This window comes from Bacteroides sp. AF39-16AC (assembly GCF_003602735.1).
In the GTDB taxonomy this organism is placed as follows: Bacteria; Bacteroidota; Bacteroidia; order Bacteroidales; family Bacteroidaceae; genus Bacteroides; species Bacteroides uniformis.
This window is the reverse complement of sequence record NZ_QTLN01000018.1, coordinates 1-57671: the sequence shown is the minus strand read 5'-3', so window position 1 is coordinate 57671 and position 57671 is coordinate 1. Positions and strand designations below refer to the sequence as shown.

The 57671-nt window shown below is 44.4% G+C and carries 54 protein-coding genes and 3 pseudogenes (1 of these 57 running past the window's edge); 15 read left to right on the top strand and 42 right to left on the bottom strand.

All coding sequences use genetic code 11. From position 1 onward, the window contains the following. The 4 genes in view from DW039_RS14595 to DW039_RS14580 are tightly spaced (at most 11 nt apart) and all read left to right on the top strand, a layout consistent with a single transcriptional unit that may run on beyond the window. Positions 1-570: the 3' portion of a glycosyltransferase family 2 protein gene (locus DW039_RS14595; protein WP_016273925.1), read on the top strand. Its footprint begins 465 nt before the window's first position; 570 of the gene's 1035 nt are visible here — the last part of the coding sequence; its start codon lies beyond the left edge, outside the window; it ends in the stop codon at positions 568-570. A 6-nt stretch (positions 571-576) separates the two neighbouring features. Next, positions 577-1620: a glycosyltransferase gene (locus DW039_RS14590; protein WP_016273924.1), complete on the top strand. Its 1044-nt coding sequence runs from the start codon at positions 577-579 to the stop codon at positions 1618-1620. 3 nt (positions 1621-1623) lie between these two features. Then, on the top strand, positions 1624-2496 hold the full coding sequence (locus tag DW039_RS14585) for an alpha-1,2-fucosyltransferase (RefSeq protein ID WP_061412361.1): 873 nt from the start codon (positions 1624-1626) through the stop codon (positions 2494-2496). Between the two features lie 11 nt (positions 2497-2507). After that, a complete protein-coding gene (locus tag DW039_RS14580; RefSeq protein ID WP_016273921.1) occupies positions 2508-3554 on the top strand; it encodes a glycosyltransferase in 1047 nt (348 codons plus the stop codon). 6 nt (positions 3555-3560) lie between these two features. On the opposite strand, the gene DW039_RS14575 is transcribed toward DW039_RS14580, so the two are convergent. Then, complete coding sequence (locus tag DW039_RS14575; protein ID WP_061412363.1) at positions 3561-5090, bottom strand: lipopolysaccharide biosynthesis protein; 1530 nt, start codon at positions 5088-5090, stop codon at positions 3561-3563. 95 nt (positions 5091-5185) lie between these two features. Between DW039_RS14575 and DW039_RS14570 the strand changes: the two genes are divergently transcribed. From DW039_RS14570 to DW039_RS14560, 3 genes are read left to right on the top strand one after another with little or no spacing between them, the layout of a single operon-like run. Then, positions 5186-6334 (top strand): glycosyltransferase family 4 protein, encoded by a 1149-nt coding sequence (locus DW039_RS14570; RefSeq protein WP_061412365.1) that lies wholly within the window; start codon positions 5186-5188, stop codon positions 6332-6334. An 18-nt stretch (positions 6335-6352) separates the two neighbouring features. After that, entirely contained in the window at positions 6353-7402 is a 1050-nt protein-coding gene (locus DW039_RS14565) for a glycosyltransferase family 2 protein (protein ID WP_016273917.1), read from the top strand. A gap of 10 nt (positions 7403-7412) precedes the next feature. After that, complete coding sequence (locus tag DW039_RS14560; protein WP_035458057.1) at positions 7413-8291, top strand: glycosyltransferase family 2 protein; 879 nt, start codon at positions 7413-7415, stop codon at positions 8289-8291. Between the two features lie 96 nt (positions 8292-8387). Here the strand turns inward: DW039_RS14560 and DW039_RS14555 are convergent. The 30 genes and pseudogenes from DW039_RS14555 to trpB form a co-directional block, all read right to left on the bottom strand. After that, a pseudogene (locus DW039_RS14555) lies at positions 8388-9499 on the bottom strand (AAA family ATPase); the annotation flags it as partial. A gap of 201 nt (positions 9500-9700) precedes the next feature. Further along, on the bottom strand, positions 9701-10066 hold the full coding sequence (locus DW039_RS14550; protein WP_117969080.1) for a hypothetical protein: 366 nt from the start codon (positions 10064-10066) through the stop codon (positions 9701-9703). Beyond that, positions 10056-11300: an AAA family ATPase gene (locus DW039_RS14545; protein ID WP_016273912.1), complete on the bottom strand. Its 1245-nt coding sequence runs from the start codon at positions 11298-11300 to the stop codon at positions 10056-10058. The genes DW039_RS14550 and DW039_RS14545 overlap by 11 nt, the downstream gene beginning before the upstream one ends. 80 nt (positions 11301-11380) lie before the next feature. Further along, a complete protein-coding gene (locus tag DW039_RS14540) occupies positions 11381-11824 on the bottom strand; it encodes an N-acetylmuramoyl-L-alanine amidase (protein ID WP_005827473.1) in 444 nt (147 codons plus the stop codon). Between the two features lie 33 nt (positions 11825-11857). After that, complete coding sequence (locus tag DW039_RS20960) at positions 11858-11971, bottom strand: smalltalk protein (protein ID WP_016273911.1); 114 nt, start codon at positions 11969-11971, stop codon at positions 11858-11860. 40 nt (positions 11972-12011) lie between these two features. Then, positions 12012-12527: an HU family DNA-binding protein gene (locus DW039_RS14535; RefSeq protein ID WP_016273910.1), complete on the bottom strand. Its 516-nt coding sequence runs from the start codon at positions 12525-12527 to the stop codon at positions 12012-12014. A gap of 375 nt (positions 12528-12902) precedes the next feature. Continuing rightward, positions 12903-13118 (bottom strand): annotated as a pseudogene (locus DW039_RS14530) (helix-turn-helix domain-containing protein); the annotation flags it as partial. Between the two features lie 29 nt (positions 13119-13147). Beyond that, positions 13148-13192, bottom strand: a pseudogene (locus DW039_RS21505) (hypothetical protein); the annotation flags it as partial. Positions 13193-13285: 93 nt separating this feature from the next. Then, positions 13286-13534: a DUF4248 domain-containing protein gene (locus tag DW039_RS14520; RefSeq protein WP_016273909.1), complete on the bottom strand. Its 249-nt coding sequence runs from the start codon at positions 13532-13534 to the stop codon at positions 13286-13288. Positions 13535-13661: 127 nt separating this feature from the next. Next, on the bottom strand, positions 13662-15476 hold the full coding sequence (locus DW039_RS14515; protein ID WP_016273908.1) for a bifunctional DNA primase/helicase: 1815 nt from the start codon (positions 15474-15476) through the stop codon (positions 13662-13664). A gap of 257 nt (positions 15477-15733) precedes the next feature. Next, entirely contained in the window at positions 15734-16675 is a 942-nt protein-coding gene (locus DW039_RS14510) for a DUF4373 domain-containing protein (protein ID WP_016273907.1), read from the bottom strand. A gap of 345 nt (positions 16676-17020) precedes the next feature. Continuing rightward, positions 17021-17158, bottom strand: coding sequence for a hypothetical protein (locus DW039_RS21310; RefSeq protein ID WP_225982679.1), 138 nt, complete (start codon positions 17156-17158; stop codon positions 17021-17023). A gap of 178 nt (positions 17159-17336) precedes the next feature. Next, positions 17337-17423 carry a hypothetical protein gene (locus DW039_RS21305; protein WP_229094616.1) on the bottom strand — a complete coding sequence of 29 codons (87 nt, stop codon included), beginning with the start codon at positions 17421-17423 and terminating at the stop codon, positions 17337-17339. A 297-nt stretch (positions 17424-17720) separates the two neighbouring features. Beyond that, complete coding sequence (locus DW039_RS14490) at positions 17721-18929, bottom strand: glycosyltransferase (protein ID WP_016273905.1); 1209 nt, start codon at positions 18927-18929, stop codon at positions 17721-17723. An 18-nt stretch (positions 18930-18947) separates the two neighbouring features. Next, positions 18948-20072 carry a glycosyltransferase family 1 protein gene (locus tag DW039_RS14485; RefSeq protein WP_016273904.1) on the bottom strand — a complete coding sequence of 375 codons (1125 nt, stop codon included), beginning with the start codon at positions 20070-20072 and terminating at the stop codon, positions 18948-18950. Next, a complete protein-coding gene (locus DW039_RS14480; RefSeq protein ID WP_016273903.1) occupies positions 20069-21265 on the bottom strand; it encodes a glycosyltransferase family 2 protein in 1197 nt (398 codons plus the stop codon). The genes DW039_RS14485 and DW039_RS14480 overlap by 4 nt, the downstream gene beginning before the upstream one ends. 29 nt (positions 21266-21294) lie before the next feature. Continuing rightward, positions 21295-22770 carry an O-antigen ligase gene (locus tag DW039_RS14475; RefSeq protein WP_016273902.1) on the bottom strand — a complete coding sequence of 492 codons (1476 nt, stop codon included), beginning with the start codon at positions 22768-22770 and terminating at the stop codon, positions 21295-21297. Positions 22771-22798: 28 nt separating this feature from the next. Then, a complete protein-coding gene (locus DW039_RS14470) occupies positions 22799-24967 on the bottom strand; it encodes a hypothetical protein (RefSeq protein ID WP_117952020.1) in 2169 nt (722 codons plus the stop codon). A gap of 6 nt (positions 24968-24973) precedes the next feature. Further along, complete coding sequence (locus DW039_RS14465; RefSeq protein WP_016273899.1) at positions 24974-25807, bottom strand: TolC family protein; 834 nt, start codon at positions 25805-25807, stop codon at positions 24974-24976. Positions 25808-25831: 24 nt separating this feature from the next. Beyond that, positions 25832-26998: a sugar transferase gene (locus DW039_RS14460; protein ID WP_035458053.1), complete on the bottom strand. Its 1167-nt coding sequence runs from the start codon at positions 26996-26998 to the stop codon at positions 25832-25834. 18 nt (positions 26999-27016) lie between these two features. Further along, a complete protein-coding gene (locus DW039_RS14455; RefSeq protein WP_016273897.1) occupies positions 27017-27376 on the bottom strand; it encodes a PleD family two-component system response regulator in 360 nt (119 codons plus the stop codon). Positions 27377-27407: 31 nt separating this feature from the next. Further along, positions 27408-29693 carry an LruC domain-containing protein gene (locus DW039_RS14450; RefSeq protein ID WP_120382071.1) on the bottom strand — a complete coding sequence of 762 codons (2286 nt, stop codon included), beginning with the start codon at positions 29691-29693 and terminating at the stop codon, positions 27408-27410. A 180-nt stretch (positions 29694-29873) separates the two neighbouring features. Beyond that, complete coding sequence (gene ansA / locus DW039_RS14445; RefSeq protein WP_005827512.1) at positions 29874-30914, bottom strand: asparaginase; 1041 nt, start codon at positions 30912-30914, stop codon at positions 29874-29876. A 141-nt stretch (positions 30915-31055) separates the two neighbouring features. Further along, positions 31056-31835 carry a tryptophan synthase subunit alpha gene (gene trpA, locus DW039_RS14440; RefSeq protein ID WP_117652637.1) on the bottom strand — a complete coding sequence of 260 codons (780 nt, stop codon included), beginning with the start codon at positions 31833-31835 and terminating at the stop codon, positions 31056-31058. Positions 31836-32019: 184 nt separating this feature from the next. Then, positions 32020-32643, bottom strand: a complete 624-nt coding sequence (locus DW039_RS14435) for a phosphoribosylanthranilate isomerase (protein ID WP_120382070.1) — start codon at positions 32641-32643, stop codon at positions 32020-32022. A 117-nt stretch (positions 32644-32760) separates the two neighbouring features. Beyond that, on the bottom strand, positions 32761-33588 hold the full coding sequence (trpC, locus tag DW039_RS14430) for an indole-3-glycerol phosphate synthase TrpC (protein WP_120382069.1): 828 nt from the start codon (positions 33586-33588) through the stop codon (positions 32761-32763). A 4-nt stretch (positions 33589-33592) separates the two neighbouring features. Further along, entirely contained in the window at positions 33593-34588 is a 996-nt protein-coding gene (trpD, locus tag DW039_RS14425) for an anthranilate phosphoribosyltransferase (RefSeq protein WP_005837316.1), read from the bottom strand. Positions 34589-34652: 64 nt separating this feature from the next. Next, a complete protein-coding gene (locus tag DW039_RS14420; RefSeq protein WP_120382068.1) occupies positions 34653-35300 on the bottom strand; it encodes an aminodeoxychorismate/anthranilate synthase component II in 648 nt (215 codons plus the stop codon). A gap of 146 nt (positions 35301-35446) precedes the next feature. Beyond that, positions 35447-36847 carry an anthranilate synthase component I family protein gene (locus tag DW039_RS14415; protein WP_057254156.1) on the bottom strand — a complete coding sequence of 467 codons (1401 nt, stop codon included), beginning with the start codon at positions 36845-36847 and terminating at the stop codon, positions 35447-35449. A 52-nt stretch (positions 36848-36899) separates the two neighbouring features. Further along, positions 36900-38078 (bottom strand): tryptophan synthase subunit beta, encoded by a 1179-nt coding sequence (trpB, locus tag DW039_RS14410; RefSeq protein ID WP_120382077.1) that lies wholly within the window; start codon positions 38076-38078, stop codon positions 36900-36902. 628 nt (positions 38079-38706) lie between these two features. Between trpB and DW039_RS14400 the strand changes: the two genes are divergently transcribed. Continuing rightward, a complete protein-coding gene (locus tag DW039_RS14400; protein WP_005827537.1) occupies positions 38707-39282 on the top strand; it encodes an HdeD family acid-resistance protein in 576 nt (191 codons plus the stop codon). An 85-nt stretch (positions 39283-39367) separates the two neighbouring features. Here DW039_RS14400 and DW039_RS14395 read toward each other — a convergent pair whose 3' ends face one another. The 11 genes from DW039_RS14395 to DW039_RS14345 form a co-directional block, all read right to left on the bottom strand. Then, entirely contained in the window at positions 39368-40666 is a 1299-nt protein-coding gene (locus tag DW039_RS14395) for a S28 family serine protease (RefSeq protein WP_120382067.1), read from the bottom strand. 181 nt (positions 40667-40847) lie between these two features. Beyond that, positions 40848-43037: a glutamine synthetase III gene (locus tag DW039_RS14390; protein WP_005827544.1), complete on the bottom strand. Its 2190-nt coding sequence runs from the start codon at positions 43035-43037 to the stop codon at positions 40848-40850. Positions 43038-43082: 45 nt separating this feature from the next. Then, complete coding sequence (locus DW039_RS14385; protein WP_005837308.1) at positions 43083-44351, bottom strand: ammonium transporter; 1269 nt, start codon at positions 44349-44351, stop codon at positions 43083-43085. A 58-nt stretch (positions 44352-44409) separates the two neighbouring features. Beyond that, on the bottom strand, positions 44410-44766 hold the full coding sequence (locus DW039_RS14380; protein ID WP_005827548.1) for a P-II family nitrogen regulator: 357 nt from the start codon (positions 44764-44766) through the stop codon (positions 44410-44412). A 78-nt stretch (positions 44767-44844) separates the two neighbouring features. Then, positions 44845-45570 (bottom strand): hypothetical protein, encoded by a 726-nt coding sequence (locus DW039_RS14375; protein WP_005837306.1) that lies wholly within the window; start codon positions 45568-45570, stop codon positions 44845-44847. An 84-nt stretch (positions 45571-45654) separates the two neighbouring features. After that, positions 45655-46887 (bottom strand): LL-diaminopimelate aminotransferase, encoded by a 1233-nt coding sequence (locus DW039_RS14370; RefSeq protein ID WP_055288638.1) that lies wholly within the window; start codon positions 46885-46887, stop codon positions 45655-45657. Positions 46888-46914: 27 nt separating this feature from the next. Beyond that, positions 46915-47763, bottom strand: coding sequence for a diaminopimelate epimerase (gene dapF, locus DW039_RS14365; protein WP_005827555.1), 849 nt, complete (start codon positions 47761-47763; stop codon positions 46915-46917). Positions 47764-48103: 340 nt separating this feature from the next. After that, positions 48104-48868: a glycerophosphodiester phosphodiesterase family protein gene (locus DW039_RS14360; RefSeq protein ID WP_120382066.1), complete on the bottom strand. Its 765-nt coding sequence runs from the start codon at positions 48866-48868 to the stop codon at positions 48104-48106. A 59-nt stretch (positions 48869-48927) separates the two neighbouring features. Further along, positions 48928-49629, bottom strand: coding sequence for a Lin1244/Lin1753 domain-containing protein (locus DW039_RS14355; RefSeq protein WP_117749740.1), 702 nt, complete (start codon positions 49627-49629; stop codon positions 48928-48930). Between the two features lie 24 nt (positions 49630-49653). Then, entirely contained in the window at positions 49654-50019 is a 366-nt protein-coding gene (locus tag DW039_RS14350; RefSeq protein WP_044468832.1) for an SH3 beta-barrel fold-containing protein, read from the bottom strand. A gap of 180 nt (positions 50020-50199) precedes the next feature. Next, complete coding sequence (locus DW039_RS14345; protein WP_008664386.1) at positions 50200-50559, bottom strand: hypothetical protein; 360 nt, start codon at positions 50557-50559, stop codon at positions 50200-50202. Positions 50560-51174: 615 nt separating this feature from the next. Between DW039_RS14345 and DW039_RS14340 the strand changes: the two genes are divergently transcribed. The 7 genes from DW039_RS14340 (at position 51175) to DW039_RS14310 (ending at position 57499) form a co-directional block, all read left to right on the top strand. Further along, positions 51175-51711 carry a UpxY family transcription antiterminator gene (locus tag DW039_RS14340; protein ID WP_057254150.1) on the top strand — a complete coding sequence of 179 codons (537 nt, stop codon included), beginning with the start codon at positions 51175-51177 and terminating at the stop codon, positions 51709-51711. A 37-nt stretch (positions 51712-51748) separates the two neighbouring features. Continuing rightward, entirely contained in the window at positions 51749-52234 is a 486-nt protein-coding gene (locus DW039_RS14335; protein WP_120382065.1) for a UpxZ family transcription anti-terminator antagonist, read from the top strand. A gap of 279 nt (positions 52235-52513) precedes the next feature. Beyond that, positions 52514-52807, top strand: a complete 294-nt coding sequence (locus DW039_RS14330; protein ID WP_120382064.1) for a nucleotidyltransferase family protein — start codon at positions 52514-52516, stop codon at positions 52805-52807. Beyond that, entirely contained in the window at positions 52800-53165 is a 366-nt protein-coding gene (locus tag DW039_RS14325) for a DUF86 domain-containing protein (protein ID WP_120382063.1), read from the top strand. The genes DW039_RS14330 and DW039_RS14325 overlap by 8 nt, the downstream gene beginning before the upstream one ends. 239 nt (positions 53166-53404) lie before the next feature. Then, the gene (locus tag DW039_RS14320; protein ID WP_243635037.1) at positions 53405-54205 is read left to right on the top strand and encodes a transposase; all 801 of its coding nucleotides are present in this window, start codon (positions 53405-53407) and stop codon (positions 54203-54205) included. Between the two features lie 253 nt (positions 54206-54458). Then, positions 54459-55967: a lipopolysaccharide biosynthesis protein gene (locus DW039_RS14315; RefSeq protein WP_120382062.1), complete on the top strand. Its 1509-nt coding sequence runs from the start codon at positions 54459-54461 to the stop codon at positions 55965-55967. A 2-nt stretch (positions 55968-55969) separates the two neighbouring features. Then, a complete protein-coding gene (locus tag DW039_RS14310) occupies positions 55970-57499 on the top strand; it encodes a hypothetical protein (RefSeq protein ID WP_120382061.1) in 1530 nt (509 codons plus the stop codon). Positions 57500-57671 lie beyond the last annotated feature (172 nt).

Below are 57671 nucleotides of genomic sequence, written 5' to 3'. Positions count from 1 at the left end.
TATGTCATGGCATGGAACAAACTGGTGAGTCGTCCTTTCGTTTTGCAGCATCAACTCTATTTTCAGGAGGGCATCGTACACGAAGATGATTTATGGTCATTCAAGCTGGCATGTATGGCTCAAAGTATGTATGTTGTTGATGAGACCACTTACTATTATTCTATGCAGCCGGATTCCATCATGCGGGCGCCGTCTATGCGTAATTTGGAATGTCGTGTGCTGGTGCTTGGATATATCTATGATTTTATCCGGTCTTCCCGGTGCTTGCAGGATAACCGGCAGATATACATATTCTTTGAAAACTTGAAGGCTAAATATTTTGACCGTATTCTGTATTTCACGAAAGATAAATCTTTTTATTATCAAAGTTATTTGGTCTTTCGGAGCAAAAAGTATGCATCTTTGTTTAAAATGGTGGGGTTACGGCCCGTATGGAAGCTGATGTTGCAGAACATCCATTATGCGCTTCCTACATATGCCGGCTATTTGTATTTTAAGGCTTTTGTGAAGTCAGCCTATTATTTGCTGGTGATTTCTATAAAAATGAAGGCTGTGTTGCGTGTAAAATGAGCGAATATGAGTAATGTCCCGGAAATATCCATTATAGTACCCGTCTATAAAGTAGAAGAATATTTGTCACAGTGTATTGACAGTATTCTCGTACAGACATTTACAAACTTTGAATTGTTGCTGGTAGACGACGGAAGTCCTGACCGTTGTGGGGAAATGTGCGAAGAGTATGCTCAAAAGGATGAGAGAATAAGAGTCTTCCATCAAGAAAATGCGGGGGTCAGTACTGCACGAAATAAAGGATTGGCTGAGGCATATGGAAAATATATTGTTTTTGTAGATTCGGATGATTATATCTTACCTGCATATCTGGAAGATCTATATAATGAATTGTCTGAACATAAAGGAAGTGGGGTTGTAATAGAATCAGTCATAAAACTATATCCTAATGGAGTTATGCAACCATCTGTTTTCCCGAATTTAGATTTTTCTTCAGAGGACAGATTTCGCGTGTTGACAGACTTAGTAGATAAGAATATAGGTTATCCTCATAGTAAGATATATAGTAGAGATATTATAAAAAAGTATAGTCTTTCATTTTTGTCATCAATATCTTTGCTGGAAGATTTTTTCTTTTTATTGGATTATATTCAATATGCTGATTTTATTTTGATACGTAATATTTCCAATTATATATATAGAGTAGAATATTCTGATACGGCGTTATCTGTTTGTAATAAGTCGTTGAAAGAGGAATGTGAGATATTCCAGAATTATTATTATAGAGTGATTTTGTATCAGCAAGAATATAATCTAAAAGCAGATGATTTACAATTGGTTTGGAAGGAACTGAAAATATTTTTTCATCGTATTTTGCTGTCTTTATATGTTAGTTTACCAAAAGAATCTTATAAGTTACGAAAAACTTTTTTGAAATCATTGGTACTGACATATTCCGATTGGATAAAATATTGTTTTCGTCCTGACTACTTGTCAGATCGGATTGCTCGATTTTTGTTGTTGAATCGTTGTTATCTGTTTTTTGATTTATGGATGAGAGGCTTGTTGAAAATACAATTTGTATATATGTTTGGTTCAAAAAGGAAATAAATTATGAAAATAGTATTGCCATGTTGGGGATTAGGAAATGTTATGTTTCAGTACGCATTTTTATGTGAACTGCGTTTTAGAGGAAGAGAAGCTTGTTGTTTCTTATTACATAAAAAATTACGTTTTGAACATAATGGATATGAGCTTGATAAATTGTTTAAAGTACATCCTTATAAAGGACTTAATATTTTCCAAAGGATATATATACGTTTAGTAGAGTTCTTGGGGGCTATGGAATTACCTTATTTTAAATTAATCAGCCTTTTCTTTAAAGAGGTAAGTGTTAAAGAAAATTTTATATATTATGATGAGGTATTTCAACATCCACATGAAAATTGCTATTTTAAAGGAACTTGGCAGAGTCCTTTGTATTTTGTTCATGCCAAGCAAGAGATATTGGATACATTTCGATTTGACAAAAGAATGATTTCTTCTTATACAAGAGATGTTTTAAACCAAATAGAAAAGACTCCTAACAGTGTAAGTTTGCATGTACGTCGCGGTGATTATTTGAAACCAGATTTTGAAGGATTGAGTAAATGTTGTCCTAACGATTATTTTGAAAGGGCAATTCAATATATGAAAGAGCATATGGATACCCCGGTTTTCTATGTCTTTTCTGATGATATGGATTATGTGAAGGAAAATATAAAGTTGGAAGACGCTTTCTATATTGATGGTAATAGGGGGAATGATTCTTGGCAAGATATGTTTCTAATGAGTTCATGCAATCATAATATTATAGCTAATTCTACATTTAGTTGGTGGAGTGCTTTTCTTAATTCCCATGACAATAAAATTGTTATTGCACCAAAACGCTGGTGGTATTATTTTGAGACGGATGATGTTGTACCGGAAGAATGGATAAGAATGTAAATAAGAAAAATATGGAACAAAAACCATTAATATCAGTAATAGTACCTATATATAAAGTAGAAAAGTACTTATCATATTGTATAGAAAGTATATTAAAACAAAGCTTTACAGATTTTGAACTGTTGTTAATAGACGATGGTAGTCCTGATGATTGTGGAGTAATCAGTGATAATTGGGCTAAAAAAGATCGACGGATTCGTGTTTTTCATCAGAAGAATGCAGGTTTAAGCGCTGCGCGTAATAAGGGATTAGATAATGCAATAGGTCGCTATGCGGTATTTATTGATTCGGATGACTATGTCGATATTGATTACTTGATAAACCTTTATCGCTTACTTCCTGATTCTCAGATTGGTTTAGGATTTACAGTTCAGGGATATAAAAGGTGTCAAGAAAATGGGAAGGCAATAAAGTCTTTTAATTTCTTTTCTCATGTTTATACTCAGGCGGACATTCCTTCTTTATTTATTGGGAGTGAGATTTACAATATGTTTAGTGCTTGTGCAAAATTATTTGATTGTTGTTTTTTGAATAAATATCATTTGCGTTTTAATACTGCTCTTCGTTTCTCTGAAGATGTGTTATTTGTATTGGAATGTATGTCATGTTGTGATTATATTTCGGTCGGGAATAAAGCTGATTATAATTATATAAGTTATGAAGGCACTATGTCGAAAATAGTGACTCCGTTTGTATCTGAATATACAACTTTTTTTTCATGTAAAACTGTTATAAATCAATATATAGCAAATGTGAAACTGACATCAGTGCAACAACAAGGTATATTTAAGTGCATTCATTTACTGTTTTGCCGTACATTGAAATCTGATTATCATTATTTGGATACTATTTCTGGAACCACTCGAAGAAAACATTTGCGCTGCTTGATTAAAAGTAATATGGACTACCTTGTAAAATATTATGTTCCTGATTATTTAATAGATAAAATTGGACGTTTTTTACTGATGACCCATAATGTTTTTCTGTATGATATGTTCTTTATTACACTGTTTAAATTGAAAGTAAGGAAAATGTTTTGTCCACCTGGTGCATTTTAGTAGAAGTTATTTATGTAATATCCGTCTAATAAATGTACGTATACTTCGTGTAAATAAGAAGAACAGTATAACAGCGAACAAAAGGTAAGTTATGCATGAAATAGTTGCATATAGAATCCAATTGTTGAAAGAAACTTCAGGTGAAAAATCTTGTGCTGGCCATAAATATATACAAACTATTGCTGGTAATATAATTAATATCATATATTTTATATATCTCACCCAGTAATGGATAACTGAAATTTTAAATCCTTTACTATAAAGGAAGTAAGGTTTCCAAATACCTACAATTAAGATAAGGCTTGTGATATTTCCCATCAATATTCCTGGGAGTCCCCATAAATACCCCCCAATAATTGCTACAGTCAAATTAATTACGACCTCTGCAATAGGTGCCCATATGTCATGAAATAAACCGTATCCTTGTAAAAATTGGTCAGTTGCTCCTCTTGTATATCCAACGAATGAGTTGAAAATAATCAAGAATAGAATATGATTAGGCATAATATATTCAGCTCCTAACCATAGTGAAATAAAAGCTTCTGTCAGTTGATATAGGCAGAAAGAAATTGTGCCGGCAATAAGAAAACGAAAACTTAAGAGCTCCCAGAAAACGATTTGAATGTGTTTGGTATTTCCTTCAGCAATAAGGTTGCCTACTCCGGCGCTGGTACTACTGAGCAGATTATTGATGAGTTGGGCTATCTTATCAATAATGAGTGTATAGTTATTATAATAGGCTACAGTTTTCAGTGATACAAATGCATATATGAGGAAAGGGGTTGTTTGAAATTGTACAAAACATGCTATCTTATGTATGAATAACTGTTTGGTGTATTTGATGATTTCAGGATATTTTTTGAGTAGTGATTTTCCTTGTTTGACTTCGCTATGGAGCCATGGGTATGTTTTTTTTATTCTCCAGTTTAGAATAAAAGTATAAGTTATGCCTAATATTAACTCCATGCTAATCCAAAGATAGTAATTTCCTGTATAGTAAGTTAGAGTCATTTGTATTAGGGTTTTTAGCAATACAGCACTTTGATAGTATGCAGTCACTACATAATTTCTTTGGTCGGCGCCTAATAAAGTTTGTTTGTAATTAGCAAAATATCCGATAAGTGAAGTTGTTAAATATGAAAAATAGGCAAAATAGATAACTGATAGTTGAAACTCTGTATTTGAAAATATTAATGGCAAAAAACATGCAAGTAGGCATCCAGCTCCTAATATACTTAGTCCAATCCAACGGTAGATGTATCCGAAGACAGAAATTATTTCATTGATTTTATTTTCATCATGTTGATATAAGGGTTTGTATAATACATATCCTATAGCCATGCCGATGCCCAGTTCTGCGAGATTCAGAAATCCTAAAAGATTAAGTAGAGTACCGGTTAATCCCATAAAATCAGCACCAAGTGTATCTAAAAAAATTTTTCTGGAGAAGAAGGATAGTGCAAGATTTAGAAAATAGAATATCATATTAACCCGAGCATTAAGCAATGATTTCTTTACGCGTGATTCATGTGGCATATCTTTTCTTGTATTATTGAGCAAAAATAACAATAAAATGGTTTGTATGTAGAAAGATGAACAACTTTTTTTATCTTTGCTCTGAATAAGATTCAATGGATAGGATATTAAAAATAGTATATTGTAATCCTGCACTTCATGTTTCAGGGGGTGGGGAGCGTGTTCTCACAGTCAAAGCAAATTATTTTGCTGAAAAATTGGGCTATGAGATACATATTGTCACAACTGATGGAGGGAAATATCCTCCTTTTTTCACTTTACATCCTTCTGTCAAAGTACATCAGTTGAATATTAACTATGATGATTATTTTTCTCCTTGTAGACGTGTTTGGGAGTTCTTCCATAAACGTTACCTACATAAGAAACGTTTGAATAGATGTCTGAATAAGATTAAACCGGATATTACGGTGATTATGACTCGTAGGGAAGTCGGATTCATTGCAAGTATGACTGATGGAAGTGTGAAGATTGCAGAAAATCATGTTGATAAGAGCCGTTATATGGATTCGATGAATCCACATTTGTCGAAATTCCTGCCGATGTGGTTAAAACGTAGATACCGGGAAAATATTATCGCTTCATTAAGTAAGCTTGATAAGTTTATTCTGTTGACTCATGAAGATGAAAAAGCTTGGACGGAACTGCATAATTTGGCGGTTATTCCTAATCCACTAACTATCATTCCTGATGGGGTATCACGATGCGAGAATAAACGGGTGATTGCGGTGGGAAGGTATGAGCATCAAAAAGGGTTCGATTTGCTGTTGAAAGCTTGGAAGGAGGTGGCTAATACGCATAAGGACTGGACAATGCATATATATGGAGAGGGGATATTGAGAGAAAATTTGCAGAAACAGCTGATTTCTTTAGGATTAGAAGACTCATGCTTTTTAGAACATCATACTTTGCAGATAGGCGAATGTTTTAAAACAAGTTCATTGTTTGTTTTAAGTTCTCGTTTCGAAGGGTGGGGGCTTGTCATTGTAGAAGCTATGGCATATGGATTGCCAGTTGTGTCATTTGCTTGTCCGTGTGGACCAAAAGAAATTATAGTTGATGGAGTGGATGGTTTTTTAGTAGAGCCTCAAAATATCAAGGAACTAGCCTGTAAAATATCTTATGTAATTGAAAATGAGGAAATTCGTAAAACTATGGGATACCAAGCCTCTGTAAATGTTCATAGATACGATATTGAAAGGATTGTTCCGAGATGGGTACAATTATTTGAAGAACTCACAATATAAAAAGAGTAGATATTTTGTATGGATAAAGTAACATTGGGGATTCCCATATATAATGCTGCAAATCTTGTGGAACGGACATTGCTGTCTGCTCTTAATCAGACGTATCCGAATATTGAATTTATTTTTGTAGATGATAAAGGTAATAGTATGGATATTGTTCGTCGGATAATAGCAGAGCATCCCAGAAGAAATGCTGTACGTATTATAGATCAAAAACATAATCAAGGGACTGGTGCTGCGCGTAATGCCATTGTTACGTATGCTACGGGGAAATATCTTTTTACAATGGACTGTGATGATGTGATTATACCTGATTGCATTGAGATACTTTATCGGAAAATGGTGGAACACCCAGTTGATTTTGTAGCAGCATCATTTGTCCGTAAAGATGTACAAGGGAATATATATCCGGGTGGATGTCAATATGACGATGTTTTAGTTGAAGAAGGAGATTATGCTGTTGCTCAATATCGTTATGGGCAAGGAAAAAATATATTTGTCGCAACTTGGAATAAGCTCTATCGGACTGATTTTTTACGTAAAAATAAAATATGTTGTGTACCCCATTACTTGATTGATGACCCTTGGTTTACATATCAGGTTATTATAAGAGCACGTTCTTGTCGTCTAATATCTGATTGTACTCTATTTTTTACATACAATCCTTTATCTGTAACAAGTGTCAAAGAACAAGATGGATATACGACATTTCTTGGAGAACAGTATTTGGGAACTCAGAGGTTAAAAGCTGATTATATATATTCATTGGCAGAACAGCCTTTTTATCCAGGAGCTCTGGTGGATTTATTGAAAATGAGTCTTTATCATCTTTATAGAGTGTGTGCATCATCTAAAATAGCAGAAAGTGAAAAGGAATATTTTCTACAAAGCTTCTTGGAAATTCGTTTTTTATCGCCCAGACATTGGAATTTTATGAGCAAAAACACATATAAACTATTGCCATTACTAACTTTTTATGCTTTGCCGATGATGGTGAAAAAAGGATTGGTAAAAAGTATAGTAAGAGTTGATTTGCGAAGTATATTGCATCGTTGGTTTCACTTTTAGACAGAAGATTATGGTATCAATTATAACAATCAATTATAATGGATGGAAAGATACTTGCGAGCTGATAGCATCTTTAAATCAATTTGAGGAGTATCCTTACGAAATAATTGTTGTGGATAATGCATCAAAAGGTGATGATGTGAAATTGATAAAAGCAACATGTCCAGATGCAATAGTTGTTAGCAGTGATAAGAATTTAGGCTTTGCCGGAGGCAATAATTTAGGATATCAGTACGCAAAAGGTGACTATATTTTCTTCTTAAATAATGATATGGTGATAAAAACACCAATATTGGAGAATATGGTTAATCGCTTGAAAAATAAATCATTTGCAGGGGTGTCACCTTGTATTGTATTCTTATATAAGCCAGATATAATCCAATATTATGGATATTGTGAAATGACGCCCATAACATTAAAGCATACAACGGAGAGCTTTGATCCTTCCCGTCGTGGGGATTTTATGTTTCCGCATGAAACTGAGGTATTACATGGAGGAGCCATGATGGTACGTCGTGAAGTGATAGAGGAGGTTGGGACGATGACCGAGGTCTATTTTCTCTTTTATGAGGAGTTTGATTGGAGTCGCCGTATGCGTGAAGTCGGTTATAAGTTATTTTACGAACCTACTTCAGTTGTATACCATAAAGAAAGTATGAGTATTCCTAAAGAAACCCCATTTCGTGAATACTATTTGACCCGTTCACGGCTAATTTATGCTTGGCGTAATTGTCAGGGCATTGATAAATATTTGGCTTGTGGGTATCAATTATTTTTAGTAGTACCTAAAAGAGCTTTTTTATATTTAATAAAGAAAAGATTAGATTTGGCAAAAGCTGGTTGTACAGGAATTCTTTCTGGTTTATTTTTGTGCTTGAAAAAAAAATAGAGTTCATTTTTATTCAATCTTCCCTCGACTATACTCTTTTTCTCCAACGAGAGGTTCATCCCCATGCGGTACTACCTATTGCAAACGGTAGGGCATATAGTAGGGAATCAAGTATTTGATGAATCCTTCGGCCACTTCTTTGTTGGGGAATCCCAGCCGATAGATGTTGAATTCTTCATCATATTCCTTTATCGTGAGGTAGCCACTTTGGTAAATAACGGCAATGGGATTATCCTTGAACGACTCCACGTATGTCAGTGTCTCTGCAGTCACCCCTTCGCTCGTCAGGTCGGGCAGGCAGAAGTTGTCTTCCTTCAGCAGTTTCACAAGGTAGGTGGGGTCTCAAACCAGTAGCTGCCGAACTCCAGGGAGCGGAACGTATTCAGCAGGCTGAAGGGATTATACAGGTTGGTTCCGTTCTGGCGGAAACGGTAGCCGTCGTACCGTTCTTTCAATCGCCGGCAGGCTTCGTCGTAGGTGATGTCGTAATTTTCGGCTATCCGGTGTAGCGGTTCCTCAAAATAGGTATGTATCTCCTTGTCCGTCATGCCGCAGAGGGTCTGGAACTGTCGGTCCATAGAGAGGTCTATCAGGTTGTTCAGGTCGTTGAACACGCTGACTTTTCCGAATTTTGTCACTCCCGTCAGAAATCCGAAGCGGATATATCGGTCCTGCGTCTTCATTACGGAGTAGAAGGCTTTGAGCGTGTTGCGGTATTCGTTTTGCAGTTCTTCGTCACCAATGGCCTGGAGCATGGGTTTGTCGTATTCTTCTACGAGGATGACCACGCGCTGGCCGGTCTGCTCGTAGGCGCGGCGGATGATTCCCTTGAAGCGCAGTTCGGGGTTGACTTCGCTGGAGACGGTTCCGTAGATGTTTTCCCATTGGCAGAGGGTATCGTTCAATACATTGATAAGGCTGTTCTTTTCATCGTATTTGCTTGTGTTCAAATCCAAATGCAGTACCGGATATTTCGTCCATTCTTTTTCAAGCCGTTCCATTTCCAGTCCCTTGAACAGTTCCTGCTGCCCGTTGAAGTAGGCTTGCAGTGTGCTGATGAGCAGACTCTTTCCGAATCTCCGTGGGCGGCTCAAGAAGTAGTAGTTACTTGTATTGACCAATTGGTGAATCAATGCAGTTTTGTCTACATAGGTGTACTCACCAAGACGGATTTTCTCAAAACTCTGTATCCCAATAGGGTACTTCATACGGCTGAATTTTGTTTGATGGGCATTTTGCTTAATTAAAACAAATGTATGAATAAAAAATGAGGTGGTAAAGCTTTTGTCCTTATAGGGCGATTTTTCTCATAATCTTCAATTCCAGTCCTGTTCTGTTTTTGAAATCCTGTATATGGCAGTTATAATTTGCACTGAAAAATGGCCGTTGCCTATTACATATATAGGCCTTTACGGAACAAAAATCTTGAATGAAGAGGTTCTACTTATATGTTCTACGGTTGCAGCCAGTTGTTCACAGCCTGTCTTTACCCAACCTCTATATTGTCTGTCCTTCAATTCTACAAAAATCAGCTCATCGTCATAATGGAGCAACCCGTCACACACCTGTTGGGTTTCTTCCTCTTTCCCGGTTTTCAAGACCAAGCAATGGTCTATTCCATAGAAACCTATTGGTTTTGAATTAGGATTATCGACAATTCCTATCCATTTGGATTTATCTGCCTCGTCAATATAAGCGGGATTCCTCGCCGGTGGAGTATCATCACATAGCCCGAATAGCTCTTTATTGGAAACACTTCTTCCGTTATTTTCCATATTTATCTTCAAGTTGCAATAGTTCCGTAAACAAATAGCCGCTTTCTGCCAGAAGTTCATTCAGATAGTTCTCATCAGAAGGAAGTCCACAGTAATCTGCCAATTTGGATACAGTTCCCCGATTATTTATCTCGTATATTACCAGGTCATCCGGAGATAAAAGAGATTTTATCGGGACGATTCTGTCCAATTCCTTCAAATCGCTTTCTGTTCCGGCAACTCCCATCGTTGTGTCAACTTGTTTAGCCTTGACAGCCAATGACAAATCATTTATGATGTACGGGCTGTGGGTGGTTATAACCAGCTTGTTTTCTGCCGAATAATTATTGAACTCCAATAAGCTATACAACATATTCCGCTGTGAAACCGGAAACAGATTTTGTTCCGGCTCTTCAACGATATTGATAAAAGCCGTTTTATTGAACTGTGAAGATACTGCCGACAGAGCAATCCTTCTCTGCTCGTCGGTCAGAGTCGTATCAGCCCAAATGGATTTGACGGCATCATTAAAGCGTTGGGATTCATTATGGCTCATTTTTTGCGGATTCTCAACCTGTCTTCTTACAGCATTGGCCAGATAGTAGGAAACCAGATAGAGAGGAACCAGTGACTGGAATCCACTCGATGCTTCCGACAGTTCCACCTGATAATCGCTTCCGGTCACATTTATCACGTCATGCTGCTTGTCATATTTTATTTCTGCATCATTAATCGGCAGAGACAGGCCATCCTTGATTTCATCCTTAGCATTATTGAACTCTGTAATATATTCCAGCAGCGAATCCGGCAAAGACTTGAACGACTTGGCTTCTTTTATGATACTGATAAAATTTCTCTCGGCAGGCACGTACATTATCTGTGGCAGGAAATACTTCCGGGACTGCTTTTCGGATATCTGAAAGTCACCTTTCTGATATTTCATTGAATAAGCCTCACCTTCATATTCTATTTCGGCAGCATCGCTGTGGGCATTGTTAAAAAAGTAATTTGCTATACGGTGGTATCCGCAATAGGTCTTTCTGAACTTTACTGCAGAAAAGTCACTTATTGCATAATCGCCTCTGACCAATGCTTTCTCTATCCAAGTGAAAGTGGAAATCAATTTGGCGACACAACTTTTACCGCTTCCTTGATTCCCGATGAATACAGAAACTTTCTTTATGTCTATCCAACCGTCATCATCCGGACAGCCTTGCTTGATGGGGCCGAAATTCTTTATTCTTATTTTTGTCATATATTAGGTATGAAACACATTTGATAGTAAAGATACTATATTTTATTAAAAGAGAGGGTGTATACCCTCTCTTTTCTTGGTTACCACTTCTCTTTTTTTACTTCAAAACACGGGCATTGTTTCGTCCATTCCATCGGTTCCACCTCTCCGTTGTTGTTCAGGTCGGGGCTGAGGTCGCGATGTCCCGCCACTTTTGCTTCCGGATAGTCCATCAGCAGCGCGCGTACCAGTACGCGGAGTGAGTGGCGTTGCCATTCGGTGCGCGTGTCTTTGGGATTCCCGTAGTGGTCCAATCCGCCTTCGTAGGCGATTCCTATACTGTGGGCATTGTAGCCGCGTGCGTGGGCGCCGGCCCTCTCGACCGGGCGTGTAGTCAAGATTTGTCCGTCACGGCGGATGTAGAAATGATAGCCGGTGCCGTCAAATCCACGTCGGCGGTGCGCGGCTTCCAGGGCCTGACCGGTAAAGGGACGGTCCTCGCACGTGGCGCTGCAATGTATCACAATCAAGTCGATTTTTCTCATTTTTTTCTACTGTATGCCTTTGGGGGCTGTTCGCTAAAGGGAACCACCACTGTTCATGGCGTGTGCGCTGAATGCGCCCAAAAGTGCCGAAGCTACAGCAATGATTACTTTCAGAATTTTGTCCCAGGCTGATGATTTTGTACTCATGATGTTTAATCCTTAATCCCTAATTCTTACTCCCTCTTTTTTATCCCAACGGATTCTCCCCCTGGTCTCCGTCCGAACCTCCACTACCGGGGGTGTTGTCGCCGGAACCGCCTCCGGAGCTGTTCTTGTCTTCGGATACAAGCTCAAAGACGAGGTTGTTGGCTCCGCCTTTGGTGGTGGCGTTGGCGTCGTTCACCAGTCGGAGGGTGTTGGCCACCTTGAAGCGGATGTTGACGCGCTCAATGTTCTTTACGGTACAGTCTTTGGCCACTTCGGTGGCACGGCACTTGAAGGTGGTGTGGAAGATGCCGAAACCGTCCAGACGGACACTGTTGCCGTCCGTAAGCGTCTGGCGCATCTGCCGTACGATGGCCTTGCCTACGTGTTCCACGTCTTCGGCCGACATGGCGCCCAGCGCTTCAATGTCTTGTGCTATACGGGCAAGGTCGAAGATTTTGGCATCTTGGGGCTTGCGTTTCAGGGTGTGGACCATAGGGGAGTTACTGTCCCCGATTTTCTTGTGGCGCTGTGTGCGCACTACCAATGCTGTTGACATGTTGATTAATTTTAAATTTAGAATTGTTCATTTCCGAAGTGGACAGCGGTGTCTCCGCGGCGATGGCCTCTGCTCCGTTTCGTTGATACAAAGATAGGACATGGGGCAGGGAAGGATGGAGGTTGGGGGAGGAAGGAGGAGGAGGGGGGAGGATAAGGGAGGTTATTGGGGATTAAGGATTAGGGGTTAGGGATGTGCGGTCATCGCTTACGTTATGTTATGATTTTAGGCACGGATTTCGCGGATTACGCGGAAAAGATAAAGAAAAATCCGTGTTATTCCGCGTAATTCCGCGCCCTGAAAGAGAGCATGACAAGGTTTTTTCGGGCAGTCCGGAGAGTCCGGCTTGATTTTACATAGGCCGTAATTCCACTGTCCCATGGCTGCTGCAATTCGATACAGGGTGGAAACCGTAGGAACTGTAAGTCCTCTTTCTATTCTTGAAATATAACCTTTGTCGGCTCCTATACGTTTGGCAAGTTCCGCTTGTGTAAGCCTTGCATTTTTACGGGCATCCAATAGGATTTGGGCATTGTACTCTTCCCATGCTTTTTCGCGGTTTTTTTCACGTTCGGGAGTCCCTTCTTTAATTTTAAAGCCTTTTTAATTTCACTGTCAGGTGTTTTCTGTGTCTTCTTTTTGAATGCGTTAAAAAGTACAACAATATTAAGGATTAAGGATTAGGGATGAGCTTGTGTTCATTAATCATTAATCACTAACCCTTAATCCCTAATCCTTCCCCTTTCCTTCCTTTCCTTTTAAGAAGGCTCCCCGAAAACATCAATCATCAGCTGTACTTGTGCGGGCGTGTACCGTCGGCAATAGGGGTTCATGCCCGTGGCAAGCAAGCGTTGTTCCAGACCGGGGGCGGTGCGTATCCATTCGTTCAGCTGGTTGACGGCAGTCTGCTGGGCAATGCCCGGAAGGTAGTACATGGCCAGTTCGCCTTTCCCGTAGCTGCGGACGGGGAAACGGGGCTCTGCAAAAGAATCATTCTGTTTCATCATTATTCTTAAAGTTCAGGTTATATGTTTTTTAAGTTTCGCATGTCTTTGACCTGCTTTCAGTGAACAAGTTGACAAGGCTATAAGGGGGAGACTGCATCTTCTTCCTGCCTTGTAAAGATACGGATTTTTACTCGAATAACCTACCTTGTTCCTCACTATTTTTCAACCAATTTTCGTTGTCGAACTGCGTGTTCACCGGTCCCGGTCTGTCCCCTTCGGGGGTGGGGATATAGGCTTCCTCGCAGGGCCAGTAGCGGCCGTTCAGGTGGTTGTAGACGAACTTGGCATCGGTGTGTGCGCTGCCCAGATGCTTGAAGCGGACTTTCTCGATGTAGACGGTGACCATCTGCTTGGTGTCGTTGCGGTCTACCACGAGACAGAAGTCGGACATGTTGGCGAAGTTGGCAGAGCCGTTGATGTCGTTCATCTCGACACGGCGCAGGGTGCCGTCCTTTTCGTTGCGGTTCACCTTGCGGGGATGGGCCACGAGGATGACGAGGCACTGGTTGAGGATGGCGAAACGTCCCAGCTTGTTCAGGGTGTCGGTGATGTAGGCCATTTCCGTCTGCCCCGGTTCCAGATGTTGCTCCAGGCGGTTCATGGGGTCGATGATGAGGATGCGCACCCCTTTGCGGCGCACCACCTGGCGGGCTTTCTCCAGGATGTGGTCGATGCCGTAGCTCCCGTCGTCGGGCAAGATGTGCGACACGTTGCGGTCCAGCCAGCCCACCGCCTGCTCGTAGACGGCTTCCGTCATGCCCGGTCCGGGGGTGAAGCGGTGGCCGGTCAGCTTCTCCGCCAGCTTGTGCAGGTGGTAGGCGATGGGCATGTTTTCGGGGCTGAAGAAGGCGATTTTCCACTCGTGCCGCAGGCAGAGGCGCAGCACCAGTTCGTCGGTGAATTCGGACTTGCCGTCGCCGGGGCGTCCGGTGATGACCAGCAGGCGGCGAGGTTCGAGGGTGCAGTGCTCGTCGAAGTTGTCCCAACCGGTGTCGGCACCGCGTTGCAGGCCGTTCTCGTAGAGGGAGCGCAGGTCGTCGCGGCAGTCTTCGGCGGTGAAGATGCCTTCGAGGGGGACTTCTTCGGCCTGCTCGATGCAGATGCGGAGGCTTTCGACACCGAATTTCACCAGGTGTTCGTTGGCATCCTTGCAGCCCTCGCCGAAGTGCACGATGCGGCAGCGTTCCACTCCGAGGCGACGCGTGAGTTCCTGCCGGAGCGACTGCCCGGCAGGGTCCTCGTCTACGGCGATGTAGATGGCCTGCTTGTCTTCGAAGTGCGACTCGACGAAGCGGTCCAGCCACGTGAGGTTGCTCTGGGCGCCGGCGGGCACGGAGACGACGTCCTTGCGTCCGGCAGCGATGACGGCTGCCGCGTCGAACTCGCCTTCGGTGATGATACACTCCGGGGTGTCCAGGATGCTGTCTACGTTGTAGGGGATGAGCTCGGCTCCCTTCACCATCATGAAGTGCTTCCGGGCGCTGCGGTACTTGGTGTTGACGAGTGTCCCGTTCTCGAAGTAGTTGAAGCAGATGCAGTTCTCTTCTTGGCCGGTTTCGGGCAGGCGCACCGTTTCTTCGGTGATGCGCAGGGCGCGCAGCAGTTCCTGAGGCAGGCAGCGTACGGTGGTCCAGTAGCGTTCCAGATTCTCGGAAAGTTGCATCCGGGCAGGGTCGAAGGCGGGGCGGCGGAAGTGCTGGGGCGGTGCGGCGGGTTTTCGGCGCATGTCGCGGCGTTGCTGCTTCAGGCGCTCTTCGGCGTCGTCGGGCACGTAGAACTTGTAGCCGCAGTGGTGGCAGTAGCACAAGCCTTTGTCCAGATCTACGGAGAGTGATTTGTTGCCTTTGTGTCCGCGGGTGTCGTTGCATTGCGGACAGATGGTCTTGATTCGGCCGCTGATGCGGCCACGGGTGTCGATACCGTGTTGATGGAAATTTCTCATAATGATTTTAGTTTGTTTGACAGAAGAACAAAAGAACCTGTTTGTTTTCTTGTTTTGTCTTTTTGTTCTTTTGTCTGAAAAATGATTATACATGAATGGTTTCACCCCTTCCAATGCCACACTTCGCGGGGGGAAATGCCACACTTCACGGGGGGAAATGCCACACTTGGGACATGCTGAGGTGTGGCATTCGGGGTGCTGAGGTGTGGCATTCGGAACGTTGAAGTGTGGCATTCCGGATGCCGGAGTGTGGCGTTTCAGCCGGGTTTCTGCTTCGGCTTTTTCGATGAAGGCGGTGGGGTTTGCGAAGTCCACGAACGGGCCGTTTCGTTCCAGAAGGCGGTATTGTCCGGTCGGGGTGGCGCTCCGTCGGGGATGGGGCAGCCCAGGTAGGTGCGCCGTCCGTCCACAAGCTGCTCGTAGCGGTAGGGGTCGGGAGGTGCGGCGGCGGACTGCTGCTTTTCGAGGCCCTGCAACAGCATATGCAGCTCCTGCGAGGTGCGCTGGCCGGCTTGGGTGTAGAACGTGAAGTAGCTTCGCACTTCTTCCTGGCTGTTCATCCTCTCCTCTTTTCCGAGGAGTACGATGTGTTTCTTGAATTCTTCCAGTGCCGTATCAAAATGCTTGTTCAGCAGGACACTGTAGCCGCTTCTCATGCAGACCATTTCACGGAACAGTTGATTTTTCGACAAGCCATCCACTTGCTTCCTCCAGCTCTGGTAGGGAGTGATGCCGCCGTTGCCGCCGTTCTTTGGGACGACATCGTCGTCTTTTCTTTTCGTCTGTTCTTCTCTATTCTGTTCTTCTCTTACGCGCGCGGATTCGGTTTTCTTGCTATCTTTTCTGTTTTTCAGTTGGTTATGTGCGTTTTTTGCTTCCTCGTTTTTCTCCGGAGTTTTCAAATCATTTTGCAAATGATTTCCTTTTTCCGTATGGTTGAAGTCGATGGCGGATTCGAATTCTTCTTCGTGGATGGTGAAAAGTTGGTATTCCCAGATGATTTTCTCCATGTATTTTCTGGAGAATCCTTTTCTTGAAATAATATTCAGCTGATTGAAACTGAGTTTCCTGTCGGGCTGTGCACAGAGCATCTCGATGATGCGTAGATACATGCCATAGCCCCTGCATCCTTCATTATCGATGAGTGCGGCCAGTCTTTTGTCATTAGGCAAATCGTTGGGGTGTTTGAACCAAATCATTTTCTTCGTGTATTAGTTTTCTATTTCCTGATAGTTATCTTATATTCTGAAAGGATAGAAGGGCTTCATAGTGACGTGTAAGGAGAGACTGCTCGGCGGTCGTATCTTTTAAAATATGCGGCAAAGTTACGTATAACAGAACAAGCCTGCAAATGGACTTTTGTAGGGTTTAGCGGCGTCTCACCGACCCCAGAAGCTGTCCTGCGTGTGTTACAGCCTCTTTTCGGGTGCTTAGGCATACAATGGAGAAATATGTGTTTTTTTTACAGAAGGTAGCCGGTGGAGCTCTCTCTTTAGGCATCCTTCTACTTGTTACGTCCGTAAACATTTGACTCACAGTAGTTATTACTCTCCGGACTTTGTTTTGTGCATGCGTGTCATCTGCCGTATGTGGGCCAGACTGCGCAGTTCGCTTTGGGAGAAAGACGATTTTCCTTTCAGCAAATAGTCAATGGCCTCTGCAATGATTTCCAACTGATCCAATAATGGATTTCTACTGTGTGCAGTATCCTTTTCGATGTTTACTGCGTCCTTGTCTCCGCTACGGAGGGTAAAGGTTACTTTTTTTACTCATAATACTTTTTTAAGAAAAACGCGACAAAGATACGAATTTCGCCCGATAGATTTCGTATATTTGCAATATGGCAAATGTAGAAAAAACTTATCTGTTGAATTTGTGTTGTTTTTCCCAATTTGACAAAGCTTCAACTAAATCCTCGGAAACATGTTTTAAACTTTGTGTATGCATCACGTCATAGCAGTCTAAAACAAGGCGTTTGAATAAGTCTACCCGTACATCTCCATGGGTGAGATATTCATCTTTCGAGAGCTGGCCCCAAGAGCCATAACAGCGAAATGAATTTTGTTGCTTTCGGAAATTTCATCTTTCATAATCTATTTCCATTTAAAATCCAGACTTTACTATTCTATTTTTGCATCTTTCTTATTGAACGTATGGCAAATATACAAAAGTTTGAAACATGAATAAATGTAATTCCATTAAACTTTCAATTTACTATTTGGTGCAAAGTGGTATATAGTTACCTTATTTTTTTGTCACATATCTGGTAATGGCATTGTAAATTGTCTGTACACTATGTCCCCAACTGTGTGTATGCGCAAAGGCAATGCGGGCATTCTCCAGTTTTGGGTTGCCTGCTTCGTTTGCTGCTGCTTTCAGTGCTATTATCCATTCTTCTGTTGAAACAGCTAAATGAGTGTGTCCGGCAAAGATGCTACGCATGGTATGTGTGCTGGTAGCTACTATAGGTTTTCCCATGGCAAGGTATTCATCTATTTTCAGTGGGTAATTACCATCTGTTATAGAATTGAGTATCTGTGGATTGATGCAGATGTCAAAGTGCTGTATATATTTCGGCAGTTCTTCCACTTCCTTACGTCCTGTGAAGAATACATTCTTTAAATTGTGTAGCAGGTGCTTTTGGAAATGCTTGTCTTCAGGTCCGACGAAAACAAAACTGTAGCCGGGCAACTGCCTTGCGATATTGTATAGCAGTTCACTGTCCAGGCGGCTTTCGATGATAGCTCCCGTATAGCCGACTATTGGCGAGGGGATGTTTTGCATATCCGTCGGTTTGTCCCAATGCCGGGTAGCATCGTATAGTTCAAGATTGACACCGGTATTCAATACATATGTGTGCCGGTTCAGAGGTCGGAGCTGTTCTGCAAAGTAACTGGAATTTGCCAGTACGATATCTGACTGACGTACAAGCATTTCTTCGCAACGTGGTCCGTGCTTGCGCCAATAGGGAAAGCCGATAACATAGTCGCGCCGATAATAAATGCTGATTGCCGGGCAGATATATTCTTTGAGATGCAGGCTTCGGAAAAGGTCGGTATCAATCAAATGCGTATAGTCTTTGAAACCAAGAACATCGGCTTGTTGTACTATCCAGTTGCCAATCTTTTTGCAATTCCGGCGATTGAGACAGTTGAATAGCCATGTAGGAAGTTGTCCTACGGAGTGTATGATGAAGGGGCAGTCCAATACCCATAGATTTTCATTGATTTGCCGCAATGGAGCCGATTTGCTTTGGATGACTTCCAGCTGTCGATGGCCTGTAGGAGATAGAGGCCCTTTTCCTGCTGCAATGCGTAACCTTGTGGCAATATCCATGGGAGGATTGACATAGAGTACACGGTGCTTCTTTGCTATCTCGGATGCGGTGTTCTTGATGGTGCTTCCTATCTCGATGTCCCAGGATTGGAGGCTGGTGATGATGAAGTCTGCCATAGTTTTAGAGGTGTGGGTTTATGGTGTATGGATTTCATTGTAAATCTTCACATATTCTTCAGCTGTGCTTTTCCAAGAGAATTGTTTTACACGTTCTAGTCCGTAAGCAGATTGTTGCCGATAGAAATCATTGTTCTTTTCTAATTGCAGGATGGCGTCTGCAATTTCTGACGGCATTTGCGGATTGACAAGGATGGCGTCAGCTCCGGCCACTTCCGGCATTGCAGAGGTATTGCTGGTTATTACGGGAGTACCGCAAGCCATTGCTTCCAGCATTGGAATGCCGAAACTTTCCCTTAAAGAAGGATAAAGGAAAGCAAAAGCTGCACTATAGAGGGTTACCAAATCACGGTTGTCAATATATCCCGGATAGAATAAATGTACTTTTATATCTGTTATACCTTCTTGCTGGAGGAGTGCGTCAATATGTTCCTCTTTTAAGTCCGCAATGAGTAACGGGCGTTTTATTACAGATGCTTTCAGGTAAAGTGAATAGGCCTTCAGCGTGCGTGCCGCGTTTTTTTTGGGGTCTGTGTTCCCTAAAAAGAACAGAAAACCTTCCTGTGGGATATACTTTTGAATGATATTCTCGTCAATTGTTTCATTCTTACGGAAATGTGTATTATATCCATTATAGACAGCGGTTATCTGTCTATTAGGCAGGTGCAGTGCTTCGCGGATGCGTGTACATTCAAAATGTGAAACAGTGATGATTTTCTTGCATTTCTTTAAGATACGCGGAACAACCAATCGTCGGTAATGCCATCCCATTTCTTGATATAGCGAGGGATTTCGGTGTTGGCGTGGTTCCAAGTAAATAATATCATGCAATGTAAGTACCAGCGGTATGGGGCACCACAATGGAGCCGTATTTGAGGTACAATGCAATATATCTACTTTTAAGTGGCGTACAGCTCGTGGTAATGCAATCTGTTCCCATAGGGGATAGGTGGGGCAACGCAGTTCGATGATGTGGAGATTGTCTGATTCTTTGAGGCAGCAATCTTCACCGGGAGCAACAAGTACATAGTACTCATTGCCATCTTTCCGTTTCTGAAGTTCCCTTAAGACTTCAAGAACGACAAAATCCATTCCGTGTTTGTCGCGGCGGAAGATACGTTGGGCCTCGATTGCTATTTTCATTTATTCTTTTTTGTACTTTTGAAAATACGTCCGAAATGGCTGAAAATGGAAGCGAAAATCAGTATAGGCAATGCCCATACAGCGTGTTTGAAACGCTTGTTTATTTCACCTTCCGGTAAAGCCATTAAGAACGTAATTATGATGAGTAAAAGTAGTATGTACCATTTGAAGGATAAGGTCCAATCAAGTATGGTGAAGATTACTGCCGCAATGGTGATGCAGGCAATGAGTAAAAAACGTGATGGTAACAACCACTGGAATAGTTTGTTGCAATAATCCCACTTTCCTTGAAGAAACGCCAATGGCAGACGTCTCAGTGCCAAGAAAGTACTATTATATTGTGCAGAGAGCCAGCGTTGACGTTCTCGGCTATATCCTTGGGCGCTGTCCTGCTTTTTACTATAGCAGATGATTTCCTGCATATATTCAGTGTATATATTCTCTTCCAGCAGCTTTATTTCTACAGCTTTGGCAAGGTCAGAGCCCTCCAGTGTCGGGCTGATGCGGTGAAACATTTCGAAATCAAAAGCCATTCCGGAACCAAGTAATGCAGACGAAAAACCTAGTTTAGTATGTCCTTTACGGAAAATATTGTTGTTGATTTCTTCGCCGGCGGCTGCTAAAACAGCTGTACTAGTTGTTAAGTTTTCCGTCATGCGGTGTGCTTGTATGGAATCACAGCCGGAGTAGTAGGCATTATTCAACAAATGCAATGCATTGGGGACAACGCGATTATCAGAGTTGAAAACGACTATCATATCATACTCATGAGGAGAATATCGTTCCATAACCTGCTGAATGGCATATACTTTTGTACAATGCTCTTTATCTGGGACTACAATGCTGACTGGCATTTGCAACAGAGTTGTTAAATCTTCCTCCGTAAGTTGGGTAGCAGCTACTGCTATATCATATTTCTCTCGTGGGTATATTTGTGTATCAAGGAAATAATTGATGGATTCTATAACTTCCTTTCCGTTACGGAGTACGCTGAAGAGCACCAAGAATTTATGTTGTTTCTTGGCTTCAGGGTAAGGATTCTTGTATTTCATCAATGACGCAATTGCGTAAATGAAGAGGTAGGCTACTGGGATTAAAAAGAGCAGATATAAAATAGCATCTGTCATTTGTAACGCATTGTTGTTCTCGTCTGCCCACCAGTCAGGATTGAATATGGAAAAGAATTCGTTCATTTTTTATTTTATTTTATTTCTTAATAAAATTAATGTTTGGTATTCAATATTTCACTTTTAGATTCTCTTAACAATCTGTCTATATAAGGACCGTTCATAATAAAGGCCAATGAAGCAGCAACCATAAAGAATGAAGGAGTCATACCCATTCCACGTCCTACATACCCATTGAGCCATATTCCGAATACACCACATATAAAAGCTGTTAGTATATTTCGAAGCCCTGGATTACGGACGCGAAACATTATAATATAACAAGAATATATTATAATGGCTATACACATGCTGATATAAATAAGAAGTCCTATAGTACCGGTTTGTATCCAAATATCCACATAAAACGCATCAGGTGGAATCGTATCTTCCACAACTCCGTCACTGTTTACATTAACCCGGGCTACCCCTTTTCCCAGTCCAGCTCCCCAAGGATGTGTTCGCATATATTCGGCAATAAGCTTTTGATTCTCTATACGGACATTGAATGAAGTGTCCTCTTGAGGTCTAAAAGCAGTTCTCATACGCCGTATTAGCGCATTACCATCACCAATTTCAGTAAATGCGAAGAATGCATATAGCATGATAACAGCCAAAGCTGAAATTACCATTATTTTTATGTTCTTGCAGATTAGGCAGTAAAGTGCCAGTCCTCCTAGAGGAACAATCATTGCACCTCGGGTACCGGACATAATCATTCCTACTATTCCCATAAGTGCAATACAAGAAAAGAATATACGTAGCCATTTTTCGGAAGTATGAAATGCAATGATTCCATAAACAATCGAAATCATTCCCATGTTAGAGCCGAAATTACCAGCGTCGCTATAAATGGAAAAATAGCGGATTCCGGAGGATAAAATATGGGTATACCAACTACCTCCCATCAGCCATTCTGTTTCAGCAGCATCAAACCATCGGTACTTTTGATATAATAATTTCAGAAAAGCTGTTATAGTAAATATCCCGATAATAATCAGACTGCGTTTTAGAGTTTTAGGATTGTCTAGTAAAATGCAGGAGACAAAATAAAGTATAGGAGTTGATAATAGCCAGCCTCGAATGCCTGCGATATAACTAGTGCTATCACTTGCCGGATTAATGAATTGGATTAAAATATACAGAAACCATGCTATATAAGTAACAGTGAAAAAATTAATAGCATTAGAAAGACGAATGTCATTTTTGTTTTTTACATAATAAAATAAAATGGAGATAGTCATGTATATGAGCAATCCGTCAGATATGACGCTTAGTCCATCTTGTCGGCTATAACGCATGATGGCTGTCAGGTAGAAAGTATAGGCACCATATAACAAATAGCTCATTCTAGGCCTTTGTATACTATAAGTAAGAATGATAACTCCCAATGGCAGACCTACTATAATGGCAAATAGTAAAATCTTTTGAAAAATAAGTGCATATACCATGAACATTAGTCCAAAAGCTAATAACAAGAAAGTTATTACTTTGGGAGATATGTTCCGTATCTGTTGAGTCGTATGTGCCATTATGAACTTTATTACTTTTTATAAATAGCTATTTCACAGCAGCCTTTTTGGACGTAAGGCCTAATTGTGCTAATTGACTGAATAGTGAATGTACGGGAGTTTGAGGAGGCAGTTCTCCGGTAAATGACTCTACGACCTCCCGTTCAGCATTATTCAGGTATAGGAATATGGGGACATTTCCCATTCCTTCCATGATATGCGCTAGAGTAACGCTGTCACTGTTACGCCACAAACGACATGCATTGGCAATCAATAAATTAACATCTGCTTTTTGAAGTACGGGAAGAGGAATACTGGCAGTATTTACAGCGGGGTATTCTACTAATATAATATTAGGTGTTTCTTCTGCTTCATTGAGGGCCCAGAAATCTGAAAGTTGCTGTGCATTGACATATTGCTGGGTGTCCGGTTCAAAATCAATATGATGTGTTACGATACGTACCCGTAAACCTTCAGTTTCCCAATATTCAGCAAAATATTTGGATAGGAAACTTTTGCCTTCTCTTGCTTCCATACTGAGTAAATTGATAACAGTGGGGGCGTCTTTTTGTAAATAATTATTTAATTGACGACAACTGTAAGCAGCTGCTAAACGATTACACGCTTTCAAAAAGCCACGGAATTTTAAGTTACTAGTGCCATTGAATGCTGCAATTACAGGCAACTTGGTCAAGCGTCTACTACGAGTTGCATCGCGTAGTGTACGGTCTAGCAATTCAATCAATAGGAAATATGTGATTATGAATACTATACTTCCAACAAAAGCAATTAAGATATAAAGAATACGTTTACGTCCATTGTCTGTGAGGGGGTAGGACGGGTCTGCTATGTTTTGCAGATTGCTGGTATTCATTTCAATGTCTTTGAGACGTAGATTGGCATTTGCCAAACCTCCCAACTGAGTACGATAGTTATCTTCTGCGATGCCAATTGCACGCTGTTTTCTGGTGATTTGTGTACCTACTGGTGACATTTGACTGTATTGATCAAAAATATCTTGTTGGCGTTCTTTTAAAACATCCAATTCTGCTTTAGCCTTGGCTTCACTTACTAATGCGGTCAACCATTCAGAAACCATGTCTTTGAGTCCAACACCCTCTTTTGAAAAATTAAGTTCATTCAGATTATCGCTGATATGGGTAATCTTGTCTTCTGCTTTACGTAAATCTTCCTTATTCTTTTTAAGTTCTTTATTAGTGTCTCTAGCTTTATCTGATATGAAAATTTCTTGTTCCATAATATTTTGGTTTAAGCTACTGACTTTTTCTAACTCTTTGAGTAAATTGGTGTTATTACGAATGATAGTTGCACGGATGTCCATCTTTTCATCCAACATTTTTCTTAAGGCTGAAGCTGCAGCATAATTGCGGCGAGCCTCTTCCAAACGGTCGTCAACAGCATAGCGGGTATGTGATAAAGCTTCACTTTCTTGTCCGTAATTAATGACCCGTTCTTGGACACAATATTGCATCAAATCATCTTCTTGCTTGTTTAATTCTATTTTTGCTAAACGGACTTGTTCTTCAAAATAAGCGATAACATCATTTGTCGCTTTAAAACGGAGAATTTCATATGCTTTTTTCAGTTCATCTATAAGAATGATTATGGTTTGCTGAGTGATACCCGGGTCAGCAGATGTATAAATAAGCTGAAGAACATCACTGGCACCTTTACGTTTTACAATTACGGTTTCTAAAGCTGAAGCACTATAAAATGGTATAGGGCGATTGAACATGGAGTATACGAAATTATCACCGTATTCCTTTCGATAATTAGCAAGTGCGTCTGCCGTCTTATTGACATCTTTCCTATCAACTAAAACCAATACTTCTTTGGGAGTCATGCTCAGTAATTGGCGATAGTGCTTAGCCTGGATATAATGATTGTCTTTCCACTCTTCACCATATGTCAGTGCATTCGCTAATAAACGGATAGAAACCTTTTCCAATGTACCACGGGATTGCGCAAGGTTGATGAGGTTATCGAAGGTACTTGTAACAGCTGAGTAATTTACGCTGCTCCCAGTAATGGAAGTCGCTGTTGTAACTCCGGCAAATAAACTACCTTCTACTGTGTAACTGTAAGGCAGAAACTGGGTGAAATAGATTACTAGGCCAGTTACAAATAAAGTTCCCCATAAAAGCCAATAGCGAATACGGTATAGAAATTGTGATATAAATAAAGAGGTATCTTTCATCACGATTTATTTTTCTTTGATAATTTTTATATTAGTGAGCATTTCCAATAAAATAACTGAATTATGCAGGGTAACACGTGCTTGCTCATAGCTTGTAACGGCTCCGGTTCTTCGTGCACGTTCTATGGACAATGTACTAATTTCAATTTTTCCTTGTATGAAATCATTTTCTAATATTTTAGTTTGGGCATTATATAAGGCAGCAGTTTCTGCTTTTGCCTTAATTGTTGACATTTGTTCTGTAACCGCATTATATGCTTCTAATACCCTTAATCTCCTTTCTTCCATTACTTCTTCTTGAGTATATTGCAGCTGTTCAATATCGTATTTATATTTTTTGAGTTTAAGCTGGCGGTTTATTAAATCTCCAAAACTAATACCTACACTTGCGCCTACACTAAAACTATGTTGTGCATTCGACATTGTAGTTTGATACATTGGGGTATACTCGTCACTAGCGTTGCTTAGCACATTGTATTTTCCGTATGAATAATTACCGTTTAGTTTAAAATAATTCCACCAATCACGTTTTTGTAAACGATATTCATTTTTCACTTGTTCAACTTCTGATTGTGCCCGTTTCACAGTCGCATTTTCTGTTACTGCGTCCAGAAAAACAGAAAGTGGGGGTAGCTCAAAGGTTTGAAGTTCTAATGGCATATCGGCAGATAGTTTTCCTATTGTATTTTCTTCCCATAACTTGTCTTCCATTTTTAATTTTTCAAGTGCTTTGATTCGCTCTTCACGTGTCATTTCTTGTGCTGATGCAGACAATGGGACGATGAGCAATCCTAAAAGGATAGCATTACAAACTATGAAAGTGATATGTTTTATTGCCATTTTCTAATATCCTTAATTATTATTTTATACATTCTCTTTCTGCACAAACGCCGTCAGCGTCTTGCACAATATCTTCATGTCCAGCCAGAATGAAAATTCTTTGGTATATTTAATGTCCAGTTGCTTGCGCTCCTCGGCAGACATTTTTCCGGCGCCGCCTCGTTTCTCCACTTGCCACAGCCCTGTCAGTCCGGCGGGGGCCATGAAGCGCTCGATATATGCGTCGCTGGTCAGCAGTTCTGCTTCGTAGAGGGGCAGGGGGCGGTTGCCTACAATACTCATATCGCCCTTGAGGACGTTGAACAGTTGCGGCAGCTCGTCAATACTGTATTTCCGGATGAAACGGCCTACGCGGGTGACGCGGGGATCGTTTTCTATTTTTATAAATGTATTTTGCTTCTCTTGAGCTTTCTTTTTTAGAAAATCTTCTTCGGTGATGACAAAATCATCCGAAATGAGCAATGAAGCCTCTTCTTCAGAAGTGCCTGTCAGGTCGTCGAAACGAATGTCCGGTTGTTCGTCCGTCAACGTTTCTTCTATCCTATACTGATTGAGGGCATTCAACTCTTTCAGGCGCTTGTCTGCATTGGTGTACATGGAACGGAACTTCAGAAAATTGAATATCTGATAGTTGCTTCCCACGCGCTGGGATTTGTAAATCACTTTACCTTTACTCTCCATGCGGATAGCTATTGCTGTGGCAATGAGTAGCGGAGAAAGCACAATGAGTACTGCACACGCAAACAGTATATCGAAGATACGTTTCCACATAGGCAGGTGGAAGGTATTGAATATCTTGCGGTGCGACTGGCTGAACTCTTGTAGCTTATGTTCTTTGCGCAGTTGGAGAAATTTTGTCATCTGCCGGATGCTCTCTTCATCAGCTTGGGGGGGGAGGGTATTGTTGACCCCTGCCTGCAAATAAACCTTGCGGCTTTCTGTCTGCAGCCCCGGAGTGATGAGGATGATATAGACGCGCGGGAAACGTTTGTGCAGGAAGCTAATGTCTTGGCTGTCTTTTAGAGGTTCGTTCTGCTCGTAAAGAATGGAAGTGTTATATCGCTCGCGTATGCTGTCGATGACCTTTGCTGCCTTGTTGCTGGAGGAAACAGCCATGAACATGCCTCCTGTCACTTTGCTCAAGTGATTGATGGTGGACCGGTCATTACCTATGTAAATATAATATAACATATCCATTTGTTGTGTGTGTTAGAGGTATTTCTTGATACGGGCTTTCAGTTCCATAGGGTTGAAGGGTTTCAGAATGAAGTCTTCAGCTCCGGCTTCAAGCAGGTTGATGCGTTCGGTGGTACTCTCTTCGCTGGAAAGCATAACGACCGGGATGTGTCTGAAAAGTGCGTTTCCCTTCAGGTAGTGCAGGAATTCACTGCCGTTCATTCTGGGCATGCGGATGTCTGAAATGATGAGAGCAGGTTCATTCCCTTCATTCAACCATTCTATCGCCCGGAGGGGATCTTCAAAATATACCAGTTCGTTTTCTTTACCTAAATACACCGAGAGTACCTTGCCTATGGCAGGTTTGTCATCTACAAATAATATTTTCTTCATTGTTTATGCTAATTGTTTGCTGTTTTTCATATTATCTATATACATTTGCTTTCACCGGATTTGTGTACCAATCCTGATGGCTGCTGCGATTCTTTGCCCAATAAATGAAATCCGGATAGGCGCTGGCCGTAGGGTTGTCTGTACGTGAAATGTTGATAGTCTCTATCGGATAACGGAATCCGTAAGGTACGCAGATAGCCCATGTGTTGTTACCTGCCAAATCAAGATTTTCCTGTTGTACGGTTCCGGCAGCGGTGGCTCCATATCCCCAGAACTCGTAGAGGTGGACTTCCATGCGCTGCTGCATACTTTTATATTGGTAACAGATGAAGAAATCGAGGTTGTCTTTGGAAAACAGGGGTTCGGTCTTCGTCTGGTCTGCCAGTTCAATGATTATTTCATAGGTATACATATTGGCTGTGATACTGGTTCCTCCGGTATTAATCATAGTTCCGGGGCTTCTACCGAATACGTTGTGTACTTCACCCGCAATAGGGATAACGACACTGGGATCCCCATCTTCCATGTGTGTGCCACTGTTGTAGTTAAACAGACTGTACGGGTCGTCGAACGATGTCTGGAATCGTCTGTCGGCTCCTCCGGTGGTAATTTCTTTAATGTCGGATTTGCTGATACCTACTATACGAAGGCCTACACCAAGAGCTTTGGACGCTCCGGCAGCAGCAAGGGTCACATCGAGCTGGATGCGCTTGATGTGGTTTGTCTTTCCCTCAGTATGAAGAATTGTTTCTACGTCTAAAACCACGTCGTTGAAGTCATAGTCGCCTACCAACGGAAAATTATCCTCGAACACGTATGTATAAGGGATAGGGTCGGTAGGTGTCTCTGAGCCGGAGTCGCTGGGAGTGTTGCCTTCACCGGTACAGTCTCCGGCAGGAATGGTGATGGGGGATTCTCCCCATTTGGATATGGTTCCTTCGGTGTTCTTGATGGCATCAAGGAATTTGGCTTCCCACCAGATGTCCTCGGTGATATCATCGTCAATTTCTTTCACTTCATAATGAATGTTTCCCTGGCTGGAGAAATTCCCTATATCTTCAATTTTATTGATTTTTACCAGTGCATATTCATTGTTTGGACCCATAAATTGTGCTTGTGACAATTCTGCTTCATCAAGTACGGTTATCATGGAGTTGTCACCCATCGTGATTTGGGTATTGTAATTGTTGCTATGGTCCCCGAAATCCTCTATCTCTGCAGAAGAGGTGTCTCCCATGTTCAGTGTGCCTACAAATTCTTCCGCATATAGATAGCATCCGTTGTCTATAGTGATGTTGCTGTCGGTTTTCCCGATATAGGCTTTGCCCTGGTTGATGAATTTGCATCCGCTGTCGAAATTCATTTCATCGACACGTACGGTACCGCAATTATAGAATGCTCCTCCCTGGCTGACATGGAAATCATCTATTTCCATAGTGCCGGCATTGTAGTTGTAGCTGCCTCCGGATGCATTGGTCAATTCGATGTCGTTCCCTTTGATGGTTCCACCCGCGTAGACGATAAACCGGCTGGATTGTACTAAAGTGAAGGTGTGCTCGTCCGGTATCACGATTTCCCCTCCGTCAATCACATAGAATTCGAAGCCTCGTTCAACGGTCATGTTGTTTCCATTGGGTTCCCAGCTGCCTTCAATGATGATGATGGCCGGATTGTCACTTCCCATGCCGTCCTTGCTGATTTTATTCCTATATATATTGTCTTTGGAGATTTTGTAGGCTTTTCCGTTTTGAAAATCGGTATTCGGCCTTATTTCTTCGGCACTTGATAGCATTGCGGTGATTTCTGCCTCAGACTTTTCCGGTGAATAGGTCTCGATGCTGACACTGCGTGTCCATGCGGCACGTGTAGTTGTGGGGGAACTGCCGAAAGCGGCATGGAGCTGACCGTTTTGGATGGATACGTATTTTACTATGTTGCGGCTGTGTGCATCGGTGCGGCACACAAAAGCGCTCGTCAGCACAGAAGGGTAGTCCATGACGGTAGTAAATACTGTTGTATTATTGGCGGTGCCTTCTGTCAGCAGTTTGGCAGATGACCGGCTGATTAAGGGGTTCTTGTCGTAAATACGTATGGTATAGTCGATGCCGGTATCTTCGGATACAGAAACATTGACCCGGACCTGCTGAGTCATTTTCCAATCCATAGCCGGATCTATGTTCTTGACCGGAAACCTGTCTTGATAGGCTGCTTTCACTTTTTCGGGGTTAAAAACATCGTCTTTACAACCCTGCAGCAGTATGCCTACTGTAAGAATAACAAGCGGCAGAAAGCGTTTGTATAGGGTATTTTCTCCCATATTTTACATTTGTTTTGCTTGATTGTAAGCAAAAGTACGTTTATTTAAACTAATAAGCTTTATTAATGGGGGATAAAAGCGTGTTGGTTAACGCTTTTTAACGATTTTGTATGAATAGATAATGCAAGTTTGTCTTGAAAATTATCAATATTACTAAATGCCCTCTGTATTGCCGCTTTACTAAATCTTGGTGATTTCTCCTGCCAGGTCGGAATTCATGCGGTGGCGGATTTCGGCTTGGTCCAGTCCATGCCCCAGGAGGAACATGAGTTTGGTGACGGCACATTCGGGGGTACTGTCATAGCCGCTGATGACACCTGCCTGGAGAAGTTGCAGACCGGTTTCGTAACGTCCCATCTCGACGGCGCCACTTTGGCATTGGGTGATGTTGACGATGACAATGCCACGTTCGCTGGCTTCTTTCAGCTGGCGGATGAACCATTCTTTCTGGGGGGCATTGCCGGAACCGAAGGTCTTGAGGACAACAGCTTTCAGGCCGGGAACATGAAGCACGGAGTTGATGATGCTTTCCTGGATGCCGGGAAAGAGGGTGAGCACTACGACATTGGTGTCGAAAAGGTAGTGCGGCTTCATGGGGCGTGACGGGTCGGGACGGTGGATGAGGTGCTCGTTATAACGGATATGGATGCCTGCCTTTGCCAGTGCGGGATAGTTGAAGGAGCGGAAAGCATTGAAATTCTCGGCATTGATTTTGGTGGTACGGTTGCCCCGCATCAGCTCGTTCTCGAAGAAGATGCACACTTCGGGGACGATAGGAGTACCGTCCGGATGCTTGGCGGCGGCTATTTCAATGGCGGTGATGAGGTTCTCTTTCCCGTCGGTGCGCAGGGTGCCGATGGGAAGCTGGGAACCGGTGAGGATGACCGGCTTGGAAAGGTTCTCGAGCATGAAACTGAGGGCGGAGGCTGTATAGGCCATCGTATCGGTACCGTGCAGGATGACGAAGCCGTCGAAATTGTCGTAGTTGTAGTTGATGATTTTTACAATCTTTGCCCAGAGGGAAGGCTCCATGTCGGAAGAGTCGATCGGTGGGTCGAACTGATAGGAAGAGATGCGGTAGTTGAAGCGCTTCAGTTCGGGAACATGCTGTAGCAGTTGGTCGAAGTTGAAGTTCTCAAGCGCACCGGTCTCGGGATTTTCTATCATTCCGATAGTTCCGCCAGTGTAAATCAATAGTACGGAAGGGCAATCGACTTTCATGATATTCGTATTAGAGCTTTTTTCGGGCACAAAGATAGTGAAATATGAGATGGGGAGAAAATAAAAGAGACAAGTCTTTGCAGATTTTGTCTCTTTTATTTTTTCATTGCGAAAAATATATTGTATGAAATTTGAATAAGCTCACTGTTTCAAATCTTCCTTCAACTGCCTGATAGCCTTTTCCGCATCTCCTTCCTTCTCGTTGAGCAGCGTGACGAAGCGGCTGCCGATGATGGCACCGGATGAGTGGGCGCAAGCGGCATCGAATGTCTGCTTGTTGCTGATGCCGAAGCCTACCATGCGTGGATTGCGCAGGTTCATATCCTCTATCTTCTTGAAGTAGGCTTGCTTCCGGGTGTCGAAGTCTTTTTGGGCACCGGTGGTAGCGGCACTGGACACCAGATAGATGAATCCGTCGGTGTGGGCGTCTATTTCGCGGACGCGGGCTTCGCTGGTTTCGGGGGTAATGAGCATGATGACACGGATGTCATACTTCGAGGCGATGGCTTTGTAACTCTCTTCGTAATCGCGGAAAGGGAGGTCGGGAATGATGACGCCATCGATGCCGCATTCCACGCACTTCTGGCAGAAGGCTTCGAAGCCGAACTGCATGATGGGATTGAGGTATCCCATAAGGACAAGCGGGATGCGGACATCGCGACGGATGTCGCGCAATTGTTCGAAAAGCAGACGGAGGGACATGCCGTTATGCAGGGCGCGGGTGGCGGCATTCTGGATGACAATGCCGTCGGCCATGGGGTCACTGAACGGAATTCCGATTTCAATCATGCTGACTCCGTTTCTTTCGAGGGCACGGATAACGTCGGCAGTACCGTCGAGGTTGGGACAGCCTGCACAAAAGTAAATGGACAGCAGATTCTTGGGGCTGTCCTGGAAAAGTTGGTTAATGCGGTTCAACATACTATTTCTATTTACAATTTTACAATTTACAATTTACTATTTGGCTGCGCAATATATGCTGCATGGTACGATTTACAATTTTACGATTTACAATTTTACAATTTACTATTTACTATTTACCATGTACAATGTACAATTTGCCATGTGGCGTATATTGCGCAGCCAAATAGTAAATAGTAAATCGTCAAATCGTACCTCCCTTGAGTTCTTTCAGGAAGTTTGAGATGCGTTCCACATCCTTTATTCCCGGTGCCGTCTCGAAACGGCTGTTGATGTCGATACCTGCGAAATAGGGATGGCGGAACTCCCGGAGGGCTTTTACGCTGTAGGGGTTGATGCCGCCGCTAAGCAGGAACGGGGTGGGACCGTTGTAGCGGTGCAGGAGGTTCCAGTCGAACTGGTTGCCGGAACCGCCGTACTGCGGGGTCTTGGTGTCGAAGAGGTAATAGTCGCACAGACCATTGTAGGCAGATACGGAAAGCAGGTCCTTGGGCAGCAAGATGGAGAAAACCTTGATGAGGTGCAGGCCTGCATTGCGCAGGGAACGGCAGTACTCGGGAGCTTCATTGCCATGCAGCTGGATGTAGTCCAGGCCGAAACGGTCGGTATACATCAGGATGTTTTCCTTACTTTCGTTGACAAAGACGCCGACGCGCTTGGCGCAGGCTGGCAGATACCCGGGCATCTGGCACAGACAACGGGGAGATTTTGGGTAGAAGATGAAACCAATCATATCTACACCTTGCAGTTCTACATTGCGGATGTTTTCTGCTTCGGTCATTCCGCATACTTTGATGAGAGGAGACATTTTATTTACGATTTACAATTTACGATTTACAATTTACAATTTGGCTGCGCGATGTAACGCTGTATGAGAGACTTTTGTATTTACAATTATCAACTTTCAATTATCAACTTTCAACTTTCAATTATTAATTAAGAGACTGTCTTGGATGAACTTTTTCAGGGTTTCGCCCGGGGTGGCTGTTTTCATGAAGGTTTCGCCGATGAGGAAACCGCGGAAGCCGGCGGCACGCAGGCGGCAGATGGTTTCGGGGTCGGAGATGCCGCTTTCGGAAACAAGGAGCGGGGATGCCGGTCCGTGGGTGGCTTCGCGCAGTTGCCGGGCTATCCGGAAGGAGTTTTCTACATCGGTGACGAAGGAGCCGAGGTTGCGGTTGTTGACACCCACCATGTCGACCTCCTTATTTATATAGGAGAGTTCCGAAGGGCTGTGGATTTCGAGCAATACCTCCAGCCCGAGTTCGTGGGCTTGGGCGGTGAGGGTGCTACACTGCTCCGGACTGAGGCAGGCGGCAATGAGCAATACGGCGTCGGCACCTACGATGCAGGCTTGCAGAAGCTGGTACTCGTCGATGATGAAGTCCTTGCGCAGAATGGGGATGCGGACGAGCGGACGGGCCGTGCGGATGTCGCGCAGCGTACCGCCGAAGAACTTCTCATCCGTCAGGATGGAGAGGGCGGCGGCGCCGGCGGCTTCGTAGGCGGCAGGTATTTCCTCTGCCCGGGCAGCCTCGTTTATCCAGCCTTTGGAGGGTGAACGGCGTTTGAACTCGGAGATGATTCCTGTAGAAGAAGCGGCAAGGGCCTGCTTCATGCTGCGGTGGTGGGCCGCATTCTCCCGGATGATGATTCCGGCCTGCTCCTGCAACTGTTCCAGAGAGACGGTTTGCTTTTGCAGTTCAATCTCTGTTTGCTTATGGGCGATGATTTCGGACAGTATATCTTTCATTGCTTCATTTATTAATCTCGATAAATTTTTTCAGTGTCGCCAGCGCCCGTCCGCTATCCAGTGATTCGCGTGCGATGGCGATGCACTCCTCAATCTCTTTCTGCGGCTCCATCACCTGGATGGCAAAGGCGGCGTTGACAATGACGCATTGCGTTTGTGCAGGTGTGGCATGCCCCGTAAGGATATTGTCGAAGATGCGGGCGGCATCTTCCTTGCATGCGCCGCCGAAGAGTTCTTCGGGACGGGCATCCTTGAAGCCGAGGGCCTGCGGACGGTAGATGCGCTCGTAGTTGCGGGTCATCACCTTGAACTCATCCGTCAGGGAGATTTCGTCGTAGCTGTCGAGGCTGTTGACCACGGCAAAGTCAATGCCGAGTTTATAGAATACGTTGGTGTATAGGCGCATCTGCGAGAGGTCTGCCACACCGAGCAGCTGATATGCCGGGCAGCATGGATTCACCAACGGGCCGAGCAGATTGAACAAGGTGCGCACTCCCAACGTCTTGCGTACGGGACCGACAAACTTCATCGCCGGATTGAAAAGCTGGGCATGAAGGTAAGCGATGTTGCACTCCTCCATGCTGCGTTTCAGCGTGTCGGGGTTGTTGGTGAAGCGTACGCCGTGCTGCTCGATGACATTGCTGGCTCCGCTCACGGAAGTGGCTCCGTAGTTGCCGTGCTTGGCAACCTTGTAGCCGGCTCCCGCCACCACGAAGCAAGCGCAGGTGGAGATGTTGAAGGTGTTCTTTCCGTCGCCGCCCGTACCTACAATGTCGATGGGGCGATAGGGGGCGAAGTCGATGGGAAGGCGTGTCTCCATCAGTGCTTCGCGGAAACCGATAAGCTCGTCCACAGTGATGCTCCGCATCTGGAAGGCAGTGAGCAAGGCTGCTATCTGCGCCTCAGGATACATTTCCTTGGTGATGTTGAGGAGGATTTGTTTGGTTTCCTCCGACGTAAGCTCTTCGTGGTTGAAGAGACGGGTGAGTATTGCTTTCATCTTTTTATTTACGATTTGACGATTTACGATTTGACGATTGAATTTACTCTTTTTCTGAAGTGCCTCATTTGAAAAGCCAGTTTTTTACGATTGTTTTTCCGTCGGGTGTCAGTACCGATTCAGGATGGAACTGGATGCCGTGTATGTCATACTCCCGATGTTTCAGCGCCATGATTTGTCCTTCGGGGCTGATGGCGGTAATGGCCAGCGCTTCGGGAAAGTCCTTCGTATCCACTACCCAGGAGTGGTATCGTCCGACGGGAATCCTATTGGGTAAACCGCAGAAGATATAGTCTTCTTCGAGAGAAATACCTTCATAATCCTTTCCCCCCAATCCTTCATCACTAATCCCTAATCCTTCCTCCCTCGTCCCTAATCCCTCACTCCTAATCCTTATCTCCGTCTGTACCCCATGGAACACCTCTTCCAGATTGACCAGCTTTCCACCGAACGCTTGTCCGATGGCTTGTTCGCCCAGACAGACACCGAGTATGGGTTTCCGTCCGGCATAGGTGCGGATGACATCCAGCAGCAGTCCGGCTTCCTCGGGGACACCGGGGCCGGGTGAGAGGATGATTTTATCGTATGGCTCCAGTTCTTCGAGCCGGAATTTATCGTTGCGCAGCACATCCGTTTCTGCGCCAAGCTCTTTCACCAGATGGGCAAGGTTGTAGGTGAAGGAGTCGTAATTGTCTATGATAACTGTTTTCATCTTTTGTATTTACAATCTATTTTATTTACTATTTGACGATTTACGATGTACGATTGAAGTTACTTTATTTACGATGTACGATTTGGCTGCGCAATGTACGCCGCATGGCAAATCGTACATCGTAAATCGTCAAATCGTACATAAACTCACATTTTTTCTGCCATCTCAATCGCCTTTTTCAGTGCGCCGAGCTTGTTGTTCACCTCTTGCAGTTCGTACTCGTCGTTGCTCTTGGCTACGATACCGCCGCCTGCCTGGAACCAGAGGACACCGTTGCGGCTGACAAAAGTACGAATCGTAATTGCCTGGTTCAGCGAGCCGTTCAGTCCGATGAAACCGATGCAGCCGCCGTAGGCTCCACGGTTGTGCGGTTCCAGCTGGCTGATGAGTTGCATGGCGCGTACCTTGGGGGCGCCGCTCAGGGTACCGGCAGGGAAGGTGTCGATGAAGGCCTTGACGGGGTCGGCCTCTTCGCGGAGCGTTCCGCTGACACGGCTGACGAGGTGGATGACATGGCTGTAATACTGCATCTCCTTATAGAAGTCCACCTTTACATCGTGGCAGTTGCGGGAGAGGTCGTTGCGGGCAAGGTCCACAAGCATCACGTGTTCGGCGTTCTCTTTGGGGTCGTCGTGCAGGTACCGGGCATTGAGGGCGTCCTGCTCTGCATCGCCGGTGCGCTTCGTGGTTCCGGCAATGGGGTCGATATAGGCATGGCGGCCTTCGATGCGGCAATGGGTTTCGGGAGACGAGCCGAAAATGCGGAAGCCCCCGAAGTCGAAATAGAACAGATAGGGAGAAGGGTTGATGCTGCGCAGGGCACGGTAGAGCTTGAAGTCATCGCCCGTGAAACGCTGCTCGAACCGGCGGGAGAGGACTATCTGGAAAACGTCGCCGCGCAGACAGTGGGCGATGCCCCGGCGGATATTCGCCTTGTGCTCCTCGTCCGTAAGCGGAGAGGTGGTGGGGCCGATGGCGCGGAAATCATAGGCGGTGTAGTTGCGGTTATGGATGGCCTTCTGCACCTGGTCCAGTTCGCTGGTCTCGCCGGGCGCCAGCATCTCGAGGAGCAGCATCTCATTCTTGAAGTCGTTGAAGACGATGAGGTACTTATATAATATGTACAGCATGTCCGGCGCATCGTTGGTAGCTTCGCGGCTGTCCTTCACGGGGATATTCTCGAAGTAGCGGACAGCATTGAAGGAGGTGTATCCGTAGAGTCCGCAGTAATTGCTGTATTCGCCCTCCACGCGGAAGCGGGCGCGGAAATCGTTCAAGGCATTCTCCACCCGGTATGTATCGGTTATGGGATGCTCTTCGCGGCTGTCGTCCGGCAGGCGGAAGATAACCGTGCCGTGGTCTATGCTGACACTTGCCAGCGGACACAGAGCGATGAACGAACGGTTGTTCTCACTGCCGTGATAGTCGGAACTCTCCATAAGTGCGCTCTGCGGAAAGATGTCACGCACCTTCAGATACGTGCTCACCGGCGTATGCAAGTCACCGAGCATGGTGCAGCTGATTGTTTTATAATCATATTGTTTCATTGTATCTTGTATTTTATTTCATTGTATCTCGTATTTTCAAATAACTCATCACTTATAACTCATCACTCAAATACGTCTCTATATCCTTATCCCCCCGTCCCGACACCGTCAGCACCACCACGTCCGTCGGCTTGAACCTCATCTTCTCCAGCGCACCCAGTGCGTGGGCGCTTTCCAATGCGGGGATGATGCCCTCGAGCCGGGTCAGTTCGTAGGCGGCACGGATGGCTTCGTCGTCGTTGACGGCGAGGACGATGGCACGCTTCTGCTTGGCAAGGTTGGCGTGCATGGGGCCGATGCCCGGATAGTCCAGTCCGGCAGAGATGGAATAGGGCTCTTCTATCTGTCCGTCCTCGTTCTGGATGACGTAGGTGCGCGAGCCGTGGATGATACCCATCTTGCCGAGGGCGATGGTGGCGGCTGTCATTCCCGTTTCAATACCTTTTCCGCCGGCTTCGGCGAGGACGATTTGCACGTGCGGGTCGTTGACGTAGTGATAGATGGTGCCGGCTGCATTGCTTCCTCCGCCTACGCAGGCGATGAGGTAGTCGGGGCATTCGCGTCCCTCGTGTTCAAGGAGCTGCTTCCTTATTTCTTCGCTGATGACAGACTGCAGGCGTGCCACCATGTCGGGGTACGGATGCGGGCCGACGGTGGAACCTATCACGTAGTAGGTGTCCGACGGATGGCAGCACCAGTCGCGGATGGCTTCGTTGGTGGCGTCCTTCAACGTCATATTACCACTGGTGACGGGAACGACGGTGGCGCCGAGCATCTCCATCTTCTCCACATTGACGCGCTGGCGCTCTACGTCGGTCTTACCCATGTAGACGATGCATTCCATGTTCATCAAGGCGCAGACGGTGGCTGTGGCCACACCGTGCTGTCCGGCTCCGGTTTCGGCGATGATGCGGTGCTTGCCCATGCGGCGTGCCAGCAACACCTGCCCGATGCTGTTGTTGATTTTGTGGGCACCGGTGTGGTTCAGGTCTTCACGCTTGAGGTAAATCCGGCAACCGTACTTCTCGGACAAGCGGTGTGCCAAGTAGAGTGGGGAAGGGCGTCCCACGTAGTCGCGCAGCAACTGGTCGTATTCACGCTTGAAGTCCTCACTTTGCAGCACCTTGAGGTAGGTGTTCTGCAACTCTTCTACACATTTGTGGAGGATTTCGGGAACGTATGCCCCGCCGAACTCTCCGTAATAACCTTCTTTGTCAACTAAGAAATTCATCATGTTATTTACTATTTGACGATTTACTATTTACTATTTCAGAAATCAAAACGCATTATTGCTTAAACGAAAAAAGCCCCGTCGCTTGGTGCGACAGGGCTCTTTTTGTTTTTTACTATATATTACATATATACATACGAGCGCTGCTCCCTTACGACTGTCGGAGTTGTAACGGGTGCCACCACCAATATGTATTTACTAACATTGTTTTCATTGACTTTTTTTGTTTTATCGGGGGCAAAGACAGTGCAAACCGAATGTATAATAAAATGAACTTGTTCATTTTTTATGCTGAGGTGCAGCCTGTCTTCGTTTTCGCGACAAATATAAGCACTTTGTTTTAACTGCCAAAATAAATATGACTTTTTTTCTGGATAAGAACATTTTTCTTGAAATATTGTTCTTATAAGTGTAGTAAAAACGAATATTCATTCAAAAAAAGAAAGGAACAAACTATGAATAGAAAACATTTAGTTGCCATAGGCGTGGTTATTGCTGTACTGTTGTTATTATACTGGCTTTTTGTGGCCGAAGATATGAATGCCTGGCTGAATGTAAACTGATTTTTCGGGATTTTCGTGTGGAGTTATTCGGATAAAGATGTATCTTCGCAAAAAAACATAGACTCATGAAAGGATTAAGTTATTCATTTTTGCGTGCTATATGTGCGCTGGTTATCGGTTTGGTGCTGGTGATGTTTCCCGACCAGGCGGGTGATTACTTTGTGATTACGATAGGTGTCATTTTCCTGGTGCCTTCGCTTATCAGCATCATAGGCTACTTTGCACAGAGCACGGAGATGCGCAGCCGTTTCCCTATCGAGGGAGTGGGCAGCCTGCTGTTTGGCTTGTGGCTGATTATCATGCCCGGTTTCTTTGCCGATTTGCTGACATTTGTATTGGGATTTATCCTGGTGATGGGAGGAGTGCAACAGATTGCCTCGCTTTCCGCTGCCCGTCGCTGGATGCCGGTACCGGGAGGTTTTTATGTGGTTCCGGTATTGATTCTGCTTGCCGGCTTGGTTGCGCTGTTCAATCCTACGGGAGTACGCTCCACGGCATTTATCATTATCGGTATCAGCAGTCTGGTCTATGCGGCTTCGGAACTGCTGAACTGGTTCAAGTTTACGCGTCGCCGCCCGAAGACACCGGATGCTTCAGTAAAGGCAGTGGACGATATTGAGGATGCACAAATTATAGAATAAAAAAACAGACCATCTGTTGAGGTAGAACAGATGGTCTGTCAGGAGTAAACGGATGGTCTGTTCATGCCACACGGACCATCCGTTTTTATTGTTTCAACCATTCATTTATCAGCTCCATCACTTGCTTCTTTTCCTCTTCGGGCAGTGTGCCGATGCGTGCCCGATGGCTTCCGCCGGGCTCGACGAATACATGGATGTTCTTTTTACCTTTCAGCCAGGTCACTCCGGCAGCTGTCCACGGGTCGTTCTGTCCGTAGATGAATATCATTTTCGGGTCATTCTCTTTCAGGAACTTCGTGATTTTCTTGCTTAGGGTCTTGTCGAAGGGCATGTCTTTCAGCTCTTCGGGGAGCATGAGGCGGTGCAGGTAATCCTTGCTCGATTGGATGGAAAGATACTTCTTGAAAGGCTTCGTATCGTAGCCGTAATAGCCCAGTTCGTGGGCGGCCTGCACGAAGAATGAGGCTGTGGGACTGTCGGCAATGAAGTAGTCGGGATTACTGATGTCGAGCAGATGGGCAAATATCTCATCGTCCGAGGCCGTGGTGGCAGGGATGCTGCTGACGGGAGTTCCCCACTGCCAAAGGGCAAAAGAATACTCCAGCACGCAATAGTCGTATATCTCTTCAACGGGCGCATGGAACTTGAGTCCTTTTTCATCGCAATATTTCTCAAAGCGGGGGAGCAGTGCGGCTTTCCGTTTCAACACTTCCAACTGGAAGTCCTCAATCCGTTTGCGGTCCTCCGGAGTAGACACTTTCCTGAGGAAAGGCTCGTGGCGTCCGTCTTCCACCCCGTAGCAGAGCGGAGCTACGTATGGCACGGAAATATCCACATCGTCCGGATAGAACGTGCGGTAGAGCAGGGTAGTCTGTCCACCCTTGCTGATGCCGGTCGCAATCCATTTGCCGGGATAGATGCTTTTAAAGGCGTTGCGGACGGCGTGCAGGTCGTCGGCAGAATTCTCGGCGGTGAGGTATTGCCAGTCTTTGGGCTCAGGGGTGGATTCCAGGAAATAACGGTATTCCACAAAAATCATGTTGGCATCGAGCAACTCTGAAAGTTCCTCGCGATACTTGGGGTTGAGGGCATAGGCGGCTCCATAGCCTTCGGTTACAATCACCGTGGGACGGTCGAAGCCGACGTGGGAGACAATCACACGCTGGCGGAAACTGCCCTTTTCGGGACGACGGTGGTCCAACGGCTGGGTAAAATAGGTTACATACTTCTCGGAGAACCGGGTGGACTCCAACGGACGGGTTTCCGTAATGGCGGAAATCCGACCCAGTTTTTGCTGCAGATCGGTTTGTGCCGGGGCGGCAGCCGCAACGAACAGCAAGGCAAACAGCAGGAACGCTGCATAGTAGTTACGTAAATTCTTCATGATGACAGGATTGTTTTATCTGACGGGCAAAGATAGGTTATTTCCCGCTTACCGCCAACAGTTGGCATGGACGAAAAAAAGAGAGAGAACTGCCTCGCGGCACCTCTCCCCCCTGCAAACTTAAAACAACCAACAAAAGAATGAGATAGGGATTAAGGATTCATCCTTCATCCTCCATTTTTCATCTTATAAACAGTAACTCGCGATATTTGGGCAACGTCCACATCTGATTGTCGACGATGAGTTCCAGCTTGTCGATGTGGTAACGGATTTCCTCCATCATCGGTACGATGTTGTCGTGGTAGGCGATGGCTTTTTCACGTTCACTCTCAATTTTGTTGGCCACTTTGCGCGCCTCAATCATGGCATCCACATGCTCCTTGATGAAGGCGGTACGGTCGGCAATCTCTTCGATGAGTTCCAGATTCTTGGCAGACAGTTTTGCAGCCTTCTCTGCGGGGAACAGGTCTTTCATCTTGTAGACGTTGTCAATCAAATCCGACTGATACTGTGTAGCTACGGGGATAATGTGGTTCATGGCCAAATCTCCGAGCACGCGAGCTTCAATCTGTATTTTCTTGGTGTACATTTCCCATTTCACCTCGTTGCGGGCTTCCAGTTCCTTCTTCGTCATGACACCGATGGACTCGAACATCCGGATGCTCTCCGGTTTCAGGTAGTTGTCGAAGATGACGGGAACACTTGTCTCGCAGTCCAGACCGCGGCGGGCTGCTTCGGCTTTCCATTCATCGCTGTAACCGTTGCCGTCAAAGTGGATGGGTTTGCAGACTTTGATGTACCGGCGGATGACTTCGAGGATGGCGGAGATTTTCGGCTCACCCTTTTCAATCAGTTCGTCCACATCTTTCTTGAATTCCGTTAACTGCTCGGCAAGGGCAGAGTTCAGCGCAATCATGGCACTGGCGCAGTTGGCCTCGGAACCCACGGCGCGGAACTCGAAGCGGTTGCCGGTGAAGGCGAACGGGCTGGTGCGGTTGCGGTCGGTATTGTCTATCATCAGTTCCGGAATCTGCGGGATGTCCAGCTTCATGCCTTGCTTGCCGCTGAGGCTGACGAGGTCGTCCTTGGTGCTCTCTTCAATGTGTTCCAGCACCTGGCTCAACTGCTTGCCCAGGAAGGAAGAGATGATGGCCGGAGGCGCTTCGTTGGCACCCAGCCGGTGGGCGTTCGTCGCACTGGAGATGGAGGCTTTCAGCAATCCGTTGTGACGGTATACGGCCATCAGCGTATTCACTACGAAAGTGATGAAACGCAGGTTCTCTTCGGGCAGTTTGCCGGGTGCGTGGAGCAGGATACCGGTGTCCGTACCCAGCGACCAGTTATTATGCTTGCCGCTACCGTTGACACCCTTGAAGGGCTTTTCGTGCAGCAGTACGCGGAAACCGTGGTTACGTGCCACTTTACGCATCAAGGCCATGATGAGCATGTTGTGGTCTACCGCCAGGTTGCATTCCTCGAAGACGGGAGCCAGCTCGAACTGGTTGGGAGCCACTTCGTTGTGGCGGGTCTTGACGGGGATGCCGAGTTTCAGCGCTTCGATTTCCAGCTCCTTCATGAAAGCGGCCACACGGCTGGGGATGGCCCCGAAGTAATGGTCTTCCAGCTGCTGGTTCTTGGCGCTGTCATGGCCCATCAGCGTGCGTCCGGTCATCAGCAGGTCGGGACGTGCGGCGTACAACCCTTCGTCAACCAGAAAATATTCCTGCTCCCAGCCCAGATAGGCAACCACTTTCTTTACTTCCGGATTGAAATAGTGGCATACGTCGACGGCAGCCTTGTCTACGGCACGCAGGGCTTTCAGCAACGGTGCCTTGTAGTCCAGAGACTCACCGGTATAGGCGATGAAAATAGTCGGGATGCAGAGCGTGTCGTCTACGATGAATGCCGGGGAGGAGGGGTCCCATGCCGAGTAGCCACGTGCCTCGAACGTATTGCGGATACCGCCGTTCGGGAAACTGGAAGCGTCCGGTTCCTGCTGCACGAGCAGTTTGCCGGTGAATTCCTCCATCACGCCGCCTTTGCCGTCGTGTTCCACAAAAGCATCGTGCTTTTCGGCAGTACCTTCGGTCAGCGGATGAAACCAGTGCGTATAGTGGGTCGCCCCCATTTCAACCGCCCATTTCTTCATACCTGCGGCAACCTCATCGGCTATGCTGCGGTCCAGCGGAGCTCCGTTGTCAATCACATCCGTCAGTTTGGCATACACCTTGCTCGGCAGATAGCGGAACATCTTCTCCTTGTTGAATACATACTTGGCAAAATACTCTGACGGACGTTCCGCCGGGACTGCCACTGCAACGGGTTTCTTCTTGAACGCCGTTTCTACTACTCTGAATCTCAATTTTGACATAATACCTTAGAGTTGTAATTGTTGGTTTAATAAAATATAAAATCATTATGCACCGTAGGCCGATTCGCCGTGTTCGTAAATGTCGAGTCCTTCTTCCTCCACACGTTTGGAAACGCGGAGGCCGTGGATTTTGTCGAGTCCTTTGAAGATGATGAATCCCATGCCTGCTGCCCATGCGCCTACTACGAGTGCACCGAATACCTGCGCTCCGAGAAAGCTCCAGCCTGCACCGTAAAACAGTCCCTCACTGGTGGAAAACAGTCCGGTGAGGATGGTTCCCGTGAAACCGCAGACACCGTGTACGGAACTGGCCCCTACGGGGTCGTCAATTTTCAGTGTCCGGTCGATGAATTCCACCGAATAAATCATCAGGATGCCGCAGATGGTGCCGATGATTACCGCCCCGAAGGGAGAAACCATGTCACAACCGGCCGTGATGCCTACCAATCCGGCCAGAATGCCATTCAGTGTCAGAGACAAGGAGGGTTTGCCATATTTCATCCAGCTTACCGCCAATGCAAAGAAACCGCCTGCGCAGGCTGCCAGATTGGTGGTGAGGAATACATGCGAGATGGCCCTTGCATCGTCCGTAGTGGCTGCTGCCAACTGTGAACCGGGGTTGAAGCCGAACCATCCGAACCAAAGGATGAATACACCCAGTGCCGCAATCGTGAGGTTATGTCCCGGAATGGCTCTTGACTTGCCGTCTTTACCGTATTTCCCGATGCGCGGGCCGAGGATGGCCGCACCTACCAGGGCAATCCAGCCGCCTACGGAGTGGACGATGGTGGAACCTGCGAAGTCATGGAAAGTTGTTCCGAATGTTTCCATCATGAAGGAACCTGCCTCACCGTTCATCAGCCAGCCGCCGCCCCAAGTCCAGTGACCGGAAACGGGATAAATCAGCACACTGATGAAGATGGTGTAAACCAGGTACATGGAGAATTTGGTACGTTCTGCCATAGCGCCGGACACGATGGTGGCAGCCGTTGCGCAGAATACAGTCTGGAATACCAGGAAACCTTCCGTGGGAAGCCCGCCGCCGTCGTAGAACGAGAGGTCGAAGAAATGGGGCATTCCTATGAATCCGCCTGCACCGAACATCAGTCCGAAACCGATGAACCAGTAGAGCAGGCTGCCAAACATGAAGTCAACGAAGTTCTTCATCAGGATATTGGCCGTATTTTTTACTCTTGTAAAACCGGCTTCGACCAGTGCAAAGCCCGGCTGCATGAAGAATACCAGCATGGCGGCAAGCAGCATCCATACGGTGTTCAGTCCGTTGGTCAGTTCACTTAAAATAAGTTTATCCATAATTTCTTGTTGCTTTTAGTTGTATTGTATTTTCTTAGTTATGGTTTGTAGCTGCCCGTTATCTTTCTTGTTCGGCATTGTAGAGTGCGATGTCGCCTCTCTCTGCAGTACGTATGCGTATGGCATCCTCAATGGGGATGACGAAGATACGTCCGTCGCCGATTTCACCGGTTTGTGCAGATTTGATGATGGCTTGTACGGTCTTTTCCGCATTCTTGTCGCGCACCACGATGGAGATAAGGATGCGCTCGATGGAACTGGTGTCGTACATGACACCACGGTAGATACGGGCTTGTCTGGATTTCCCGATGCCCCGTACATCATAATAGGAGAACCATTCGATGTCCGCTTCGAGCAGCGCGTCTTTCACGTCCTCGAACTTGGTCTTTCGGATAATAGCTTCAATCTTTTTCATACCTTAAATAATTTACGATTAGACAATTTACGATTTACTATTTGCCTTTCGGTGTGTGTAAATCATAGGTTTTTCATCTTAGAAACTTAGTCCGACTACGAAATAGGCACCTTCAGACCTTGGATTCCAGGTTGCTTTGGCAAACAACGGGAGGGAGAAGGAATCGGTGATTTTGATGTCTTTTGATACTCCCAGGCTGACGTCGCATACGGCAAATCCGTTGGCTCCATAGAAGTCCGTGGCCCAAGGGGTAGCGCCTATCTCGGCCGTCCAGTCCAGACCGCCCAGTGTGAAGGGGGCTGCCACGGAGATGTAGGATGAATAAGCACGGTCACCGTCTTTGTCAACACCGTCGTCGCCTGCAAAGTTGGTGTACCAGTTTACGGCTACGGGGCCGAAATCATAGCCGATTTGCGCTTCGAACAGATGTGAGTTGGCAGCATTGTGTGCACCGTACTGGAAGTATTTGGCTGTCACCCCATCTCCGGTCACATTGTACCAGTAGTCCGTCACCGATACGCTGAAGCCTCCGGTTGAATATCCCAGTATGAGGTCGAACTCTTTCGTGTCCGAACTCTCGATGCCTACGGAGCCCCAAGCTCCCAGAGAGAAACCTTTGTAGGCGATGGATGCGCTCGGCTGGAGGCTTACCCCTCCCAAATCCTGGCCACGCCACACGTAACCGCTTACGAGGTCGACGCCTGCCGACGCTTCCACTTTATCCTGAGCCTTTGCCGTGAAAGGCATTGCCATTGATAACAGCGCCATTGCCATTATTCCCCATTTTACACTTTTTGTTTTCATACCTTTTTACCTTTAAGTTTAGAAAAATTCCGGATGATCAGTCCGACTCGATTATAGCAAGTACCTCGCTAATTCAATTGTTTTTTATTTCAGCCACTTCCGGATGCGCTTCATGGCTTCCACGCAGTCTTCGTGCTTGCCGAAGGCCGTCAGCCGGATATATCCTTCACCGCTGGGGCCGAAACCTACACCCGGTGTGCCCACTACATTGGCTTCGTATAGCATCTGTTCGAAGAACCGCCAGGAGCTTGTTCCGTCGGGCGTTTTCAGCCAGATGTAAGGAGCGTTCACACCGCCGTAGACTTTCAGTCCGGCCGCTTCAAGGCCCTGCTTCATGGTCCGGGCATTGTCCATATAATAATCTATCGTTTCCTTTATCTGCCGCTGTCCCTCCGGTGTGTAGATGGCTTCTGCCGCCCGCTGGGTGATGTAGCTGGTACCGTTGAACTTGGTAGATTGGCGGCGGTTCCAGAGCTTGTTCAGCGGGATGCGTTCGCCTTCCAGCGTGGCGGCAGTGAGTTCTTTCGGCACAACGGTGTAGCCACAGCGTACTCCCGTGAATCCGGCAGTCTTCGAGAAGCTGCGGAACTCGATGGCGCATTTCTTCGCTCCTTTTATCTCGTAGATGGAGTGGGGCACGTCATCTTCGCGGATGAAGGCTTCGTAGGCGGCATCGAACAGAATCAGCGTGTCGTTGGCGAGCGCATAGTCCACCCATTTCTTCAGCTCGGGCTTGGTCAGGGTGGTTCCCGTCGGGTTGTTGGGATAGCAGAGGTAGACGATGTCGATGCGCTTGTCCGGAATCTCCGGGATGAAGTCGTTCTCGGCGGTACAAGGCATGTAGGTGACGTTGCTCCACTGGCCGTTTTCCTCCAGTACTCCGGCACGTCCGCACATCACGTTGCTGTCTATATAGACCGGATAAATAGGGTCGGTCACTCCCACGCTGTTGTCGTGGCGGAGAATGTCGCCGATGTTTCCCGTGTCGCTCTTTGCTCCGTCGTTCACGAAGATTTCCGTAGGACCGAAATGGATGCCTCGCGGAAGGTAATCGTGCTTGAGGATGGCTTCTATCAGGAAGTCGTATCCCTGCTCGGGACCATATCCACGGAATGTCCGTGCGTCAGCCATCTCCTCCACTGCCTTGTGCATCGCTTCGATGCAGACCGGTGGCAGTGGCCGGGTAACGTCTCCGATACCCAGACGGATGACCTCTTGCTTGGGATGTGTTATCCTGAAAGTATTTACCTTCTTGGCTATGTCTGAAAACAGATAACTGCCCGGTAGCTTTAAAAAATGTTCGTTTACTAATGCCATAATCTTTTCTTGGTTGATAGTTGGTGGTTAGTCAATTAATTCAATTTTGCCGTCGAATACTTTGGTGGCTTCTCCCGTCATCAGTACATGCCTGGTGGCGATGTCCCATCGGATGGTGAGTGAGCCTCCGTCCATGATGATGATGGATTCCCTTCCTGCGCGTCCGGTGAGGAAGGCTGCCACGGCGGTGGCACAAGCTCCGGTTCCGCAGGCTTGGGTGATGCCCGAGCCTCGTTCCCAGACACGCATCCTTATTTTTCCTTCTCCCAATATCTGGGCAAATTCCACATTGATGCGTCCGGGGAAGAGAGGGTGATTCTCCAGTTTGGGACCGATGACTGTAAGGTCGATGGCTTCAATATCATTGACAAAGATTACCAGATGTGGGTTTCCCATGGATACGGTGGTCCCTACATATCGTTCTCCGTCCACTTCGATGGGCTGTTCTTTCATCGGTTTGGCTCCTTTGCCGTCGTAGTCTGCCGGTTCGTCGGCAGGTATGCCCATGTCTACGGTTACAGAGTTGACCTTTCCGTCTGCCAAGTGCAGGTTTAGCATCCTTATACCTGACAGTGTATCGAGTGCGATTTCTGTTTTGGAGGTCAGTCCGTAGTCAAAAAGATATTTTCCGATGCAGCGGCTTGCATTGCCGCACATCCGGGCCTCCGAGCCGTCGGCATTGAATATCCGCATGCTGAAATCGGCCTTGTCCGAAGAACCGATAAGTACCAGACCGTCACTTCCAATTCCCGTATGCGGTGCACTCCATGCCCTCGCAAGCTCTTCCGGATGGCTGATAGGATATTGGGTCGTATCTACATAAATGTAGTCGTTTCCGGCACCGTGCATCTTGGTGAATTTTATAGCTCTTGTCATTTTGTCCTTTATCGGTTGGTTAATATATCCTTTTGTTTTATTTCGATGCAAATATACGACGTTTTGTTTTATAATTAACTGTAAAGCATATCTATTTTCTATTATTTTTTAGCGAAACTTTCATTCAATGAGAATATCTACTGTCAGGCTTTCAATTTAAAAGCATATGGCTTTGTTTTTATATAAATTGTAATCCATGTGAAAGTTTAGTTTGATTCAAAATAAGAAAAAAGATTTTTCATAGGGCTAATTGCTATCTTTTTGAAAACAATAAACCGCTCCATTGCGGACATAATGAAGCGGTTTGTTTGGTTTTTGTTTCTAAATGTATAAGGAGCAGCTATTTTTTCTTTAAAATTTCTTCCAGCACTACCGGCTCATTGGTTGTGATGAAATCTACTCCTTGGCTGATGAGCCATTCCATGTCTTTGGCTTCGTTTACGGTCCAGGCGTTTACTTTCATGCCGAGGTCGTGGCATTCCTTTATCCATTCAGGATGTTTTTGGAAGACACTGAAGTGATAGTCGGGACCGGCACAACCCCATGCTTTCAACTCCTTGGGGGTAAGGTCACCGGTCAGGTAGTAGACGGGGGTGCCTTTGGGTGCCAGACGGATAAACTCCTTGGTGGCATGTTGGGAGAAGGTGATATATTCCGTACGGTCCTCCAGCCCTTTGTCCTTTATCATTTTTACGATGCTCTCTACGGCTCGTGTTTCCTGTTCGGGGGTCTTGTGGGCTTTCAGTTCGAGGATAAGGCGGGTTTTCAGGCTTTTTGCCTTGTCCAGATACTGTTGCAGGGTAGGGAGTTGTTCGCCGTTGTCCAGTTGTACGGCGGTGCATACCTTGGCTGTGGCATCTTGCATAGTCACGCCTTTAAAGGTGGCGTCATGATTGACAACCAGCTGATTGTCTGTGGTGAGCCAAACGTCGAACTCGGAGCCGTAGCAGTGGATAGAATCAGCCTTTACAAGTGCGGCAAGGGAGTTCTGAGCCGAACCGTCTGTAGTCCAGAAACCACGGTGGGCAATGACTTCCTGGGCCTGGATAGTGCCGCATGCAGCAAAGAGCAGGGCAGAAGCAAAAAATTGTTTTTTCAGATTCATAATGATTAGGGTGTTTTGTTTTGAACACAAAGATAAGTATTATATTTCTTTTATTAAATCTAACCCCTGAGTAATTTCAGTATGTACTTTCCGGGCATCACGATGCGAGCTTTCAGTTGGGGTGAGCTGTTCAACTCATATAGGATTTTCCAGATTTTCCCTCCCAGTTTTCCAAAATCTGTCAGTCTCAGGATGGCATTCAAATCGTGGATGTCGGTTACTTTCTGCCTTGCCAGCTCTTCCATCAGGCCTTGGTAATTATGCGTCTGTCTGTTGAGCGTGTACTCCGGTGGAGTCAGAAGAATCTCCTCCTTCCTTCTTCCCGTCTCCCCTTGGGGAGATAGAGAGGGGGGTTCTTTATTCTCTTTATTTAGTTTATTTGCTAAAGCGCTGCTTGTCTTGGCATCCCTGATTCTCTGCTGGTTAACCAGTCCACCGCGACGTCCGGCCTCCTTTTTAGCTTCTTGTTGGGCGTCCCATGGCTCCATGCGGCGGCTTAGTCCGGGGGATGAGAAGCTTGTCTCGTTCACCTCGAACAGTGCATAGTCATAGATGATTCGCTTCAGTGTGGCGGTTGTCACCCTTGCTTTTTGTGCCAGTATGGGAATCACTTTCAGGCTGGCTTTATATTCATTCTGCAATCTGAGGAATTCGAGCACTGTCCAGTAAATGCCATATCCTTTCATACCTTCTTCTTGTATCATAATCATTAATTTTAGGTTGCTGCCGGCATTGGCATCATGTAGTAAATAAGCCTCCATAGCTTTTGATATTGGTGTTTTTTGTTAGTTTACTATCGGTCTCCACTCCATAAAATTCTCAATCAGAAAAGTCCGCCAGCCTTGTTGTTCCGCGTCCCAATAGGCTACGTGAGCTTTAATGCTTGTCACGTCATGTTTCTTTTTGAAGTCGTTTTCGTAGGAAACAAGGGTTCCTTTTCCCATGTAGAAGCTACCGTCCTGCTTTCGGTAGGCTATCAATGCATATCCGTATTGCATGTATTCCAGTAGGGAATTTATGCGCTGTGCCATCCATTGTACAGACTCCATGCTCAATGTCGTGTTTTCCGTAATCCGTTTTTCCCATAGTTTTTTTGTTTTTTCTGTTTTGGATACAAATTGCTCCTCAAATTCAGTTTTCTCTTTTCCCATTTTTTATGTTTTTAGGGTTATTAAATGTATGATAATCAGCAATGAAAAAGGGCTACTCCTTTCAGTACGGATGGCTACGCCCTTGCCTTGTTGAGGCTACACCATCCGACGAGAAAGGTGTAGCCCTTCTGTCCGGTTGCTGACGGCGGCAAAATTACTGCCTTTCCAGGTACTGAACTATCAGTGATTTATCCTTACATCATATCCGTATGGGTCAATCAGTGTGGTGTCTTCCTGTTTTATGATGGCCCATACCTTCTCCAATTCGGTGATTATCGTGCTGTAAGTCAAAGGCTTTTGCTCTCCTCTGGCTCTCTTTGTGAAGTTTTCGGATGCTACGAGCAGTTTGGCTATATCCGTTATTTTTCTAATTTTTGTGCCTTCAAAATAGCCTGATTTAAAGGCTCTTAAGTAACCTACATAAACATGGGTCTGGTCTCCGTAGTAAACCCGTTCTGCCAATAGCTTTTCATCCACTATGGAGCTGTGTTCTTTTACTTTTGTTGCTCTTAGTTTCTGTGTATCAGATTGATACGACATGCTTCTCTGTTCGTTACTGTTGAGATGCTTCTTTTTTTGAGTTCTTTCATTTGTGTAATTCTTTGTTCGTTTAACTGTTTTTTATTCTGGTTAAAAAATGCGAAAGTATAAAAAGTGAGGGAGAAATAAGGGAATTTTGGAGGGAAATGTGAAGGGTGAGTTGTAAATGGTTGATATATAAGATGATATGCTGTTTAAAAAACGTACGTTTAATGAACGCAAAGATAGAGACGTTTTTTGTAATGGCAAAATGTTTGATAGAAAAATGTTCCTAATAATAAATAATGATAAGTATATTACATTGAATTTCAGCAGTATATGCAATATGTGTAATCAGTTAAAATCTTCTTATTTTTAGCTCTTTGAGTATGTCTTGTATAAGTTCGAAATAGGTGTTTTTTAAACGTACGATTAAAAAACGCTTTTTTGTTTCTAATACGTTCGTTTATAGTCTCTTACCAAAAGGTAATGAACAACCGCAGAGAATCTGTTGACAAGAAGGGCATAGTGCTTGTCAAACTTCCCATAAAATGCTCGCAAGTGATTGAACTACAGTTCTGTAATAGTAGTTCAAAGCCCCCAAGGAATACCTTTTTCTAAGTAAAATTAACAAGAATAGAAATGGATAAAGAGACCGAAGTTTGGTTTGCCATGCGTGCTACATACCGCAGGGAGCTTGAAGCTATGCATCTTCTCGAAAAGGCAAATCTTGGCTGTTTCATTCCCATGCAATATAAGATAAGTATCCGTAGGGGCAGGAAAGTCCGTGCTTTGGTTCCCGTCATCCGTAACCTGGTTTTTGTCCACGCACGTCCTTCCGAAGTGCAGCGATTTAAGTCTCAAATTACTTATTTGCAATATATTACTGATACCCGTAGCGGTCAGAAAATAGTCATTCCTGACCATGATATGCAGCGTTTCATAGCCGTTGCTGGTACCTACAATGACCATCTTCTCTATTTTCAACCCGAAGAACTGAATCTCTCCAAAGGTACGAAAGTCCGTATCACCGGTGGCGACTTCGAGGGTCAAGAAGGTGTTTTTCTAAAAGTAAAAGGTGCCCGTGATCGTCGTGTAGTGATTGCTATACAAGGTATCATTGCCGTTGCCATGGCGACCATCCATCCAGACCTCATTGAAGTAATCCGCTAGTCTTTAACTTTTAATTTATAATTTTTAATTACTACTCATGTCTCTTTTAGAAGAAGCACTCCTCCTTCAGCGTGCCGCGCACGATCTGATGTATTTGGGTATGGACGGTAGTCCTATCTATAGCGATGACTTGTCCCGTCGTAACAGCGAAGTCTATCGCTTGACCACAACTTTGTATAATTCCGGCACTTGGGGCACCACGGTGGAGGAGCAGGCAAATGTCTGTCTGGCGCTCTTGAAAGGGTATAGTGTCTCGTTCATTGACCATGGTGAAAAACAGCAGCATGTGCAGGAGGTGTTGAGGCGTTGCTGGGATACTCTTGATTCTCTTCCCTCCTCTTTGTTGAAACTCCGCTTGCTTACGGCTTGTTATGGAGAGGTTTTCGATGAGCCTTTGGCCGACGAGGGCCGTTCCATCATTGCTTCTTGGGATTCCGCCTCGCTCACGGCAGAACAGCAAGAAGCCATTGCGGAGTTCCAGAACGTGATGGATAACCCTTATCCATGGGAGGAAGTGGAATAAGTAGTGTTTTGGGATGCTTCGGCGGCCAAATGAAAAACTATAGTTTGCAAATATAAAAAACGGTAAACCAGTTTTTCCTTTTTAGAAAAATCGTATATTTGCGTACTGAACATTCATAGGTAGGAGCAAATGGATATGACGCGTAAATTGCCTATCAGTATACAGGCTTTTGAAGAATAGAGGTATATTTTAGGAGAATAAATTTTCCAAAAATAAGGTGGCATACAATATACTTTATATTAAAATGCTTATCTTTGTTTTCAAGATAAATAATGAATCATGAAATCTACACTAGATTATGTAAATTTGTTGCGCCGTTATTTTGAAGAGGTAGCACGTCAGGAAGGGGTCACAAAAATGGCTCTGTTTGGTTCCGTGGCCCGTGGTGAACAAAATGAAGATAGCGATGTGGATGTTGCTTATGAAGGTTCTCCAAATCTTTTTTTGCGTATTCGTATGAAGATGGATTTGGAGCAGCTTTTTGGGTGCAAAGTAGATGTTATTCGTTTGCGCAAACAGTTTTCCGGAACTGTATTTGGCGACAACCTCAATAAGGATTTGATTTATGTATGACGAACAGCGCATATATTCACTATTAGAACGAATAGAGGATGCTATTTTGCTAATACAAAATCAGACAGATAGCATAGAAACAGCGGATTATTTTTTGAATAGTCAGGAAGGCATTTTTATGTTGGGAGGTGTTTGTATGCAACTTATTTTTATAGGAGAGAGTGTAAAGACGCTTGATGCTAAAAATGTAGGCTATTTAGCCGATTATCCGGAAATACCTTGGCGGGAAGTTATGGGGCTTCGTAACGTTATAGCTCATGAGTATCATCATATAGATGCAGAAGAAATTTTGAATGTAATCAAGAAAGACCTCCCTGTTTTGCTTTCTGTTATACAAAGAATGAAAAATGAAATTTGATTAGTTGCATAGCGATGTGGCTTAGAAGTATCTTGAACAATTTTCTAAGAAAATGATTAATGGTTGTAGGGAGGCTTATCGTATAGTGAAGGCATGAAAGAGGATTAGAAAGGCCGATACATTCCCTAATGGTATTTCCATCGTTAGATTCTGCCAGCAGAATGGTATTGTCTACTCGCAGCAACAATACCCTAGCCAACGCCCTTAAGATAGGAGTCAGGATGTTAAACCTTATTTTGGTGAGATTGAAATCCCAACTGCTGAAAGTGAAGTCTGTGCTGAATATAGATGAAACTTGGATAAAAGTTAGAATAAAGTTGTTGAATGACGGACGCAAGCTTGTCCATTATTACAAGAAGTATATCTGGGCTTTGGTAAACAAACTGGAGAATATCACTTATTTCTTCTATGACAACGAGGAGGATGACAGACCCGTGGCAGCCGTCCTATTGAAACTTTCCTGGGAAGCATACAAGTCCGATGGCTATATGGTTTACAAGCACTTGGCAGAGGTAAACCCTCAATGTGAGTTCATACTCTGTTGGGCGCATGTGCGCAATAAGTTTGCCATGACCTTTGAGACGAACAAGGATGCGACTGCTGAATGGTTTGTTCTGAAAATAGGTGAGTTGTATAAGATAGAGGCTGAATGTATCCTGAAACGCTTGAAACCTCACGAGATAAAGAAGCAACGGTGCCAGGATGATGTAACACGCATATTGACTTCTATTTATGAAAAGGCGGTGAAGCTGTTGAATAATAAACGAAAACATTATGGTGAGATGATAAGGAAGTCGCTCAGCTATATGGTCAATGGTTGGGATGAACTTCTGAATTATAGAAAGGACGGCCGATACACTATAGACAACATGCTTGTTGAAAGAGCCATCCGCCCTTTTACGGTACATCGGAAAAACTCTTTGTTCTATAGTAGCGAAGAGGGTGTTGAAACAGCACTGGCATTTTTCACTCTGATTGAAACCTGCAAGAATGCAGGTCCAATGCCCGTGACTATATCGCAACTGCAATTAGGCTTTTGATGGATACGGGAATGAGAATTATGATGACCTCGTTCCTATGTCAATGGCTATATAATACATTATAAATCGTTAAATTATAAAATGCTCGAAAGTCCATACTCTTGATTTTTAAGAGGGTGAACGCTATTGAGTGCTTACAAATCAATCTCCTTTTTGTCGTTATTTATCAGGAACCGCCTTGTGGCGGCTTGCCTTGGGTTATACGTCAAAATTGGACGTTAACAGATATCTCCGATAATTATTTTACAGTTTTATGAGTAAGAGTCAGAGAATAATCAGGAATAGTTTGCTGCTTTATCTGAGGATGGGGATTGTGATGATTGTGACCTTGTATACGTCTCGAAAGGTTCTGGAACTTCTGGGTATTGATGATTTTGGATTATATAATACGATAGGAGGGGTCGTTTTAATCTTTACATTTGTCAATGCAGCTCTTTCAAGTTCCACAGCGCGTTTCCTTGCTTATGAATTAGGTAAAAGCGACTATAGTGCTTATACGAAAACATTTAATATCAGCTTGGTTTTACATTTATCCATCGCTTTGCTTTTTTTGTTATTGGCAGAAACTATAGGGCTGTTCTTTGTCAATACCTATCTAAATTTGCCTTTAGATAGGATGCAAGCGGCAGGCTGGGTATATCAACTATCTGTGATAAGTGCTTGTGTTAACATTGTAAGAGTCCCTTTCAATTCATGGGTCATCGCTTTTGAAGATTTCACTTTTTACGCCTATATTGGGGTTGTTGAAGCTGTATTAAGGGTGTTATTCGTTTTTTTACTCTTTTATTTACCGGGTGATAAGGTGATATTATATGCTGGTTTGGTGATGCTGCTCTCAGTTTTGATAACTCTTTGTTTTTATGTCTATTGCAGAAAGCAACCTTATTATCATTTTTATTTTGTGAAAAAGAGAGATGACTATATGGGACAAATAAAATTCTCCGCTTATCGGCTATTTGGAGCTTCATCTCAACTTGCGGAGCAGCAAGGTGGAAATGTGATAGTTAATATTTATTACGGTGTGACTGTTAATGCAGCAATGGGTATCTCCAATCAAGTTAATGCTGCTATAAATAGCCTTTTAGCTGGTTTTCAAAATGCATTTCAACCAGTGATAACCAAATTGTATGCTTCAGATGAGAAAGAGGAATTATTTCTCTTTGTATCAAGTACGGCAAAATACTCCATTCTTTTATTTTGCTTTTTAGCAATTCCATTAGTCCTGAATATAGATTATATCCTACATATATGGTTGTCTACTGTACCGGATTGTACATCAATATTTTGTGTGTTGATAATTATTTGTTCGGCTATAGAGGCTTTCTCGGCACCATTGTGGATGGTAATATTGGCAACTGGGAATATCACAGCATACCAAATAATATTATCTACTCTTACATTTTTAGGCTTTTTAGTGGCTTTTCTATCTTTGTTCTTTGGTGCAAGCGTAGAATCCATCTTTTATTATCGTATAATGACTTATGCTTGTATACTGTTATTCAGGCTCTATTGGGTACGCAGGCAGATTAACTTTCCTTTTTATGATTTTCTAAAATCGGTGATTCTTCGTTCTCTTTTTACGGTTACTATATCTTATGCTGTGACGTTGACAATTTGTTGTGATCTGTATGGCTTGGAAAGGTTGCTATTGTCAGGAATATCTCACTTGGCAATTTTTACCATTATTCATTATTTCTTTTACTTAAATAATGCGGAACGGAATAAGCTAAGACATCTTCTACTCAAAAAGCAAATAAAATAAATATGATTGACTGGAATGAATATCCCTTGAACTTATTGAGTAAAGTTCAAGTGGAAGAAGCTGTATCAACATCTTCTTATGTAATTGTAGATATGGAGGCTCGTGAGTTGTTGTCACCCAATCGTTTTGATATTTATGCGAAGCTTCTATATATAGACCATAAAGTAAAGGGCGTGGATATGTCTTATGCGATGAGTGTCTACAGAAAACATATAGAGGTAATTACTGGATACTCATTTGCTGAAAATGGTCAACCGGATAAAAATTCATTTGATAAGTTTATAAAATGTTTTGACCATTTAGTTGAGTCTTTCCAATTGAGAGGATTTGACCCGACTCTTTCCCTGATACCTGTTGATGCAGATAACTTACCTATGGATGGAAGTCACAGGGTGAGTTGTGCAGCTTACTTTAATCAAAAAATTCGAGTAATAAAATTTATAAACTATAGGCGCTTCCCATATACAAGTGAATGGTTTGCTAAAAACCATTTGTTTGAGAATGTGTTGGGAGCAATTTCGTTGGAGGCATGTAACTGGCACTCTGACTTATATATGGCTTGTCTTTGGCCTGGAGCTTATGAACAAAAAGAAAATCGAAAACAAGCTTTGAAAATACTGAAAGAAACTGTCAGTATTGTTTCCTGCTTACAGCTTGATTTAGGAAAAAATGGCTTGAGAAACCTCTTAATACAGGTTTATGGTTTTATGCCTTGGATAGGTAATGCCCGCAATCATTTTATGGGAATTTATCATAAACTCAATGAAATCTGTTCTTCTTCAAACTGCACAACTGTTGAATTTATATTATTTCAAGGCAAGGGATTGGAGTCTGTGCTGGAATTGAAAGAGACGATAAGAATGATTTTTAATCAAGGTAAAGGTTCTATTCATATTACGGATAATATGGAAGAAACCAAACAAATTGCTCGTCTTATATATAACCCTAACAGTGTTGCCCATATAAAATATGCTTATCCTGATAAGTTTCTGAAATCATGGGATATGTGTATAAAATATAAAAGTTTTTTAATAGATAATGGGTTTAATTTGGATAACTATATTATTGATTCTTCGATGGTAATGGCCATTAATGGAATACGAGAGGCGGGAGACCTTGATTATTATACTATAGATTCTGAAGATAAGAAGGAATCATTACATTCCATGCAACCGAGTTGCATGGAATGTCATGATAAATATGCTATTTATCATGACATTTCAATAATGGATATGATATACATTCCGAGCAATTATTTTGTTTTTAATGATTTAAAGTTTTTGACGCTTGATGCTGTAAAGCGATTTAAAAAAAAGAAGGGGGAAAAGAAGGATTTATTGGATGTTAAGCTTATAGAGTCTTTTTGCTCGATGAATAGTGACCAATGGCGTTATCGGTTATTGTTAATTCAGAATGCTTATCGAAGAAAGAAAGCCCATTTAATTCTTAGATTTAAGAGCTTTCTTCGTATCATACTGGTTAGGTTGCATTTGTTGGAATTTGTAAAGAGAAAGATGGTGGGTAAATCTTAAAAAGAAAAAGTTTTGTAGTACGGTTCCGAGTATGAAGAGGGTAAAAATTCCTCTTCATACTTGACCTTTTTACTTAATTTAAAAGTTTGTATTTGAATACTTAATCTTATGGATAGTTTTGTAAGCAGTCAAAAAATGGCTATTGATTGCAACCTCTATCTTCGCTGCGAAC

Bases quoted from the DNA above. Each gene is read 5' to 3' on its own strand.
- DW039_RS14590 (WP_016273924.1), top strand. From the start codon at position 577: ATGAGTAATGTCCCGGAAATATCCATTATAGTACCCGTCTATAAAGTA.
- DW039_RS14585 (WP_061412361.1), top strand. From the start codon at position 1,624: ATGAAAATAGTATTGCCATGTTGGGGATTAGGAAATGTTATGTTTCAG.
- DW039_RS14580 (WP_016273921.1), top strand. From the start codon at position 2,508: ATGGAACAAAAACCATTAATATCAGTAATAGTACCTATATATAAAGTA.
- DW039_RS14575 (WP_061412363.1), bottom strand. From the start codon at position 5,090: ATGCCACATGAATCACGCGTAAAGAAATCATTGCTTAATGCTCGGGTT.
- DW039_RS14570 (WP_061412365.1), top strand. From the start codon at position 5,186: ATGGATAGGATATTAAAAATAGTATATTGTAATCCTGCACTTCATGTT.
- DW039_RS14565 (WP_016273917.1), top strand. From the start codon at position 6,353: ATGGATAAAGTAACATTGGGGATTCCCATATATAATGCTGCAAATCTT.
- DW039_RS14560 (WP_035458057.1), top strand. From the start codon at position 7,413: ATGGTATCAATTATAACAATCAATTATAATGGATGGAAAGATACTTGC.
- DW039_RS14550 (WP_117969080.1), bottom strand. From the start codon at position 10,066: ATGGAAAATAACGGAAGAAGTGTTTCCAATAAAGAGCTATTCGGGCTA.
- DW039_RS14545 (WP_016273912.1), bottom strand. From the start codon at position 11,300: ATGACAAAAATAAGAATAAAGAATTTCGGCCCCATCAAGCAAGGCTGT.
- DW039_RS14540 (WP_005827473.1), bottom strand. From the start codon at position 11,824: ATGAGAAAAATCGACTTGATTGTGATACATTGCAGCGCCACGTGCGAG.
- DW039_RS20960 (WP_016273911.1), bottom strand. From the start codon at position 11,971: ATGAGTACAAAATCATCAGCCTGGGACAAAATTCTGAAAGTAATCATT.
- DW039_RS14535 (WP_016273910.1), bottom strand. From the start codon at position 12,527: ATGTCAACAGCATTGGTAGTGCGCACACAGCGCCACAAGAAAATCGGG.
- DW039_RS14520 (WP_016273909.1), bottom strand. From the start codon at position 13,534: ATGATGAAACAGAATGATTCTTTTGCAGAGCCCCGTTTCCCCGTCCGC.
- DW039_RS14515 (WP_016273908.1), bottom strand. From the start codon at position 15,476: ATGAGAAATTTCCATCAACACGGTATCGACACCCGTGGCCGCATCAGC.
- DW039_RS14510 (WP_016273907.1), bottom strand. From the start codon at position 16,675: ATGATTTGGTTCAAACACCCCAACGATTTGCCTAATGACAAAAGACTG.
- DW039_RS21305 (WP_229094616.1), bottom strand. From the start codon at position 17,423: ATGCATACACAAAGTTTAAAACATGTTTCCGAGGATTTAGTTGAAGCT.
- DW039_RS14490 (WP_016273905.1), bottom strand. From the start codon at position 18,929: ATGGCAGACTTCATCATCACCAGCCTCCAATCCTGGGACATCGAGATA.
- DW039_RS14485 (WP_016273904.1), bottom strand. From the start codon at position 20,072: ATGAAAATAGCAATCGAGGCCCAACGTATCTTCCGCCGCGACAAACAC.
- DW039_RS14480 (WP_016273903.1), bottom strand. From the start codon at position 21,265: ATGAACGAATTCTTTTCCATATTCAATCCTGACTGGTGGGCAGACGAG.
- DW039_RS14475 (WP_016273902.1), bottom strand. From the start codon at position 22,770: ATGGCACATACGACTCAACAGATACGGAACATATCTCCCAAAGTAATA.
- DW039_RS14470 (WP_117952020.1), bottom strand. From the start codon at position 24,967: ATGAAAGATACCTCTTTATTTATATCACAATTTCTATACCGTATTCGC.
- DW039_RS14465 (WP_016273899.1), bottom strand. From the start codon at position 25,807: ATGGCAATAAAACATATCACTTTCATAGTTTGTAATGCTATCCTTTTA.
- DW039_RS14460 (WP_035458053.1), bottom strand. From the start codon at position 26,998: ATGTTATATTATATTTACATAGGTAATGACCGGTCCACCATCAATCAC.
- DW039_RS14455 (WP_016273897.1), bottom strand. From the start codon at position 27,376: ATGAAGAAAATATTATTTGTAGATGACAAACCTGCCATAGGCAAGGTA.
- DW039_RS14450 (WP_120382071.1), bottom strand. From the start codon at position 29,693: ATGGGAGAAAATACCCTATACAAACGCTTTCTGCCGCTTGTTATTCTT.
- ansA (WP_005827512.1), bottom strand. From the start codon at position 30,914: ATGAAAGTCGATTGCCCTTCCGTACTATTGATTTACACTGGCGGAACT.
- trpA (WP_117652637.1), bottom strand. From the start codon at position 31,835: ATGTTGAACCGCATTAACCAACTTTTCCAGGACAGCCCCAAGAATCTG.
- DW039_RS14435 (WP_120382070.1), bottom strand. From the start codon at position 32,643: ATGTCTCCTCTCATCAAAGTATGCGGAATGACCGAAGCAGAAAACATC.
- trpC (WP_120382069.1), bottom strand. From the start codon at position 33,588: ATGAAAGATATACTGTCCGAAATCATCGCCCATAAGCAAACAGAGATT.
- trpD (WP_005837316.1), bottom strand. From the start codon at position 34,588: ATGAAAGCAATACTCACCCGTCTCTTCAACCACGAAGAGCTTACGTCG.
- DW039_RS14420 (WP_120382068.1), bottom strand. From the start codon at position 35,300: ATGAAAACAGTTATCATAGACAATTACGACTCCTTCACCTACAACCTT.
- DW039_RS14415 (WP_057254156.1), bottom strand. From the start codon at position 36,847: ATGAAACAATATGATTATAAAACAATCAGCTGCACCATGCTCGGTGAC.
- trpB (WP_120382077.1), bottom strand. From the start codon at position 38,078: ATGAATTTCTTAGTTGACAAAGAAGGTTATTACGGAGAGTTCGGCGGG.
- DW039_RS14400 (WP_005827537.1), top strand. From the start codon at position 38,707: ATGAAAGGATTAAGTTATTCATTTTTGCGTGCTATATGTGCGCTGGTT.
- DW039_RS14395 (WP_120382067.1), bottom strand. From the start codon at position 40,666: ATGAAGAATTTACGTAACTACTATGCAGCGTTCCTGCTGTTTGCCTTG.
- DW039_RS14390 (WP_005827544.1), bottom strand. From the start codon at position 43,037: ATGTCAAAATTGAGATTCAGAGTAGTAGAAACGGCGTTCAAGAAGAAA.
- DW039_RS14385 (WP_005837308.1), bottom strand. From the start codon at position 44,351: ATGGATAAACTTATTTTAAGTGAACTGACCAACGGACTGAACACCGTA.
- DW039_RS14380 (WP_005827548.1), bottom strand. From the start codon at position 44,766: ATGAAAAAGATTGAAGCTATTATCCGAAAGACCAAGTTCGAGGACGTG.
- DW039_RS14375 (WP_005837306.1), bottom strand. From the start codon at position 45,570: ATGAAAACAAAAAGTGTAAAATGGGGAATAATGGCAATGGCGCTGTTA.
- DW039_RS14370 (WP_055288638.1), bottom strand. From the start codon at position 46,887: ATGGCATTAGTAAACGAACATTTTTTAAAGCTACCGGGCAGTTATCTG.
- dapF (WP_005827555.1), bottom strand. From the start codon at position 47,763: ATGACAAGAGCTATAAAATTCACCAAGATGCACGGTGCCGGAAACGAC.
- DW039_RS14360 (WP_120382066.1), bottom strand. From the start codon at position 48,868: ATGAATCTGAAAAAACAATTTTTTGCTTCTGCCCTGCTCTTTGCTGCA.
- DW039_RS14355 (WP_117749740.1), bottom strand. From the start codon at position 49,629: ATGGAGGCTTATTTACTACATGATGCCAATGCCGGCAGCAACCTAAAA.
- DW039_RS14350 (WP_044468832.1), bottom strand. From the start codon at position 50,019: ATGGGAAAAGAGAAAACTGAATTTGAGGAGCAATTTGTATCCAAAACA.
- DW039_RS14345 (WP_008664386.1), bottom strand. From the start codon at position 50,559: ATGTCGTATCAATCTGATACACAGAAACTAAGAGCAACAAAAGTAAAA.
- DW039_RS14335 (WP_120382065.1), top strand. From the start codon at position 51,749: ATGTCTCTTTTAGAAGAAGCACTCCTCCTTCAGCGTGCCGCGCACGAT.
- DW039_RS14330 (WP_120382064.1), top strand. From the start codon at position 52,514: ATGAAATCTACACTAGATTATGTAAATTTGTTGCGCCGTTATTTTGAA.
- DW039_RS14325 (WP_120382063.1), top strand. From the start codon at position 52,800: ATGTATGACGAACAGCGCATATATTCACTATTAGAACGAATAGAGGAT.
- DW039_RS14315 (WP_120382062.1), top strand. From the start codon at position 54,459: ATGAGTAAGAGTCAGAGAATAATCAGGAATAGTTTGCTGCTTTATCTG.
- DW039_RS14310 (WP_120382061.1), top strand. From the start codon at position 55,970: ATGATTGACTGGAATGAATATCCCTTGAACTTATTGAGTAAAGTTCAA.